Here is a 47,467-nt window from a genome sequence, read left to right as displayed (position 1 = left end):
TGACCCGCGGACCGCACCACCGACGAAGGGCCGGCCCCCACCACGGGGGCCGGCCCTTCGTCATGTCCGCCCGTCTGTCACTTTCACGCCCGGTGGCGGGAGCGGCGAGTGGAACACCAGGTACGTCTCGACAGCCTCATGGCAGCCGTAGCGTTCCACCCGCCTACGCGGTGGACCGGGTTCGGGTCAGCCGCCGGAGTCGTCCAACTCGGCGCCGTCGGGCACCGTGTCGTCGTCCCGGCTCGCCAGCCAACCGTCGGGCAGGAAGACCTTGCCCGGTGAGTTGGTCCGCCCGCGCGGTTGGCCCAGCGTGTCGACCGGGAACGGCTCGGCCGGGTCGAGCTTGCCGAGCAGGTCGTCGAGTTGGGCCAGGCTCTCGATCATGGCGAGCGAGCGGCGCAGCTCGCCGCCGACCGGGAAGCCCTTCAGGTACCAGGCGACGTGCTTGCGGAAGTCGGTGCAGCCGTCCCGCTCGCCCCGCGCCGGGTTGCGCGCGCCGGCGACGAACTGGTCGACCAGCAACTCGGCGTGCCGGCGCATGGTCGCCGCGACCTCGCCCAGGTTGGGCAGCCGACGCTCCGGCCGGCCGTTGAAGGCGGCCTCCAGGTCGGCGAAGAGCCACGGCCGACCCAGGCAACCGCGCCCGATCACCACGCCGTCCACGCCGGTGTGGGCCACCATCCGCAGGGCGTCGTCGGCCTCCCAGATGTCGCCGTTGCCGAGCACCGGCACGTCGAGGGCCTGCTTGAGAGTGGCGATGGCGTCCCAGTCGGCGGTGCCCGAGTAGCGCTGCGAGGCCGTCCGGCCGTGCAGGGCCACGGCGGCCACGCCGGCGTCCTGGGCGGCCAGCCCCGCCTCGACGTACGTCAGGTGGTCGTCGTCGATGCCCTTGCGCATCTTCACCGTGACCGGCACCCCGGCCGGCGACGCGGCGTCCACCGCGGCCCTGACCAGCCGGGCGAAGAGCCGGCGTCGCCACGGCAGCGCCGCGCCGCCGCCACGCCGCGTCACCTTCGGCACCGGGCAGCCGAAGTTGAGGTCGATGTGGTCGGCGAGGTCCTTCTCGACCACGATCCGTACGGCGGCCGCGGTGATCTCCGGGTCGGTGCCGTAGAGCTGGAGGCTGCGGGGCTGCTCGTCCGCGCCGAAGGCGATCATGCGCAGCGTCTTCGGGTTCCGCTCGACCAGCGCCCGGGTCGTGATCATCTCGCAGACGTAGATGCCGCCGCCCTGCTCACGGCAGAGCTGGCGGAAGCCGACGTTGGTGATCCCGGCCATCGGCGCGAGCACCACCGGCGGCCACACCTGGTGCCGCCCGAGAGTCAACGGGCGCAGCGCGGAAGCGGTCGAGACAGTCACCGCCCAAGTGTAAGGAGGGGCCCCCTGTTAACGCCTTCTGCATAGCAGGGGCCCCCTGCTAACACGGCGCATATCACAGAGCCGCCGCGATGGAGGGGCTGTCCACAGGGCGGGTGGCTGTCCACGGTTGGTGCCGGCGGGGCAATACGGGCCAGGACGCGTGGGTCAACCTGCGGGGCATGGTCGAGTTCTCCCCACAGTTGGAGCAGGCGGCGCACAGGCAGCAGCAGCTGGTCAGTCGGGCCCAACTGCTCGCCTCCGGCTTCGACGACATGTTCCTGTACCGGCAGACCCGTCGCGGGCTCTGGCAGCGCATGCTGCCCGCGACGTACGCGCTGTTCACCGGCACTCTGACCGAGGAGCAACGGCGGATCTCCGCCGTGCTGTACGCCGGCTCCGAAGCCCAGCTCACCGGACCTGCCGCGCTCGCCTGGTACGGCTTCCGGTACGGCCCGAGGACCGAGTCCGTACACCTGATCGTGCCGCACGAGAGGCGGCGGAAGTCATCGGGGCACGTGGTGATCACTCGGGCGCTGGCCCTGGACCCGAAGGCCCGCCACACGGCCCTCTATCCGGTCTGCTCCCCCGCCCGCGCGGTGGTCGACACCTCGCGTGACCTGCGCCAACTGCGACCGGTCCGCGCCGTCGTGGCCGAGGCCGTCCAACGCGGCTTCACCGACCTGGCGGCGTTGGACGAGGAGATTCGGCGTGCCAAGCGCAGCCGGACCGCCTTGATCAGGAAGGCGTTCTCCGAGGTCGTGGCCGGCACGCGGTCCGCGCCGGAGGCCGAGCTACGGGAGCGCCTGTCCGGCAGCCCGTTGCTGCCGGTGATCCTCTGGAACCCGAGACTGGTGAGCCCGGACGGGCAGACGCTTCCGACGCCGGACGGGTACCTGGCCGAGGCGGCGGTGGCGCTCGAGGTGGACTCGCAGGAGTACCACTTCAGTCCCGGTGACTGGGCGCGGACGCTCGACCGGCACAACGAGTTGAGCCGACTCGGCGTACTCGTCCTGCACTTCACGCCGGCCCAGATCCGCCGGCACCCGGCCCGGGCGCGGCGGACCGTCGAGGACGCGTACGAGTCGCGGCGGGGGCTCGGCGCGAGCGTGCACATCCGCGCCGAGCCACGCCCGCAGAACCCACCCGGATGTTAAGAAGGGGCCCCTGCTCTACCGGAAACGTTAATAAGGGGCCCCTCCTTGCACCTCAGCAGCCGGGGAGGCGCTCGATCAGGTAGCGCTCGACCTGGTCGAGGGAGACCCGCTCCTGGCCCATGGTGTCCCGGTTGCGGACGGTCACGGCGTTGTCGTCCAGGGTGTCGAAGTCCACCGTCACGCAGAACGGCGTGCCGATCTCGTCCTGGCGGCGGTAGCGGCGGCCGATCGCCTGCGAGTCGTCGAACTCCACCACCCAGCGCTTGCGAAGCAGCGCCGCCAGGTCCTTCGCCTTCGGCGACAGTGCCTCGTTGCGCGACAGCGGCAGCACGGCCACCTTGACCGGGGCCAGCCGCGGGTCGAAGCGCATGACCGTGCGCTTGTCCACGCCGCCCTTGGTGTTCGGTGCCTCGTCCTCGTCGTACGCCTCGAGCAGGAAGGCGAGCACCGCGCGGGTCAGGCCGGCGGCCGGCTCGATCACGTACGGCATCCAGCGCTCGCCCTTGGTCTGGTCGAAGTACGACAGGTCGACGCCGGAGTGCTTGCTGTGCGTGGACAGGTCGAAGTCGGTGCGGTTGGCGATGCCCTCCAGCTCGGCGAACTCGGTGCCGCCGAACTGGAACCGGTACTCGATGTCGACGGTGCGCTTCGAGTAGTGGGAGAGCTTCTCCTTGGGGTGCTCGTAGAAGCGCAGGTTGTCAGCGGACAGGCCGAGGTCGAGGTACCAGTTCCAGCGCTCCTGCAGCCAGTACTCGTGCCACTGCTCGTCCGAGCCTGGCTCGACGAAGAACTCCATCTCCATCTGCTCGAACTCGCGGGTGCGGAAGATGAAGTTACCCGGGGTGATCTCGTTGCGGAACGACTTGCCGGTCTGCGCGATGCCGAACGGCGGCTTCTTGCGGGCGACCGTCTCGACGTTCTTGTAGTTGACGAAGATGCCCTGGGCGGTCTCCGGGCGCAGGTAGTGCAGCCCCTCGTCGCTCTCCACCGGGCCGAGGTAGGTCTTCATCAGGCCGTTGAACATCTTCGGCTCGGTGAAGGTGCCCTTGTTGCCGCAGTTGGGGCAGTTGAGCTCGGCGAGGGAGGTCAGCGGCTTGCCGTGCTTCTCGGCGTACGCCTCCTCGAGGTGGTCGGCCCGGAACCGCTTGTGGCAGAACTGGCACTCGGTGAGCGGGTCGACGAACTCGGCGATGTGGCCGGAGGCCTCCCACACCTTGCGGGCCAGGATCACCGCGGAGTCGAGGCCGACCACGTCGTCGCGCTGCTGGACCATGGTCTTCCACCACTGCCGGCGCACGTTCTCCTTGAGCTCCACGCCGAGCGGACCGTAGTCCCACGCCGACCGGGTGCCCCCGTAGATCTCACTGGAGGGGAAGACGAAGCCTCGGCGCTTGGCGAGGCTGACGACGGCGTCGATACGGTCGGCTGGCATGTTTCCTCCTACGCCGGCTGGCGGTCGGCGGGGGCGAGATGTGGATGGAACGGTCGGTTCGGGACAACGGTACGACCACCGGCACCCCGAGCCCAGCAGAATACCGGGGGCGGGTCAGCTGACCCCGCACACCTCCATGCCGCCGGTCTGACCGTCCTGGTCCAGGGTGACCTGCTGCTGTTCCCGGTTGCCGCCGTCGAGGGTCACGTCCACCGGCACGGTCAGGTTGGTGGTGTCCACCTCACCCACCCGGAAGGCGCTGACCTGCGGCTCGGCGGCCACCCGCTGCTCGAACTCGGGGCGGGACTCACGCCGCTGCGCGTCGTCGCAGAGCTGCTCGTACGCCCGGCCGTAGTTGCGGTCGACCAGGGCCTGGTAGTAGTCACCGGTGACCGCTCGGCCCTGCTCCCGGACGGCCTGCACGCCGCTGACCGCGAGCCCGACCACGGCCGCTCCGCCCCCGCCGCAGCAGAGCAGCACGGCGAGCGCGCCGACGCCGAGACCGATCCAGAGCCGGGTCCGCCGGCCCTCGCTGGGCGGCGCGGCGAACGGCGGAGCCACCCCGGGACCGGGGGGTGGGGCGGGGGTGCCCGGCACCGGCGGCGGGCCCTGCTCGGCCGGCGGCCGGCCGCCGTCCTGCCCGGGCAGCGCGGGGTGCGGCGATGGGGCTGCCGGTCCGGGAGCGGTCATAGGAGCAGGGTAGTGCCCGACGGCTCAGCGGTAAGGACCAGCAGCCCGATCACTCTCCGCGACCACGACCGCCCCGCCGGGTGCCGCACTGGCCAGCGCCTCGTACGCGGACGGCTCGTCGACCGATTCGGCGAGCAGCGGCACGGCGGTCACCTTGACCTCGAAGGCGCCCAGTGCCCGCCGGTAGGTGCCGACCGACTCCCACTCGGTGACCAGGGACCAGTGCCGCGGGTCGTCCAGCGCCCGGACCAACTGACCGCGCAGGTAGCCGGGGCGGGCGGCCAGCGCGGTGAGGGCGGCGTACGCCCGCTCGGTGAAGTCGTCGGCGACATCGACGTCGACCACGAACCGGTTGGTCACCAGCACCGGGTTCCTCCTCGTAGAGTCTGTGGGATGCAGCGTACGCAGCCCCCCATGCTGGCCCGGTTGGCCGGGGCGAACCCGACGTCGGTGTTCCTGCTCACCCTGGTGGTGGCGCTGGTGGCGTTCTTCACGCCGGGGGTGGTCGGCGGGCTGCTCACGTTGGCGCTCGCCGCGGCCCTGATCGCCCTGTTGGCCACCACCTGGTCGGTTCAGACGCCGCAGACCCGGCTGATCCGGCTGCTGATGCTGACCCTGCTGGTCACGGTGGGCCTGGCGAAGCTGCTCTGACATGCACTCATGCGTTTTTGACAATCATTGTCGTTGCCACGGACAGTTGACGACATGAGCAACCGCACCGCACGTGTCCTGGCCGCCGCCACCGCCCTGCTCGCCCTGGGTGCCGGTGCCGGCTGCTCCACCGGCGGCGCGGCCGGAGCCGACCCGCAGCGGGTCGACGTGGTGGCCGCGTTCTACCCGCTGCAGTTCCTGGCCGAGCGGATCGGCGGCGACGCCGTCCGGGTGACCAATCTGGCCAAGCCGGGCGCGGAGCCGCACGACCTGGAGCTCAACGCGGGCCAGGTCGGCCAGGTCACCGAGGCGGAGCTGATCGTCTACCTGAAGGGCTTCCAGCCGGCGGTGGACGACGCGGTCGAGCAGAACGGCGGCGACCGGGCGTTCGACGTGACCAGCGTGCAGCCGCTGCTGGACGCGAACGCCGGCGGGCACAACCACGAGGGCGAGAAGGAGTCCGGCGAGGAGCAGCACGGCGGCGGTAAGGACCCGCACGTCTGGCTGGACCCGACCCGGCTGGCCGGCATCGGCGACCAGCTCGCCCAGCGGCTCGGCAGGGCCGACCCGGACCACGCCGCCGACTACACCGCCCGCGCCGCGGCGCTGCGCGCCGACCTGACGACCTTGGACACCGAGTTCAGCCAGGGCCTGAAGACCTGCCAGCGGCGGGAGATCGTGACCAGCCACACCGCGTTCGGCTACCTGGCCGACCGGTACCAGCTCGAGCAGGTCGGCATCACCGGGCTGAGCCCCGACGTGGAGCCCTCCCCGCAGCGGCTGGCCCAGGTGATCGAGGAGGCGAAGGCGCACCGGACCACCACCATCTTCTTCGAGACGCTGGTCAGCCCGAAGGTGGCCGAGACCATCGCCGGCCCGGTCGGCGCGAGGACCGCGGTGCTGGACCCGATCGAAGGGCTCGCCGCCGGTAGCGGCGCGGACTACCTTTCGGTGATGCGTACCAACCTGCAGGCCCTGCGGACGGGGTTGAGCTGCTCGTGAGCGCCCCTGTGATCACCGTCGAGCACGGCGTGGTCGGCTACGACGGCCGCCCCGTGCTCCGGGACGTCTCGCTCACCGTGACCGCCGGGGAGGTGGTCGCGGTGCTCGGCGCGAACGGCTCCGGCAAGTCCACCCTGATCCGTGCCGTGCTGGGGCTGGTTCCGCTCAGCGGCGGTTCGGTCACCCTGTTCGACCGGCCGCTGCGGCGCTTCCGGCAGTGGCAGCGCATCGGGTACGTCCCGCAGCGCCTGGGCGCCGGTGGCGGCGTGCCGGCCACCGTCCGTGAGGTGGTCGCCTCCGGCCGGCTGGCCCGCCGGGGGATGCTCCGGCCGCCCGGCGCGGCCGACCGGGCCGCCGTGGACGACGCGCTGCGCGCGGTCGGGCTGGCCGACCGGGCCGGCGACCCGGTGGCCACCCTCTCCGGCGGCCAGCAGCAGCGCACCCTGATCGCCCGCGCGCTCGCCGGGCACCCGGAGCTGCTGGTCCTCGACGAGCCCACCGCCGGGGTGGACGCGGCCAGCCAGGAGGTGTTCGCCGACGTCCTGCGCGACTTCGTGGCCGAGCGCGGGACGGTGCTGCTGGTGGCACACGAGCTGGGTCCGCTGCGGCCGGTGATCAGCCGGGCGGTCGTCGTACACGAGGGTGGCATCTGTCACGACGGTGCCGTGCCGGACCCGGCCGCCCACCACGCGGAGCCCGACCACGACCACGTGCACCCGCACGGTCCCGACGAGCCCGCCGGGCTGTGGAGCAACTGACATGGAACTCTTCCAGTACCCCTACATGCAGCGTGCCCTGATCGGCGCGCTCGTGATCGGCCTGGCCGCGCCGGCACTCGGCATCTACCTGGTGCAGCGGCGGCTCGCGCTGATCGGGGACGGCATCGGGCACGTGGCGCTGACCGGTGTCGGCGCCGGCCTGCTGCTCAACCGCTCGCCGGTGCTGGTGGCGGTGCTCGCCGCCACCGCCGGCGCGGTCGCCATCGAGATCGTCCGCGCCCGCGGGCGTACCTCCGGCGACCTGGCGCTGGCGCTGCTCTTCTACGGCGGCATCGCCGGCGGCGTGATGCTGGTCGGCCTCTCCGACAGCACCAGCGCCAACCTCAACGCCTACCTGTTCGGCTCGCTGACCACCATCTTCCCGGCCGACCTGATCACCATCGCGGTGCTCGGGGCGGCGGTCCTGATCGCGATGGTCGCGCTGCGCCCGGCGCTCTTCGCGGTCAGCCACGACGAGGAGTACGCCCGGGTCTCCGGCCTGCCGGTGCGCACGCTCAACCTGCTCATCGCGGTCACCACCGCGGTCACCGTGACCATCGCGATGCGGGCCGTCGGGGTGTTGCTGATCAGCGCGCTGATGGTGGTGCCGGTGGCCACCGCCCAGCAGGTCACCCGGGGCTTCCGCAGCACGATGACCGCCGCGATGGCGCTCGGCTTCTTCGCCGCCGGCGCCGGCGTCTGGGTGGCGGCCACCGCGAACACCGCGCCGGGTGCCTCCGTGGTGCTGCTGGCGATCGCCTCCTTCCTGGTGGTGGCGCTGGGCGGCGCGGTCTGGCGGACGTGGCGCCGACGGCGTTCCCCTGCCGCCGCCCCGGTGTCCGAGCCGCACGAGGTCGTGCTCCAGTGATCCTGATCAGCGGGGTACCGGTGGTTTTGGTTACCGTTGCAAGGTGACCAGCGCATCGGGCTACGAGGGCTTCGAGGGGGCCGGTGAGCTGCTGCGCGCCCTCTCGGCGCCCATCCGCCTCGCCATCGTCAGTGAACTGGCCGCCGGCGAGCGGTGTGTGCACGAGCTGGTGGAGCAGCTCGGCGCCCCTCAGCCGCTGGTCTCGCAGCACCTGCGGGTGCTGCGCGGCGCCGGAGTGGTGCGCGGCTCCCGGCGCGGCCGGGAGATCGCGTACGCCCTGGTCGACGAGCACGTGGCGCACATCGTGGCCGACGCGGTCAGCCATGCCGGGGAGGGAACATGAGCGAGGGCGGCGCCGCGGTGCGCAACACCCGGCAGCGCTCCGCGGTGAGCGCGCTGCTGGGCGAGGTCGAGGGCTTCCACAGCGCCCAGGACCTGCACGCGATGCTCCGGCAGCGCGGTGAGCGGGTCGGCCTGACCACGGTCTACCGCACCCTGCAGGGGCTGGCCGACGCCGGTGAGATCGACGTGATGCGCCCGCCGGGCGGCGAGCACCTGTACCGCCGGTGCAGCGAGGGGCACCACCACCACCTGGTCTGCCGGGCCTGCGGGCGCACGGTCGAGGTGGCCGGCCCGGCGGTGGAGACCTGGGCCGACCGGGTCGCGGCGCAGCACGGCTACGCCAACGTCAGCCACACCCTGGAGATCTTCGGCACCTGCCCCGGCTGCGTCGGCTGACGCGGCCCGGTCGAGGGGGCGCCGCGGGCGCTCGTTCGTGGCACGCTGTCCGGCGTGAAGATCTACGCCGATCGGTTTCCGACCGCCGCCCGCCAGTTGCTCACCGACCTGCTCGTCGTCGCCTGGGTGTACGTCGCGATCCGCGGCGCGCTCTGGCTGCACGACCTGGTGCAGAAGCTCGCCGTACCGGGGCAGAAGCTGGAGGGCGCCGGCAGTGGGCTCGCCGACAACCTCGCCGACGCCGGCGGGAAGGTGGGTCGGGTGCCGTTGGTCGGCGACGAGCTGACCGCGCCGTTCCAGCGGGCCGCCGACGCCGCCCGGTCCCTGGCCGACGCCGGCCGCGACCAGCAGCACCTGGTCGACCAGCTCGCCCTGGCCCTCGCCGTCGCGGTGCTGATCTTCCCGCTCGGCGTGGTGCTCCTCGGCTGGCTGCCGCTGCGGATCCGCTGGATGCGCCGGGCCTCCTCGGCCGCGAGGCTGGCCGCCGTGCCCGCCGGTCGGGACCTGCTCGCCCTGCGCGCGCTGGCCACCCAGCCGCTGGGCAGGCTGACCCGGATCGCACCGGACGTGGCCGAGGCGTGGCGGCGTGGCGACGACCGGACCGTCGACGCGCTGGCCGCGCTGGAGCTGCGCCAGCTCGGTCTGCGCGGCGGCGACCGCTAAAGTCGTCGGGTGTTCTACTTCCTGATCGTCATCGCCGTCCTGCTGCTCGGGTACGCCGCCATCCTCATCTCCTTCGTGCGCAGTGGGCGGAAGATCCCGTCGGCGGCGTACCTGGGTCTCGCGGCGCTCAACGGCCTGATCCTGGCGGCGGTGCTGGCCTGGGCGGTCAGCCGCTGACCGCCCTCCGGGCCCGGCTCGGCGCCGTGCCGGCCGCCCGGGGTCAGGGCTTCGGTGGGATGCGGCGGCGGACGTCCTCGGCGGTGGACGGGCCGGGCGACCAGCGCGCCACCCAGGGCAGCTCGTCGGACGGGGTGACCACCCCCTCCTCCAAGCCCGCGTAGCGCCCGGCGAGGATCCGCTTCGCGGCGGCGGTGTCCACCGAGTCGGTGTTGTCCCACAGCGCGGTGAACAGCGCGTCGACCCGGACCCGTGCCTGCCGGCAGAACAGGTCGGCCAGCTCGACGTTCTCCGGCCGGGTGTCCCGCTCGGCGTACGCCCGGACGCAGACCGCCGACATCGCGAACAACTCGGCGCCGATGTCCACCACCCGGCCCAGGAACGCCTGCTTGCGTTCCATCTTTCCCTGCCAGCGGGACATCGCGTAGAACGTGGACCGGGCCAACTTGCGCGACGAGCGCTCCACCTGGCGCAGGTGCCCGGCGAGCGGCCCGAAATCGGCGTACGCCGAGGGGCTCTGGCCCTTGCCCACCGCGAGGGTGGGCAGCCACTTCGCGTAGAACGCCCCGGCCCGGGCGCCGGCTCGGGCCTTGCGGCCCAGCCCGGCGTCCGGGTCGATGATGTCGCCGGCCACCGAGAGGTGGGCGTCGACCGCCTCCCGGGCGATCAGCAGGTGCATGATCTCGGTGGAGCCCTCGAAGATCCGGTTGATCCGCAGGTCACGCAGCATCTGCTCGACGGCGGCCGGGCGCTCGCCGCGGGCGGCCAGCGAGTCGGCCGTCTCGTAGCCGCGCCCGCCCCGGATCTGGATCAGCTCGTCGGCGATGCGCCAGGCCATCTCGCTGGCGTAGAGCTTGACCAGCGCCGCCTCGATCCGGATGTCGTTGCGGTCGTCGTCGGCCAGCAGGCAGCACAGGTCGAGCATGGTCTCCATGCCGTACGTGGTGGCTGCGATGAACGACAGCTTCTGGGCGACCGCCTCGTGCTCGCCGACCGGCCGGCCCCACTGGACCCGCTCGGCGGACCACTCCCGAGCCACGTTCAGCGCCCACTTGCCGGCGCCCACGCACATGGCGGGCAGGGAGAGCCGCCCGGTGTTCAGCGTGGTCAGGGCGATCTTCAGGCCCTTGCCCTCACCGCCGATGACGTTCTCGGCCGGTACGAACACGTCGTGGAAACGGGTGAGGCTGTTCTCCAGGCCGCGCAGGCCGACGAAGCCGTTGCGCCGTTCCACGGTGATGCCCGCGCTGTCGCCGTCGACCACGAACGCGGTGATCCCGCCCCGGCGCCCGGCGGTGGCCGGCACCCGGGCCATCACCACCAGCAGGGTGGCGACCGTGCCGTTGGTGGCCCAGAGCTTGACCCCGTTGAGCCGGTAGCCGGTGCCGTCCTCGGTCGGCTCGGCGGTGGTGGCCAGCCGGGCCGGGTCGGAGCCGACGTCCGGCTCGGTGAGCAGGAACGCGGAGACCTCACCGGCGGCAAGTCGGGGCAGGAAGCGCTGCTTCTGCTCGGCGGTGCCGAACATCTTCAAAGGCTGCGGCACGCCGATGGACTGGTGTGCGGACAGCAGCGCGCCGATCGCGGGGCTGACCGAGCCGGCCAGCATCAACGCGCGGCAGTAGTGCAGGTTGCTCAGGCCGAGCCCGCCGTACGAGCGGTCGATCTTCATGCCGAACGCGCCGAGGTCGGCCAGCCCGTGGAACACCTCGTCCGGAATGGACGCGTCCCGCTCGATGGCCGCGCCGTCCACGCGCGAGGTGAGGAAGGCGCGGAACCGGCCGAGGAAGTCCTCGGCGCGGGCGACGTCCTCGGGAGCGGACCGGGGCCAGGGGTTGATGAGGTCGAGCCGGAACCGGCCGAGGAACAGCTCCTTGCCGAAGCTGGGCCGGTCCCAGGTCGACTCGCGGGCCGCCTCGGCGACCTGCCGGGCCTCCTTCTCGGAGACCTGCCCGGCCTCCGCCGGCAGTGGTGCGGCGGCACCGGCGCTGGTGTCGGGGCCGTCCGGTGCCGGCCGGCTGTCCTCCGTCGTGGTCACGGCTGCCCCCTCGAACCTCGGTGCGGCTGCGTCGACGTGCGCGACTACCGTCACGCTACCCCCGGGTGTTACCCAGGGGTAGCGTTCCGTGAAGATCGAGTTTGCGCTGCTCCGGGTCGGTCAGCCGCCGGACGGGCTCTCCGGGTCGTCATCGTCGTCGTCGATGTCGTCGTCACCCCAGTTGCGCCGGGCGATCGGCAGGATCACCCAGAAGGCGAGGAACCACACCGCGGTCGCCGCGCTGAGCACGAAGGCGATCGGCCGGTCCAGCACGAAGTCGGTGATCAGCAGCACCGCGCTGACCATCGAGATCAGCATGAAGCCCAGCCCACCGCTGGCCATCCGGTGGGCGAACCGGACCAGTTCCGGCTTGCGCCCCTGACGGAACAGCGCCCGGTGGAACGCCACCGGCGAGATGATCATCGCGGTGGCGGCGGCCGCCGAGAGCAACGCGACGACGTAGACGTCCTTCTGGAAGTGCGTGGTGCGGGTGAACCCGTTGCTGAACGGCAGGGTCAGCAGAAAGGCGAAGAGGATCTGCACGCCGGTCTGGGCGACCCGCAACTCCTGCAACAGGTCGGCGAAGTTGCGCTGCCAACGCTGCTTCTCGGTCTCCTTCGACACGCGCTACCTCCGGTGAGACGCTACTGCCGGCGGGTCCCGGCCGCCGGCAGCAACGCCAATGCCCTACCCGGCGGAGCGCGAAACCGGTTCACGACACCCGCCGGGCACCGGGGGGCCGGGCCGGATCAGGAACCGCGCCGGATCCGACCCGCGTACCGGGCTTCCAACTCGGAGTTGTGCGCGTCGCCGTTCGGGATGTTCGCCGACAGGTAGACCGGGGGCCGCTCCCCCGCCGCCAGCAGCCGCGCCACCACCTCCACGGTGATCTGCTGGGCCAGCAGCGCCGCGGTGATCGAGGAGACCGCGCCCACCGCGCCGCCGCCGGGCAGCGGCAGCGTCGCGTCGCCGTACGGGGCGCCGTTGTCGAGCACCACGTCGGCGAAGTCGGCCAGCTTGCGTCCGGACGGGTGGCGGGAGGTCATCCGGCCGGAGTGCTGGCCTGAGGTGATCGCCACCAGCCCGTGCCCGTGCTGCTTGACCAGGGCGGCGAACTCCACCATCGCGCCGTTGACGCCCGAGTTGGAGGCGAGCACGAAGACGTCGGCGGGCCGGACGGGGGCCAGTTCGTAGAGTCGGTGCGCCACCGCCGGGTCCCGCTCCAGCGTCGGGCCGAGCAGTTCGGCCGGTTCCCCGCCGATCAGCACGAGGTCGCGCAGCGCGATCCGGTTGGTCGGCACCAGCCCACCCGCCCGGCCGGCGATCTCCATGGCGAGGGCCTCCGAGTGCCCGGTGCCGAAGGCGTGCACCACGCCGTCGGCGCGTACCGCGTCGGCGATCAGGTCGGCGGCCCGACCCACCGCCTCCCGCTGGCTGGCCGCCACCCGCCCGATCGTCGCGGTCACCACCGCCAGGTAGTCCTCGGCGCTCACCGTCATGCGTCGTCCTCCGTCCGTCGGTTGCGGGCCATCCAGTGCACCGCGAAGTCGACCGCCGCCCGCTGGCGCATCAACCTGCCGGTTCCGCCGCCGACCGGAGCGGCGCGGACCGCCCCGGTTGCCGCGAGGTCCGCGCCCAACGCGTCGAAGTCGCTCGCGTCGAGCCGTACGTCGTCCCACCACACCCACTCCCGGCCGCCGTCGGCGGTGCGTACCGCGGCGCCCTGCCGCTGTCGGGGCGGCGCGGGCCGGCGGTACTCGGCCAGGTGCAGCGAGGTGTTCGCGCCGTGGTCCACCCCGAGCAGCAGGACGTCGGCGTCCAGTTCGTAGAGACGGGCCAGCGGGGATCCCTCGCCGAGCATGTCGGCCCGGCGGTGGCCGGCCAGGACCCGCTCGGCGGCCGGCCCGAGTGCGGCGAACGACACGTGCGGATGGTCGCTGCGCAGCGCGCCCGGCCAGCCGCGGACCGTCTCGGCGAGGGCGCCCATGTACCGGCTCGGGGTGATCGCCGGGTCGAAGCCCGGCATCTCGGCGCGGATCAACGGCCACCAGTCCGCCGGCACCGGCGGGTTGCGCCAGTCGGCCGGGTCGCTGTTGTCCGGCGTGTGGGTGGGCACCACGATCGTGCCGTCCGGGCCCAGCACGTCGCGCAGGGCGAGCACCACCGCCTGCGGGCCGCCGCAGACGAAGCCCAACCGCCCCAGCGCGGCGTGCACCAGCAGCGTGGCGCCGGAGCGTACGCCGAGCAGGCGCAGTTGCGCGGCCAGCGTCCGCCGGGTGGCCAGCCCGCCCCCGCGGGTTGTCACACCGTCTCCCTCGTGCTGATCCATCCGGCTCAGGCCGTGCCGCTTACGCGGGCCAGGATCGCCTCGGCCAGCGGGGCCGGCGCGGCGTCCGGGATCCAGTGGGTCACCCCATGCAGTTCCACGAAGCGGTAGTCGCCGGTGACGTGCGCGGCGCACGCCTCGGCGGCGGTGCGGCCGATCGCGATGTCCCGGTCGCTCCACACGTAGGTGGTGGGCACCGACACCGGGCCGGCGGCCACCAGGTCGGCGCGGGACATCGCCCGGTACCAGTTCAGCGCGGCGGTGAGCGCCCCGGGCTCGCGCATCGGGTCGGCGTACCGGTTGACCCGATCCGCGTCGCCGACCCCGCCGAGCAGCTTGCGCAGCGCGGTCGCGTGCAGCGCCAGCAGCACCTTCTCCGCCTTGCCCGGCTGCCGGAACAGCGCGATGTACGACGACCGGGCCTTCTGCTCGGTGTCGGTGGCGAGCGCGTGCGCCATGGCCGCCGGGTGCGGCACCGACACGGCGGTCAGCGTGCGGACCCGCTCGGGGTGCCGGGCGGCCAGCGCCCAGGCCACGATCGCGCCCCAGTCGTGCCCGACCACGTGGGCGGCGTCGAGGCCGAGCGCGTCGAGCACCGCCACCACGTCGGCGACCAGCTCGGGGATGCGGTAGTCCGCCGCCTCCGCCGGTCGGGCGCCGGGCGAGTAGCCCCGCTGGTCCAGCGCGTACGTCCGCAGCCCCGAGTCGTGCAGCGCGGGTACGACGTCGTCCCACTCCCCCGAGTGCTGCGGGAAGCCGTGCAGCAGCAGCACGGGGACGCCCTCCGCCGGCCCACCGGTGCGTACCTCGAACGTCAGACCCCGCGCGTCGACCTGCATGATCGGCAGCCTACCCAGCCGGCGCCGACCGGGCCGGACGGCGAGGTGATCACGAGCGCACTGCTGGGCCGGCACCCCCGGTCGGTGCTAGCGTCACCGAGACAACTTCACATCCGACAGGGGAGCGCACAGCGCTGAGAGTGCGGGCACGCCCGCAGACCCTCGAACCTGATCTGGGTAATGCCAGCGCAGGGAGTTCGGTCGACCTCCAGCCGCGCCGTGAGTCCGGGCCACCGGACGCGCGGCGTGCGTCTTCTCCTGGTTCGCAAGCAGAACTGGGAGCATCCACATGCAGCACAGCGACACCAACCGTTGGCGCACCATCGACATCGTGGTCGCCTCGGTGATCGCGGTCGCCTTCGGCGTCATCTTCTGGGCCTGGGGCCTGGTCTGGAGCGCCACCGAGGGGGCGTTCGCCTTCTTCCCACCGGCGCAGACCCTGCTCTACGGCATCTGGCTGATGCCGGCCGTCCTCGGCGGCCTGGTGATCCGAAAGCCCGGCGCCGCGCTCTACTGCGAGACGGTGGCCGCGGTCCTCTCCGCGCTGCTGGGCAGCCAGTGGGCCGCCACGGTCATCCCGCAGGGCATCGTGCAGGGCCTCGGGGCCGAGTTGGCCTTCGCGGCCTTCCGGTACCGGTCGTTCCGGCTGCCGACCGCGGTGCTGGCCGGCGCGCTCACCGGCGTGAGCGCCGCGCTGTTCGACTTCTTCGTCTGGAACGTCGACTACGACCTGGCCGACTACCGGATCCCGTACGCGCTGCTCACCATCGTCAGCGCCACGATCATCGCCGGCGTCGGCGGCTGGTTGCTCACCCGCGCCCTGGCCAACACCGGCGTCCTCGACCGCTTCCCGGTCGGCCGCGACCGCGCCCTGATCTGACCCCCTCCCCACCTCGTCGATCATGAGGTTGACGGGCGGATGGATCTCCGGAACCGCCGTCAACCTCATGATCAACGGAGCAGGGTGGGGCGGGGCGGACGGCACGGCGGCGGAGGGAGGGGTGTGGTGAGCGGGGTTGCGCTGCGGGGGTTCGGGTGGCGGCACGCCGGGCGGAAGGCCTGGGCGGTACGCGGGGTGGACCTGCGCGTCGCGGCCGGCGAGCGGGTGCTGCTGCTGGGCCCCTCGGGGGCGGGCAAGAGCACCCTGCTCGCCGCGCTGGCTGGGCTGCTGCCCGAGGACTCCGGCGAGCAGGAGGGCACCGTCGAGATCGACGGGCTCGACCCGCGCAAGGGCCGCGAGCGGGTCGGCATCGTCTTCCAGGACCCGGAGACCCAGCTGGTGATGGCCCGCTGCGGGGACGACGTCGCGTTCGGGCTGGAGAACCGGGGGGTGCCGACCGGGGAGATCTGGCCCCGGGTGGACGAGGCGTTGCGCCGCGTCGGCTTCCCCTACCACCGGGACCGACCCACCGCGGCGCTCTCCGGCGGCGAGCAGCAGCGCCTCGCGCTGGCCGGCGCGCTGGCCCTGCGCCCCGACCTGCTGCTGCTCGACGAGCCGACCGCCAACCTGGACCCGGCCGGCGCCGACCTGGTCCGGCGGGCCGTCGCCGACGCGCTGGACGCCGACACCACGCTGATCCTGGTGGAGCACCGGGTCGCCGAGGCGCTGCCGCTGGTCGACCGGGTGGTCGTCCTGGAGCCCGGCGGCGGCGTGCGCGCCGACGGCACGCCCGAGGCGGTCTTCGCCGCGCACGGCGCCGCCCTCGCCGCCGAGGGCGTCTGGGTGCCCGGGCACCCCATCGCGCCCCGGCGGGCCACCGCCGCCGCCGGCGAGCTGCTGCTCACCGCCGACCGGCTCGGCCTGCCGCCCCGGCTGGGCCCCACCGACCTGGAGGTACGCGCGGGCGAGGCGCTCGCCGTACGCGGCCCGAACGGCGCCGGCAAGTCCACCCTGGCGCTGCTGCTCGGCGGCCTGCTCAAACCCGGCACCGGCCGGGTCGTCCCGAGCGCCGAGCTGGCCGGGCCGGACCTCCGCACCGCGCCGCACCGGTGGCGGGCGCCCGCGCTGGCCCGCCGGATCGGGTCGGTCTTCCAGGACCCGGAGCACCAGTTCGTCACCGGCACCGTCCACGACGAGCTGGCGCTCGGCCCACGCCGGACCGGCCAACCCGAACCCGTCGTCAAGGACATCGTGGCCACGCTGCTGGAGCGGCTGCGCCTGGACCGGCTGGCCGCCGCCAACCCGTACACCCTCTCCGGTGGCGAGGCGCGGCGGCTGAGCGTGGCGACGGCCCTGGCCACCGCGCCCCGCCTGCTGATCTGCGACGAACCCACCTTCGGACAGGACCGGCGGACCTGGCGCGAGCTGGTCGACCTCTTCGCCGACCTGCGCGACGCCGGGCACGGCGTGCTCACCGTCACCCACGACCCGGACTTCGTGGCCGCGCTCGCCGACCGCACCGTGACCCTGGAGCGGCCGTGACCGCCGCGCAGCCGACCGGCACACACCATCGCGAGTCGACCGTCACGCGGCCGGCGCGGCACGTCGGCGTGGCCGACACCGGGCGGAGGTGGCGCCCATGATCAGCATCGAGCCGGTGGCCGCGCCCGGGGCGCCGCTGGCCCGGCGTAACCCGGTGGCGAAGCTCGCCGCCGCACTGGTCTTCTCGTTCACCCTGCTGGCCACCCTGGACCCGGTGGCGCCGGCGATCGCCATCGCGGTGGAGTTCGCCGTGCTGCCGCTGTTCGGCATCCGCTACCGGGTGCTGGCCCGGCGAGCCTGGCCGCTGCTGGTCAGCGCGGCCGGCATCCTGGTCACCCTGGTGCTCTTCGCCGCCGACCGGTCCGGCCGGATCCTGCTCGACGCGGGGCCGGTGCTGGTCACCACCGGGGTCCTGCTCACCGCCCTCGGCCTGGTGCTGCGACTGCTCGCGGTGGCCCTGCCCGGCGTGATCGTCTTCGCCACCACTGACCCCACCGACCTGGCCGACGCGCTGATCCAGAACACGAAGGCGCCGGCCCGCTTCGCCATCGGCGCGCTGGCCGCGTTCCGCCTGGTGCCGCTGCTCGGGCAGGAGTGGCAGATGATCAGCATGGCCCGTCGGGCGCGCGGGGTGGACGCCGGACGCAACCCGGTGGCGAAGCTGCGGCTGTTCACCTCCACCGCGTTCGCGCTGCTGGTCGGGGCGATCCGCCGGGGCACCCGGCTGGCGGTGGCGATGGACGCGCGGGGCTTCGACGCCGGCACGCCGCGTACCGTGGCCCGCCGTCAGCGCTTCACGCCTGCCGACGCACTGCTGATCGCCGGCGCCGCGGTCCTGGCCGGCGCCGCCCTCACCGCCAGCGTCTTGCTCGGCACCTTCCGCCCGCTGATCGGCTGACCGCCGCGACGTCGCGGGTTCCGGCCGCCCGGCGGGTCCGACGACGGCGATCCCAGCGGGCCGCACCCCTGCTGCGTCGACCACTGAGCGGCGGTGGGGCCGCCGTCGTTACCCGACGGCGGCCCCAACGGGGCCGGTCAGCTGCGCCGGAAGGCGTACCGGCGGGTCTGGCCGGCCCGCTGGCTCCGGCCACCGCCGGCGCGGTTTCCACCCGCCAGCGGCGGTCCGGCGGTCGGCGCCGCCGGCCGCGCCGGTGGCTCGACGGCGGCCAGGTCCACGGCGGGCAGGTCGGGCACCGGTACGACCGGTGGCACCGGCGGCCGGTCGACGTCGGTCGGTGCCGGGTACGCGGCGGGCGTCGTGCGCCCGGCGGTACGGGGCTTGCTGGTGCGCTTGGCAGGCATGGCATCTCCTTCGGCTGCTGATCGTCCCGGCCGGTCCCGCGTTCCGGCGGACGGTCTGCTGCGGTCTGACCGCCGAGGCACGACGGTCGAACGGGAGGGACTGCTCACCGGGGTCGACCACCGAAGGCACCACCGCCTGCGCGGCTGATGCGATGCGGACGCCCGGGAGCGCACGGGCCGCGGCGCGGGGCGGCGGGCCGGCTCGAAGATGGGGCGTCAGTTGCGCATGCCCGCACGCTATCGGATTCCCGCGCACCGGCGCAGCCATTTTCCGGAGCACGGTCACCGGCACGCTGATCGCATTCCGGTTCGGGCTGGGTGTCCCGGTTGACACCGTGACGCGACCGTACGGTCACCGGCTGTCGACGACGCGACCCCGGTGGGCCCCCGGCGCGATACGGTCGCAGCACGGCAGGTGCGACGGCGAGAGGTGGCGGCACGGATGGCTGAGCAGGCGACGGCGCAGATCGGTGTGACCGGGCTGGCGGTGATGGGTCGCAACCTGGCCCGCAACCTGGCCCGCAACGGCTTCACCGTGGCGGTGCACAACCGCTCGCCGGAGCGCACGCGCAGCCTGGTCGCCGAGCACGGCGACGAGGGCACCTTCGTGCCGGGCGAGTCGATGGCCGACTTCGTCGCGTCGCTGGAACGGCCCCGGGCGGTCATCGTCATGGTCAAGGCCGGCGGCCCGACCGACGCGGTCATCGACGAACTGGTGCCGCTGCTCGAGGCGGGCGACATCGTCGTCGACTGCGGCAACGCGCACTTCGCCGACACCCGTCGCCGGGAGGAGTCGCTGCGGGCGCACGGGCTGCACTTCGTCGGCACCGGCGTCTCCGGTGGCGAGGAAGGTGCACTGCTCGGGCCGAGCATCATGCCCGGCGGTTCGGTCGAGTCGTACGCGAAGCTCGGGCCGATGTTCGAGAAGATCGCCGCCCAGGTCGACGGGGTGCCCTGCTGCCGCCACATCGGGCCGGACGGCGCCGGGCACTTCGTCAAGATGGTGCACAACGGCATCGAGTACGCCGACATGCAGCTCATCGCCGAGGCGTACGACCTGCTCCGGGCAGGGCTACGCACGGACCCGGCGGAGATCGCGGAGATCTTCCGGGGCTGGAACGACGGCGAGCTGGAGTCCTTCCTCATCGAGATCACCTCCGACGTGCTGTCGCACCGCGACGCCGCCACCGGCCGGTCCTTCGTGGACGTGGTGCAGGACCGCGCCGAGCAGAAGGGCACCGGTCGGTGGACCGTGCAGAGCGCGCTGGACCTGGGCATCCCGATCACCGGGATCGCCGAGGCGACCTTCGCCCGCTCGCTGTCCGGGCACGTCGGCCAGCGGGACGCGGCCCGCCGGACGTTCCCGGACGCCGGGGAGAAGTGGCAGGTGGCCGACCGGGAGGCGTTCATCGAGGACGTCCGCCGGGCCCTGCTCGCCTCGAAGATCGTCGCGTACGCGCAGGGTTTCGACCACATCAAGGCCGGCAGCCGGGAGTACGACTGGGACATCGACCTGGGCGGCACGGCCACCATCTGGCGGGGCGGCTGCATCATCCGGGCCCGCTTCCTGGACCGGATCCGCGAGGCGTACGACGAGCAGCCGGAGCTGCCGACGCTGCTGGTGGCACCGTACTTCGCCGAGGCGGTCAGCGCGGGCGTGCCGAGTTGGCGGCGGGTGGTGGCGGACGCCGTCCATGCCGGGGTGCCGACGCCCGCCTTCTCCTCGTCGCTGGCCTACTTCGACGCGCTGCGCGCCGAGCGGCTGCCGGCCGCGCTGATTCAGGGCCTGCGTGACAACTTCGGTGCGCACACCTACCAGCGGGTCGACCGCGAGGGTTCGTTCCACACCACCTGGGCCGGGAACCGCACCGAATCCCCCGCCTGATCGGCGGGGTCAGGCGATGGTGGCGTGCATCTCCCAGACCAGGATCTCGGCCGGCTCGTCGGCGGTGACGCGGCGGCCACCGGTCATGGTGAGCCGGGCCGCGTCGCCGGTGCCGAGCGGGCCGCTGTCCTCGAGGGTCACCGTGCCGTTGGGCACGTAGAGGTGCACGAAGGGCGCGTCCGGCAGGGTCACCTCGTCGCCGGGGGTGAGCCGGGCGGCGTGCAGGGTGGCGTAGCGGTTGCGGATCCGGATCGCCGAGGCCCCGTCGTAGCGCTCCATGCCCGAGGCGATCGGCACCAGGTCACCGCGGAGGAGCTGATCCTCGATCTCCAACTGCTCGTAGCCGGGATCGACGCCCGCCTCGTCGGGAAGCACCCACATCTGCACGAAGTGCACCGGGTCGGTGTGCGGCGACTGGCCGCTGAGCCGCCAGGCGTCGTTCTTCTCGGAGTGCAGGATGCCTGTGCCGGCGCTCATCCGCTGGGCCAGGCCGGGATAGATGACGCCGGAGTGCCCGGTGGAGTCCTGGTGCACCAGCGAGCCACGCAGCACCCAGGTGACGATCTCCATGTCCTGGTGCGGGTGGGTCTCGAAGCCGGCGCCGGGGCGGACCACGTCGTCGTTGTTGACCAGCAGGAGCCCGTGGTGGGTGTTGGCCGGGTCGTAGTGCCGGGAGAACGAGAAGGAGTGCTTCGAGTCCAGCCAGGAGATCTTGGTGGCGAAGCGGTCCTCCGCCCGGCGTACGTCGACCGACGGAGCGGGTGCGGTCACCACGCACGCTGCCGGGTGTCGGCCGGCGTCGGCGCCCAGGTCAGGGCCGGCTCGCCGGTGGCCAGTTCGGAGATCTCGCCGGAGCGCACCTGCGGCGTGTGACCGAACTCGGCGCAGTGCTGCTCGGCGATCTCGGCGCAGATCTCGGCCACCTGCTCACAGATCGGATCGCCCAGGTCGGCTGCGTTCAACGCCATGATCATCTTGTACCGGAGATCCCGCATCCCCACCCCCGCCCGACGCTGTCCCTACTCCGCCCGACCCTACCGGCCTCCCACCGCCCGCCAACCCGAAACCGGCCAGTGCCGCCTGCACGGCCACGCACGTCCCGACGACGGCGTTGTGGTGGGGCGCCCAGTCGCTCGGCGGTGTGCTGCGGGGGTGGGTGGAACGGCAGGTACGTCTGGACGCTCCTGTGACAGCCGTGGTGCTCCACTCGGTGCCGCTGTCGCCGGAAGGTACGGCTCGGCGCCGCCCCCCGGGGGTGCGGGGGCGGCGCCGGCGTCGGTGCGTCACCAGAAGCGGCGGCGCTTCGCCTTCTGCGGACGCAGCATGTCGGCGCCTTTGTTGAGCAGGCGGGTCACCCCGGAGGGACCGCGCCTGGCCTCCAGCGTGTGGCTGACCCGACGGGCGCCGGCCGCGGCCAGCGGCACCGCGATCGCCATCAACGCCCACTGGGCAATGCGCTTCTGAATCATGTGGGTTCACCTCCGTCAGTGGGTTCTGAGAAAGGTGATACCCCGCGTGACCGTGCGGTAAGCCTGCGCTCAGCGGGGCGGGGCGACCGGATTGGGCAGTGCGCCGCCGAAGCGTCGATCGCGCTGGGCGTACAGCTCGCAGGCGTACCAGAGGTGGCGGCGGTCGAAGTCCGGCCAGAGAGTGCCGAGGAAGACCAGCTCGGCGTACGCGCTCTGCCAGAGCAGGAAGTTGGAGATCCGTTCCTCGCCGGAGGGGCGCAGGAAGAGGTCCACCTCGGGGATCTCCGGGTGGTAGAGGTACTTCGCCACGGTCTTCTCGGTGACCTTCGCCGGGTCCAGCCGGCCGGCCGCCACGTCGCGGGCGATGGCTGCCGCGGCGTCGCCGATCTCCGCGTGCCCGCCGTAGTTGACGCAGAACTGCAGGGTCAGTGTGGAGTTGCCGCGGGACATCTCCTCGGCGGTCTGCAACTCGGAGATGACGCTCTTCCACAGCCGCCCGGGGCGGCCGGACCAGACCACCCGCACGCCCAGGTCGACCAACTGGTCGCGGCGACGGCGGATGACGTCGCGGTTGAACCCCATCAGGAACCGGACCTCATCCGGGGAGCGCCGCCAGTTCTCGGTGGAGAACGCGTACGCCGACAGGTACGGGATGCCCATCTCGATGGCGCCCTCGATGGTGTCGAAGAGGCTGGCCTCCCCCGCCTCGTGGCCCTTGGTGCGGGGCAGCCCGCGCTCCTTGGCCCACCGGCCGTTGCCGTCCATCACCACGGCGACGTGCCGGGGCACCGCCTCGGCGGGCAGCGCCGGCGGTCGGGCGCCCGACGGGTGTGGCGTCGGCGGCGTCGGCTCGCGCCGGCCGGCCCTCATCGATCGGATCACTCAGCTCTCTCCCTGCTCGCACCGTCCGCGCCGGCCCCCACGTCACCGCGCGGCGGGGCCACCACGGCCCCGGCGCCGCCCTGCGGCGGGACCGTGCCGGTCACCGGGGCACCCCGGTCGACCAGCGGCAGCGAGCGTAGCGCGCGTTCCAGGTGCCACTGCAGGTGCGCCGCGACCAGCCCGCTGCACTCCCGCCGTACCCCGGTATCGGTGGCATCGGCGAGCACCCAGTCGCCGGTGGTCAGCGCGGACATCAGGTCGATGGTGGCCGGTGCGGGGTGGGCCGCGCCGGGCGGCCGGCAGTCCGGGCAGACCGCGCCGCCGGCCGGTACGGAGAACGCCCGGTGCCGCCCGGGGGTGCCGCAGACCGCGCAGGCGATCAACGCCGGTGCCCAGCCGGCGAGGGCCATCCCGCGCAGCAGGTACGCGTCGAGCACCAAGGTGGTGGCGTGCTCGCCCCGGGACAGCGCCTTGAGCGCGCCCAGGGTGAGCTGGAACAGCCGCAGCGACGGCTCCCGCTCGACCGGGGTCAGTCGCTCCGCCGTCTCGGCGATGGCGCTGGCCGCCGTGTAGCGGGGGTAGTCGCCGAGGAACCGCTTGCCGTACAGGTCAATCCCCTCGACCTGGCTGACGGTGTGCAGCGAGCTGCCGTGGTTGCCCTTCGGGTCGCCGGCGAGCTGCAGGTCGACGTGGCCGAACGGCTCCAGCCGGGCGCCGAACTTGCTGGTGGTGCGGCGGATGCCCCGGGCGACCGCGCGCAGCCGGCCGTGCCGGCGGGTGAGCAGGGTGATGATGCGGTCGGACTCGCCGAGCTTCTGCACACGCAGCACCACCGCGTCGTCGCGGTAGAGCTGTCGGCGGTACCCGGCCATCGGACCATTCTCCCTCGGGGTGCGAAATCAGGGTCGGTTCGGGGTCGGCGGGCGGACGAACCCCGATGTGCCCCGGGCGCGACCGGCCGTAGCGTGCTCGCCATGGCACTGCACCGGATCACCACCGCCGGCCCCCGTGGTCGCGCCGCCGCCCCCGTCGCACTGGGCATGACCACCGTCCTCATCCTGCTCGCCGGGTGCGACAACCTGTCGTTCCGGCGGCTCGACTACGACGACACCGAGTCGGCACGGATCACCACGATCCAGGTGCTGCCCGGAGCGGGCGACGTGGTGGTGCGGGGCACGGGCACCGCGTCCGAGGTACGGATCAAGCGGGTGGTGCGCTACCAGGGCGGCGAACCCGACAACACGCGCTACGAGATCAAGGGCAGCGAGCTCGTGCTGGACACCGACTGCGGCTCGCGGTGCAGCATCTCCTACGAGGTGATCGTGCCCGAGGGCGTGGCCGTGCAGGGCGAGACCGGCTCCGGCGACGTGGAGCTGACCCGGGTCGGCGCGGCGCGCTTCCGGCTGGACTCGGGCGACCTGCGCGTGAACGGCGCCTCCGGCCCTCTCGACCTGGAGACCCGGTCGGGCAACATCGAGGTGACCCAGGCCGCCGCGACGGTCCGGTTGCGCGCCACCTCCGGCGACATCGCCGCGCGACGGCTGGCCGCCGGTGTGGACGCCGAGGCGACCTCCGGCAACGTCACGGTGGAGCTGGACGCCCCCGCCTCGGCCCGGACGCACGCCTCCAGCGGCGACGTGACGCTGCTGGTGCCGGCAGCGAAGTACCGGGTGCGGACCAGCACCGGGTCCGGTGATGCCCGCGTCACCATCGCCGACGATCCGGCCGCGTCCCTGTCGATCGACGCCTCGGCGGACAGCGGCAACCTCACGATCAGCCAGCGCTGAGCCGGCCGCGGCGCCCACGGGAGGCCGGTGCCGCGCCGGCGGGACGGCCGGGCGGGCGCCCGGCCGGCCCGGTCGGTCAGAAGCCGAGCTTGCGCAGCTGCTTCGGGTCGCGCTGCCATTCCTTCGCCACCCGAACGTGCAGGTCCAGGTAGACCCGGGTGCCGAGCAACTCCTCGATCTGCCGGCGGGCGTTGGTGCCGACCTCCTTGAGCCGGCTCGCCTTGTGGCCGAGCACGATCGCCTTCTGGCTGGGCCGCTCGACGTACAGGTCGGCGTAGATCTTCGTGAGCTGACCCTCGGGGATCATCTCCTCCACCACCACGGCGATGGAGTGCGGCAGCTCGTCGCGGACCCCTTCCAGGGCGGCCTCCCGGATCAGCTCGGCGACCAGCACCTGCTCGGGGTCGTCGGTGAGCATGTCGTCCGGGTAGAGCTGCGGAGACTCCGGCAGGTAGCCGGTCATCACGTCGACCAGGGTGTCGACCTGGTGCCCGGAGACCGCGCTCACCGGCACCACGGCGGCGAACTCGCCCATCTCGCTCACCGCGAGCAGTTGCTCGGCCAGCCGGCGCTTGTCCACCAGGTCGGTCTTGGTGACCACCGCCAGCACGGTCGCCTTCAGCTCGGCCAGTTCGCCGCTGATGAACCGGTCGCCCCGACCGACCGGCTCGTTCGCCGGGATGCACAGGCCGATCACGTCGACCTCGGTCCAGGTCGAGCGGACCAGGTCGTTGAGGCGCTCGCCGAGCAGCGTACGGGGGCGGTGCAGACCCGGGGTGTCGACCAGGACGAGCTGCGAATCCGGTCGGTGGAGCACGGCCCGGATGACGTGCCGGGTGGTCTGCGGCTTGTTGGAGGTGATCGCGATCTTGGTGCCGACGATGGCGTTGGTCAGCGTCGACTTGCCGGCGTTGGGTCGCCCGACGAAACAGCCGAAACCGGCCCGGTACGCCGGCTGCTGCGGATCCCGGACGCCCCCGGTCACTGGGTCACCGTGCCGAGCACGGCGCCGTCCGGCGCGGCCAGGTGGATCGGCGCGTCGGCGGTGAGGTCACGCACCGCGGCGCACCCGGCGCCGTCCAGCGTCGACGCCTCGGTCACCACCACCGCCGCCTCCAGCCGGCTCGCCCCGGCCGCCACCGCCGACGCGACGGCCAACTGCAGCGCGGTCAGGGTCAACGACGGCAGCGAGACGCTGGCCGCCGCGTACGTCCGGCCGTCCTGATCGCGTACCGCGGCGCCCTCGACCGCGCCGATCCGCCCACGTGCCCCGCGGGCCAGGACGACCAGCTTGCCGTCCTCGGCGCTCAGCGGGGCCGGCGCGGACGGACTGGGCCGGGCGGCGGGCGCGGCGGGTGTCTCAGGCATCGGCGGGTTGCCTCTCATCGTCTCGGTTCTGGTCACCGCGGGGGTCGGCGTGCTCGCCGCGCCCCGGGCCGTCCTGCTCGTCGGTCGACTCCGCCCGGGTGACCAGGACGGTGTCTATCCGGTTGCGCCGGCCGGTGGTGCCCTCGGCGATCAACCGGAGGCCGGCCACCTCGGCCTGCGCCCCGGGGATCGGCACCCGCCCCAGCGACTGGGCGAGCAGCCCACCGACCGTCTCCACCTCGTCGGTGGGCAGGTCCGTGTCGAACAGCTCGCCCAGGTTCTCCACCGGTAGGCGGGCCGTGACCCGCACCGAGGAGTCCGCGAGGCGTTCGACCGGCGGGCGTTCGACATCGTACTCGTCGGTGATCTCGCCGACGATCTCCTCCAGGATGTCCTCGATGGTGACCAGGCCGCCGGTGCCGCCGTACTCGTCGACGACGATGACGAGGTGGTTGCGGGCGGCCTGCATCTCCGACAGCAGGTCGTCGACCGGCTTGGACTCCGGTACGAAGGTGGCCGGGCGCATCAGCTCGGCCACCGGCAACTGCTCGGCGGCCGGGTCGCCGCCGCGGGAACGCCGGATCAGGTCCTTGAGGTAGAGCACCCCCAGCACGTCGTCGACGCTCTCACCGATCACTGGGATGCGGGAGAAGCCGGAGCGCAGGAAGAGCGCCAGCGCCTGCGCGAGGGTCTTGCCCTCCTCGATCCACACCATCTCGGTGCGGGGCACCATCACCTCACGGGCGATGGTCTCGCCGAGCGCGAAGACCGAGTGGATCATCTGCCGCTCGCCGTGCTCGACAACGCCGCGCTGCTCGGCCAGGTCGACCAGCTCACGCAGCTCCAGCTGGGTGGCGAACGGCCCCTCCCGGAAGCCGCGCCCGGGGGTGACCGCGTTGCCGATCAGGATCAGCAGCGAGGCGAGGGGATTGAGCGCCCGGCCCAGCCAGCGCACCAGTGGCGCCACGGCCCGGCCGACCGCGTACGCGTGCTGCCGGCCGATGGTGCGCGGGGCGACCCCGACCACCACGAAGCTGACCACGGTCATCGCCCCGGCGGTGACCAGGGCGGCGCGCCAGCCGGCGCCGAAGGTGTCCACCGCGACCAGCGCCACCAGGGTGGTGGCGGTCAGCTCGGCGAGCAGCCGGAGCAGCAGCAGCAGGTTGAGGTGCCGGACCACGTCGCCGGCGACGACCTGGAGGGTACGGGCGCCACGCGCCCCGTCCCGGGCCAGCTCGGCGGCCCGGGCCGGGGAGACCGCGGCCAGCGCGGCCTCGGTCATCGCGATCACGCCGGCGAGCACCACGAGGCCCGCCGCGAAGACGATCAGTTGCAGGTCAGGCAGGCCGGCCGTGGGGCCGGCCGCCAGGAGCGGGGTGGGCATCACTGGGTGCGGGTCGACCGCCAGCTCGCCAGCAGTCGGGCCTGGAGCGCGAACATCTCCCGCTCCTCCTCCGGCTCGGCGTGGTCGTAGCCGAGCAGGTGCAGCACCCCGTGCACGGTGAGCAGGTGCAGCTCGTCGGCGGAGGCGTGCCCGGCGGTGGCCGCCTGCTTGGCCGCCACCTCCGGGCAGAGCACGATGTCACCGAGGAGGGCCGGCTCGCCGCCCGCCGGGGCGCTCTCGCCCGGGCCGTGGTCGACGCTGCCCTCGTCCATGGGGAAGGCGAGCACGTCGGTCGGCCCGTCGCCACCCATCCAGCGGTGGTTCAGTTCGGTCATGTAGTCGATGTCGACCAGCAGCACGGACAGCTCGGCGAGGGGGTTGACCCCCATCTCGTCGAGGGCGTGGCGGGCGACGGCGAGCACGGCGTCGGTGTCAACCTCGACACCGGACTCGTTGGCGATCTCGATGGACAACTGCTTTCCTCTGCTTTAGCGGCGCCGGCCGGCCCGGCCCTGAGCGGGTCGCCCCGGCATGGCATGGACGCCCTGCGCCTGCTGGTTCTCCCGCTCGGCGTCCCAGCGGGCGTACGCGTCGACGATCTCCCCGACCAGCTGGTGGCGGACCACGTCGGAGCTGGAGAGCTGGGAGAAGTGCACGTCCTCCACGTTTTCCAGGATCTCCCGGACGACCCGCAGGCCGCTGGTCGTCCCGCCGGGAAGGTCCACCTGGGTGACGTCACCGGTGACGACGATCTTGGAATTGAAGCCGAGCCGGGTCAGGAACATCTTCATCTGCTCGGGCGTGGTGTTCTGCGCCTCGTCGAGGATGATGAACGCGTCGTTCAACGTCCTGCCCCGCATGTAGGCCAGCGGGGCGACCTCGATGGTGCCCGCGGCCATCAACTTCGGGATCGACTCCGGGTCGAGCATGTCGTGCAGCGCGTCGTAGAGCGGGCGCAGGTAGGGGTCGATCTTCTCGTTGAGCGTTCCGGGCAGGAAGCCCAGCCGCTCCCCCGCCTCCACCGCCGGCCGGGTCAGGATGATCCGGTTCACCTGCTTGGCCTGCAGCGCCTGCACGGCCTTGGCCATGGCCAGGTAGGTCTTGCCGGTGCCGGCGGGGCCGATGCCGAAGACGATGGTGTGCGAGTCGATCGCGTCGACGTAGCGCTTCTGACCCAGCGTCTTGGGGCGGATGGTGCGCCCGCGCCGCGAGAGGATGTTGAGCGTGAGAACCTCGGCGGGCCGCTCGGCACTGCCCTGCTCGAGCATGCCGACGGTACGCCGGACGGCGTCAGTGGTCAGGGTCTCGCCTTTCTCGATGAGTTCGAGCAGCTCACTAAAGACCCGCTCGGCGAGGGCGTTGTCCGCGGGGGCACCGGTGATGGTGATCTCGTTGCCGCGGACGTGCACGTCACTGTTGACCGAGCGTTCGACGAGTCGCAGAATCTCGTCGCCCGCGCCGAGCAGATTGACCATGATCTTCGAGTCGGGCACGGTGATCCTGGTCTGCACCCGGGGCGGGCCGGGAGGTGGGGTGCCGGTCATAGGTCGGGCCGAAGGGCCCTGCGCCACCTGCTCTCGCTCTCGGCGCCGGCCCTGCTGGCACGGCGTGCGGACGTTAACCCCCATCGTATCGGTTCAACGCGGCCCGCACCGCGTCCATTTCCGCTGGCCGCGATCAACCGCCGGCTCGGAAGTCGTACCGGTCGAAGGTCTCCTGGGTACGGGTGAACCGGTAGGTCGCCCAGTGCATCCGGACCACCGTCCCGCGCTCGTCCCGGGTCAACCGGAGCAGCTCACCGGCCTCCCGCCCGGAGACCGTCCGGAACACGTCCGGCCGGTCCGGCAGCGGTGTGAAGACCGCCGGCGGGCGCCCCGGCGGGTCACCGGCGCCCCGGGCCCGCAGGGCGCCGTCGTGCCAGGAGAAGACGTACTCGAAGCCCTCACCCCACCAGCGGCCGAGCAGTCCGCGCAGCGCCGCCGGGGCCGGCGGCCCGGGCCGCCAGGGCTCGACCTCGGCCGGGTCGTGCTCGACCGCGGCGGCCAGCAGCGCGTGCGGCAGGTCGAACAGCTCGGCGGCGGTGCCGGAGGAGCCGAGCACCGCGCAACCCATCGCCCCGGCCGTGCCCTCGCCGCCCCGCCGGCCGTACACGGCGGCCAGGAAACCCGGCATCGCGCCGTCGTGCCCGACGTGCAGCACCCGCTCGCCCTGCGGAACCAGGATCAGCCCCAGCCCGAAGCCGGCGCTCCAGAGCGTCTCGTCGGTGGTGGTCAGCGGCCAGCGCATCTCGTCCAGGGTGCCCGGGGCGAGCACCGCGCCGGCCGGGTCGAGCGCCGCCGGGTCGGCGAGGAACGCCGCCCAGCGGGCCATGTCGGTGGCCGTGCTCCAGAGCTGGGCGGCCGGGCCGACCGCGCCGAAGTCCGTCGGCGGCTCCGGGTGCGCCTCGTCGGAGTACGCGTCGACCAGGAACCCGGTGGCCGCTGCCGGCCCGGGGGTCACGGTGGTGTCGGTCAGTCCCAGGGGTGTCAGGACCCGCTCGGCGAGCACCTGCGCCCAACCGCCGCCACGCAGCCGGGCCACCAACTGCCCGAGCACGGCCAGCCCCAGGTTGGAGTAGTGGAAGCGACGGGCCGGAGGCAGCACCCGCTCGGCCCGGTCCAGCTCGCCGACCAGCCGCCGCGCGTCCGGCGCGCGCAGGGTGTCCCAGACGTCGCCGTACGGCTCGCGTTGCAGGCCACCGGTGTGCGACAGCAGCCGGCGTACGGTCAGCTCGCCGTGCGCCGGCAGGTCCAGGTACCGACCGACCGGGTCGTCCAGGTCGAGCAGCCCGTCGTCGCGGCACTGCAGGACGAGCACCGCCGTGAAGGTCTTGGTGACCGAGCCGATCCGGAACTGGGTACGCGCGTCGAGCGCCGCGTCGGTGCCGGTGCCGCCGACGGTGCAGCTCCACAGCGGCCGGTCGGCCCGGTGCAGGGCCGCCGACACCGCCGGGACCCGCCCCTGCGCCTGCACCCGGCGGACCAGCCGGGCCAGCCGGTCGTTCGCGCCGGGCTCGGTGCTCACGTCAGGTCCCGGGCGAGCATCGGGCCGAGCGGGGCACCGCCGAGCAGGTGCGCGTGCACGTGGAACACCTCCTGCCCGCCGTACGCGCCGGTGTTGAACATCAGCCGGAAGCCGTCGCCGAGCAGGCCCTCCTCCTCGGCCACGGCGGCGGCCGTGGCCAGCACCTCGGCGGCCAGCGCCGGGTCACCCTGGGCGAGGGTGGCCACGTCGGCGTAGTGCTCCTTCGGAATCACCAGGACGTGCACCGGCGCCTTCGCGTCGATGTCGCGAAAGGCGAGGGTGCTGGCGGTCTCGCGGACCACGGTGGCCGGGATCTCCCCGGCGACGATGCGGCAGAACAGGCAGTCGGATCCCATCGGGGCAGTGTAAGGACGAACGGGGGCGCTCCGGCATGCGCCGCCGGACCGTTGGCAAGGGCCCCTTGTTATCGCCTGCGGTAGAGGAAGGGGCCCCTCCTTACATCTGTGTGGGTTGCGGCAGGATGGCCGGCATGACGGATCGGGCGGTACTGGTGACCGGGGCCTCGCGCGGCATCGGCCGGGCGGTGGCGGCGGCGTTCGCGGCCGGCGGCGACCGGGTGGCGATCCACCACCGCGACTCGGCCGACGCGGCCGAGGCCCTGCGCGCCCAGCTACCGGGTGACGGGCACGTGGTGGTCCGCGCCGACCTCACCGACCCGGACGCCGTCCGCGCCATGGTGGACCGGGCCGCCGAGCTGCTCGGCGGGCTGGACGTGCTGGTCAACAACGCCGGGGTGTACGGCGAGCGGGACGCCCCGCACCCGATCTTCGGTGCCTCGTACGACGAGTGGCAGCGGCAGTGGCGGCAGGTGGTGGAGACCAACCTGACCGGCGCGGGCAACGTCACCTGGTGCGCCGCCCAGCACATGCGCGGGCGCGGCGGGCGGATCGTCAACGTCTCGTCCCGGGGCGCGTTCCGGGGCGAGCCGGACCAGCCGGCGTACGGGGCGAGCAAGGCGGGCCTGAACGCGCTGGGTCAGTCCCTCGCGGTGGCCCTGGCCCCGTACGGCATCGCCGTCGCCACCGTCGCGCCGGGTTTCGTCGAGACCGACATGACCACCGAGCACCTGCGCGGTGAGCGCGGCGCGGCGATCCGGGCGCAGAGCCCCTTCGACCGGGTGGCCCGGCCGGAGGAGATCGCCGCCGCGGTGCACTGGCTGGCCTCGCCGCAGGCCGAGTGGGCGTCCGGCACCATCGTCGACCTCAACGGCGCGTCCTACCTGCGCAGCTGACCACGCCGGGCGAACGGCCGGCCGCCGGGAGGTGGGGTGCCCGCCCGCCGGGGGTAAGTCTCTCCGGCATGGGCGACTCCACGCTGCTGGACCTCTCCGCCGACTACCGGGTGGTCGACGGTCACGACAACGATCCGGTCCTGCTGCGTCCCGACGGCACCCCCGTCGAGACCTGGCGCGAGGACTACCCGTACGACGAGCGGATGGACCGCGACGAGTACGACCACCACAAGCGGCTGCTCCAGATCGAACTGCTCAAGCTCCAGGACTGGATCAAGGAGTCCGGTGAGCGGCTGGTGATCCTCTTCGAGGGCCGGGACGCGGCCGGCAAGGGCGGCACCATCAAGCGGTTCATGGAGCACCTGAACCCGCGCGGCGCCTCGGTGGTGGCGTTGGCCAAGCCCGACGAGCGGGAGTCCGGCCAGTGGTACTTCCAGCGCTGGCTGGCGCACCTGCCGGCGGCCGGTGAGATCGTGCTCTTCGACCGCTCCTGGTACAACCGGGCCGGGGTGGAGCGGGTGATGGGCTTCTGCACCCGCAAGGAGTACCTGGAGTTCCTCCGCCAGGCCCCGGAGCTGGAACGGATGCTGGTGCGCTCCGGCATCCGGCTGGTCAAGTTCTGGTTCTCGGTGTCGCGCAACGAGCAGCGCACCCGCTTCGCCATCCGCCAGGTCGACCCGGTGCGGCAGTGGAAGCTGTCTCCGATGGACATCGCCTCGCTGGACCGGTGGGACGAGTACACCGAGGCCAAGGAGGCGATGTTCTTCTGGACCGACACCGCCGACGCGCCGTGGACGGTGGTGAAGAGCAACGACAAGAAGCGGGCCCGGATCGAGGCGATGCGGCACGTGCTGCACCGCTTCGAGTACGCCGGCAAGGACCCGGCGGTGGTCGGCACGCCGGACCCGCTGATCATCGGCCCGGCAGGGCTGGACCTGAACCCCGAGGAGGAGCCCGTGCCGGTCTTCCCCCGCCCCTGACCCTGCGGAGCTACCAGCGGGACAGGCGGGTGGAGAGGACGCTGAGAGCGGCCACGCCGGCGGTGGAGGTACGCAGGACCGCCGGGCCGAGTCGTACGGGCTTCGCACCGGCCTCGCGGAACGCGGTCAGCTCGGCGGAGGCGATGCCACCCTCCGGGCCGACCACCAGCACGATCTCCCCGGCGGTCGGCAGGTCGGCCGTGGTCAGCCGGTCGCCGGCCTCCTCGTGCAGCACGAACGCGGCGGCGGCACCGGCGATGCGGCGGGCCACGGTGGCGGTGGACTCGTCCGGGGCGCCGGCCACCACCGGCAGCCACGCCCGGCGAGCCTGCTTGGCAGCCTCCCGGGCGGTCGCGACCCATTTTTCCCGGGCCCGTACGCCCCGCTCGCCGCGCCACTGGGTCACCGAGCGGGAGGCGGACCAGGGCACGATCTCGTCCACCCCGACCTCGGTCATCGCCTGCACGGCCAGCTCGCCCCGGTCGCCCTTGGCGATGCCCTGCACCACGACCAACCGGGGGACGGGCGCGTCCACGTACCCCCGGCTGGTGACGTCGAGTTCGAGGCTGCCCCGGCCGACGGCCGTGACCACGGCGGTCGCCGTGCCGCCCCGGCCGTCGGCGAGCAGCAGTTCCTCGCCCACCCGCAACCGTTGCACGGTGGCGGCGTGATGACCCTCGGGGCCGTCGAGGGTCATCGAGTCGGCGGTGGGCAGCGACTCGACCAGGAACAGCGGCGCGGACACGTCAGGCGTGGCCGTTGAAGGCGTCGCGCATGCGGGAGAAGAAGCCGCCCTGCTTGGTCAGCTCGGCGACCTCCTCGCCGCGGGTCTTGGCGAAGTCGCGCAGCATCTTCTCCTGGTCGGCGTCCAGCTTGGTGGGCGTCCGCACGTCCAGGTGCACGTAGAGGTCGCCGCGGCCGGTGCCGCGCAGGTGCGGCACGCCCCGGGCGCGCAACCGCAGTGTGCTGGCCGGCTGCGTGCCGGCCTTCACGTCGACGGTCTCCTCGCTGTCCAGCGTCTTGATCGTGAGTCGGGTGCCGAGCGCCGCGGCGGTCATCGGCACGGTGACCCGGCAGTGCAGGTCGTCGCCCTTGCGCGAGTAGACGTCGTGCGGGCGCTCGTGGATCTCCACGTAGAGGTCGCCGGCGGTGCCGCCACCCGGGCCCACCTCGCCCTGCTGCGCCAGCCGGATCCGCATGCCGTCCTCGACACCGGCCGGGATCTTGACGGTCAGCGACCGGCGGGTACGCACCCGGCCGTCGCCCGCGCAGGTGGGGCAGGGGTGCGGGATGGTGGTGCCGTAGCCCTGGCAGACGGTGCACGGGCGAGCCGACACGACCTGGCCGAGGAAGGTGCGCTGTACCGACTGCACCTCGCCCCGGCCGCCGCACGCCTCACAGGTGGCCAGGTGGGTGCCGGCGGCGGTGCCGGCGCCGGAGCAGGTGGTGCAGAGCACCGCGGTGTCGACCGTGATCGGCGCCTCGACGCCGAACGCCGTCTCGTGCAGGTCGAGCTCAAGCCGCAGGATCGCGTCGGCGCCCGGCCGGGTGCGCGGACGCGGGCCGCGCGCGCCACCGGCCGCGCCACCGAAGAACGCGTCCATGATGTCCTGGAAACCGACGAACGGGCCGGCCCCGCCGGGGCCACCCGGGCCACCGGCGCCGCCGCCACCGGGGGCGAGGGGGTCGCCGCCCAGGTCGACGATCTGCCGTTTCCGATCGTCCGAGAGGACCTCGTACGCGGCGTTGATGTCCTTGAACTTCTCCTGTGCCTCCGGGTCCGGATTGACGTCCGGGTGGAACTGGCGCGCCAGCTTGCGGTAGGCACGCTTGATCTCGTCGTCGGAGGCTTCCCGGCTCACACCGAGGATGCCGTAGTAGTCCCTGGCCACTGCGTTCCGTGTCCTCATGTTCGTCTCGCGTTGCGCCGGTCGGCGGCCGGAGCCGGCCGTCGGCCCTGACTGGTCAGTTCTGGGCCAGCAGCTCGCCCACGTAGCGTGCCACGGCGCGTACCGTGGCGATGGTGCCGGGGTAGTCCATCCGGGTCGGCCCCAGCACCCCCAGGCCGCCCACGATGGTGGCGCCCGGGCCGTAGCCGGTGCTCACCACCGAGGCGGCGCGGAGGTTGTCGAACTCGTTCTCGTCGCCGATCAGCACCCGGGTCGTGCTCGGCTCGGTCTCGCCGATGAGCTTGAGCAGCACGACCTCCTCCTCCAGCGCCTCGAGGATCGGCCGCAGCGAGCCCTGGAAGTCGAGCAGGCCGCCCCGGGTGAGGTTGGCGGTGCCGGCCAGCGCGATGCGTTCCTCGTGCCGCTCGACCAGCGTCTCCAGCAGCACCGTGGAGAGGGTGGTCATGGCCGGGCGCAGGGTGGTGGGCACCTCCTCGACCAGGGCCTGCACCAGCGGCGGCGTGTCGGACAGCCGGCTGCCGGTCAGCTTCTCGTTGATCAGCCGGCGCAGGTCGGTGACGTCGTCGGCGGGGACCGGGCCGGGCAGCTCCACCAGCCGCTGTTCGACCCGCCCGGTGTCGGCGATCATCACGAGCATCAGCCGGGTCGTGGAGATCGGCACCAGCTCCAGGTGCCGGACCGAGGAGCGGGCCAGGCTCGGGTACTGCACCACGGCGACCTGCCGGGTGAGCTGGGCGAGCAGCCGTACGGTGCGGTGCACCACGTCGTCGAGGTCGACCGCGCCGACCAGGAAGCGCTCGATGGCCCGGCGCTCGGCCGGGCTGAGCGGCTTGACCCGGGAGAGCCGGTCCACGAAGAGCCGGTAGCCGCGGTCGGTGGGCACCCGGCCCGCGCTGGTGTGCGGCTGCCGGATGTAGCCCTCCTCCTCCAGCACCGCCATGTCGTTGCGGACGGTGGCCGGGGACACCCCGAGCTGGTGCCGCTCGACCAGCGCCTTGCTGCCGACCGGCTCCTGGGTCGAGACGTAGTCCTCGACGATCGCGCGGAGCACGGCGAGCTTGCGGTCGTCGAGACCCATCCTCCGCACCTCCTGTCGCACGTCGGCCGCCGGCATGATGGGCCGGCGGACCGTCCTGGCACTCGACTGTAGCGAGTGCCAGTCTACGTCGGCGGACCCGGCCGCGCGATGATCAACGAGGTCGCTGTCCGTTCAGCCGGGCCGCCCCGCCGGTCCCGCTCTGGTGTGGCGTTGCCACCGGCCCCTACCGTGACATCCATGACTGAACCACCTCGTCCCCCCGGCGCGGGGGACTCCGGCGGCTACCCGCCGGAGCCGACCTCGCCGCCGGCAGCCCCTGGCCCGGCCGCGTCGGCCGAGCCACCCACCGCACCACTGTCCGGGGCACCCGGGCCGGGCGGCTATCCCCCGGCCGGCGGCTATCCACCGCCCACCGGTGGCCAACCGCCGTCGGGCGGCTACCCTCCGCCGGGCGGCTATCCCCCACCGGGCGGCTACCCACCGGCAGGCGGCTACCCGGGGGGCGCCTACGGACCAGCCGCCGGCTTTGCCACCAACGAGGACAAGACCTGGGCGCTGGTGGCGCACTTCGGCGGCGCACTCGGCGCGCTGATCAGCTTCGGCCCGCTCGGCTTCGTCGCGCCACTGATCGCCTACCTGGTCCGCGGGCAGCAGTCCCCGGCCGTCCGGGCGCACGCGCTGGCCGCGCTGAACTTCCAGATCCTCTGGTCGATCATCGCGTTCGTGCTGCTCTTCGTGAGCTGGTGCCTGCTCTTCCTGCCCAGCGTCGCGGTCGTGGTGATCCAGATCGTGTTCGGGATCATCGGCGGGATGAAGGCGAACGAGGGCACGCACTACCGCTACCCGATGTCCGCCAGCTTCATCAAGTGACCCGGGTCGGCCGCTCCCCCGGCCGGCCCGGCGCACCCGCCCGCTCAGGGCAGCAGGTCGCGTACCACGGCGTCGGCGAGCAGCCGGCCGCGCAGCGTGAGCACCGCCCGGCCGGCGGCGTACTCCGGCGCAGCCAGCAGCCCGCCGGCCAGCGCCCGCTCGGCGCCCGCCCGGCCGGCGTCGTCCAGCACCGCCAGCGGCAGGCCGGTGGCCAGCCGCAGCCGGAGCATGACGTCCTCCATGTGTGCCTCGTCGCCGGTGAGCACCTCCCGGGCCAGGCCCGGTGACACGCCGGCGGCCAGCCGCTCCGCGTACGCCGACGGGTGCTTGACGTTCCACCAGCGCACCCCACCGACGTGGCTGTGCGCCCCCGGACCCAGGCCCCACCAGTCCGCGCCGGTCCAGTAGAGCAGGTTGTGCCGGCACCGGGCCGCCTCGGTGCGCGCCCAGTTGGAGACCTCGTACCAGGAGAAACCAGCCTCGTCGAGCGCGGCCTCCGCGGCCAGGTAGCGGTCCGCGGCGACGTCGTCGCTGGGGTACGGCAGCTCGCCGCGACGCATCCGGGCGGCGAGCCGGGTGCCGTCCTCCACAATCAGTGCGTACGCGCTGACGTGGTCCACCCCCGCGGCCACCACCTGTTCCAGCGAGGCCGCGAAGTCCTCGGCCCGCTCCCCCGGCGTGCCGTAGATCAGATCCAGGTTCACGTGCTCGAAGCCGGCGTCGCGCGCCTCCAGTGCGGCGGCGGTGGCCCGGCCCGCGCTGTGCTTGCGGTCCAGGATCGCCAGCACCCCGGGCGCGGCGGACTGCATGCCGAGCGAGATCCGCGTGTAGCCGGCCGCCCGCAGCGTCCTGAGCGACTCTGGGGTGACCGATTCGGGGTTGGCCTCGGTGCTCACCTCGGCGTCGGCGGCCAACCCCCAGGTGCGGTCGATGCCGTCCAGGATGCGCGCCAGGTCGTCGGCGGGGAGCAGGGTCGGCGTGCCTCCACCGACGAAGACGGTGTCGACCCGGGGCGGTGGGCTCTCGCCGAGCACCCGGGCGGCGAGCGCCAGTTCGGCCAGCACGGTGTCGGCGTACCCCTCGCGGCTGGCGCCACCGCCCAGCTCGGCCGAGGTGTAGGTGTTGAAGTCGCAGTAGCCGCAGCGGCTCGCGCAGAACGGCACGTGCACGTACACGCCGAAACCGCGCGCGCCGACCGCGGCGGTCGCGGCAGCGGGCAGCGAACCGTCGACGGGGACGGTCTCACCATCTGGAAGGACGCCGGGCATGGCCACTAGTGTGCCCGGCATGACCTCTCCCGACGTGCTCGTGCGGGTCTCCACGGCCCGCGGGGTGACCACCCTCACCCTGGACAGCCCGCACAACCGCAACGCGCTCTCCACCGGCCTGATGACCCAGCTGCTCGCCGGGCTGGCCGAGGCGGTCGCCGACGACACGGTCCGGGTGATCGTGCTCGACCACACCGGCCCGGTCTTCTGCTCCGGCGCGGATCTCAAGGAGACCGCCGCCGCGTACGCCAGCGGGTCGGTGCCGGCCGGGATGCTCGGCGACGTGCTGGCCGCGGTCTGGGAGTGCCCCAAGCCGGTGGTGGCGCGGGTGGCGGGGCCGGCGCGGGCCGGCGGGCTGGGGCTGATCGCCGCGGCGGACCTGGCGGTCTGCGCCGACGAGGCGACGTTCGCCTTCACCGAGGTGCGGATCGGGGTGATCCCGGCGGTGATCTCGGCGACCGTGCTGCCCCGGCTGCACCCGCGCGCCGCGGCCGAGCTGTACCTGACCGGGGACACCTTCGACGGCCGACGGGCCGCCGAGATCGGTCTGGTCACCGCCGCCGTCCCGGCCGACGAGCTGGACGCGGCGGTGCGGCGGTTCTGCGACTCGCTGGTCCGCGGCGCTCCGGGCGCGCTGGCCGGCGCGAAGGAGCTGCTGCGCCGGCCGGGTACCGCTGAGCTGCGCGGCGAGCTGGCCCGGCTCTCCGCGTTGTCGACCGGCTACTTCCTCTCCGAGGAGGGCCGCGAGGGGGTCCTGGCGTTCCGGGAAAAACGACCGGCGAGCTGGGTGCCCGCTCTCGACGGCTGAGCCTCCCGAGAGGTCGGGCCAGGCGGGACGGCGATGCCTTCACCGTGCATCGGTGGGCGTCGCACCGGTTGCGGGCACGGCAGGCGATGGACCGATCAGCGGCGAACCCGGCCGGACGGAAGGGCGATACGGGCAGGTGAGACCGCGGGCGGAACGGGAACCTCCGGTCGGTGCGGGGCCGGCCAGCCGGGGAGAGACCGGTCGGAGGACCCGGATCGGACCAACGGGGACGTACGCTTGTCGGACTGTCGATCTGGGGGTGTGGGTGCGAACTCGGGCAGCCGTGGCGGGTGGCGTGGTTCTCGTTCTCTTCGCCGTTACCGCGATCTGGCTCGTGGTGCGGCATTTCGGAGACCAGTTGCGACTGCCGCTGTCGGCGCGGACCTGCACGGTCCAGGCCGACGGCCGGGTCGCCCTGGACGTCGACCAGATGGCCAACGCGGCGACCATCGCGGCGATCGGCGCGCAGCGTGGGATGCCCGAGCGGGCCGTGGTGGTGGCGCTGGCCACCGCCTACCAGGAGTCCGGGCTGCGTAACCTGGCCGACGGCGACCGCGACTCGGTCGGCCTGTTCCAGCAGCGCCCGAGCCAGGGCTGGGGCACACCGACGCAGATCCGGGACCCGCGCTACGCGGCCACCCGGTTCTACACGGCGCTGAAGAAGGTGCGCGGCTGGCAGGAGATGCGGGTCACCGACGCCGCGCAGCGGGTGCAGCGTTCGGCGTACCCGGAGGCGTACCAGAAGTGGGCCGCCGACGCCGAGGTGCTCAGCCGTGCTCTGCTGGGCGATGCGACCGGTGCGGTCGCCTGCACGGTGCGGAGCACCCCGGTGATGCGCGGTGCGACCGCGGCGGCGGCGTTGACCCGCAACCTCGCGCTGGACTGGGGGTTGTCCGGCACCACGCCGGCGGACCTGACCGGCCTGGCGGTGGCTGCGAGCGACCAGCGCGACGGCTGGCGGTACGCGCACTGGCTGGTCTCGCACGCGCAGGACCACGGGGTGAAGCGGGTGCGCTTCGGCGACCTGGAGTGGACCGCCCGCGACGGCACCTGGGCCCGGGTGAGCGACGACCCGACCACCGCCGGCCGGGTGGTCGCCGAGGTCTTCGCGGACGCCTGACGACCCGGATCTCCTTACCGGCAGTGACCGCACAATCGGGCACCTACCCGTGAAAGCGACAATTGCCTTCGACACGCTGACCGTATGGAGCGGTTCCACTGCTCATGGTCCGACCGACCCCGCGACACGTCGCGGGCCCTCCCCAGCACCGAGATCCGCGCGTTACGATCGGCGGCCTGTGCCAGAAATGGTTTTCGCCTCATGGGGAGGGGTACGACGCGGTGTTCGATTACGGCGACCGGACCGGCTACGAACCGATCAGCGACACTGACCGCAAGGAGTTCCACGAGCAGGGCTTCCTCCTGCTGCGCAACGTCCTGACGGAGGACCACCGGGCGGCGCTGGAGGCGGCGGTCGACCGCGTCTACGCGGAGGAGCAGGCCAAGGGCACCACCACCAAGGACGGGACCCTGCACCTGCTGGGCTTCCTGGAGCGCGACGAGCTCTTCGGTGAGCTGCTGACCCACCCGATCACGTTCCCGTACATGTGGGGGCTGGCCGGCTGGAACATCTACACCCACCACAACCACCTGGACGTCACCCCGCCGGCCGCCGAGCCGGAGAAGCCGTACTGGGGTTGGCACCAGGACGGGTACCGGCAGAACTCCGACCCGGAGACGATGGACCCGAACCTGCCCCGCCCGATGTTCTCGCTCAAGGTCGCGTACGTGCTCTCCGACCTGTCCGAGACCGGTCGCGGCGCCACCAAGGTCATCCCGGGCAGCCACCTGAAGAACTCGCTGCCCCGCCCGGCGGACCTCACCGTGCAGAACCCCGACCCGGAGGGCACGGTGGAGATCACCGCCAACCCCGGCGACGCGTTCATCTTCGACCGCCGGCAGTGGCACTCCCGGTCGACGAACCTGTCGACGATCACCCGCAAGATGCTCTTCGTCGGCTACACCTATCGGTGGATCCGGCCGCTCGACGAGCTGCACCCGGACGTCAATGGTGAGTGGTACCGCAACCGCACGCCGGTGCAGCGCCAGCTGATCGGCGAGGGCACGCACACCGCCAACTACTGGGGCATCAACTGGGACGGGTACGTCGACGACGAGATCCCGCTGCGCAAGGAGCTCAAGGAGCGCGGTCTGCTCGACCGCAGCATCCCCTGGCTGCGCTGATCCGCCAGAGGGGCCCCCTGTCATCCAGAAGGCGATGACAGGGGGTCCCTCTTTTCCACCCCGGTGCCGCGCGACCGTCCGCCGCCGCTCGGCCGACCGGACGGCGCAGGCCGTTGCGGCCGCCCGGCACTGGTGTGTTCGGTAGCGTGGCTGGTGGCACGAAGTGCCAGGTTGCCAGCTCCTCCGCCCCGGTGCGGGGTGCCACAGGAGGCAGACGCGGTGACGTCCAGTCCGCTCCCCCGGATCCTCCGCCGGCGCGGCGAGCCGGAATATCCGACCTTCCTGGAGCTCTTCTTCGACCTGGTCTACATCTTCCTGTTCTCCCGGCTCGCCGCCGGGCTGGCCAACGACCTCAGCGTCCGGGGCGCGGCGCAGACCGCCGTCCTGCTGATGGCGGCGTGGTGGGTCTGGGTGCTGACCGCGTGGCTCACCGACCTGTTCAACCCGCGCCTGCCGATCATCCAGATCACCGTCCTCCTGGTCATGTTCGGCACCCTGCTGATGGCGATCGCGACGCCGTACGCCTTCGGCGAGTACGGCTGGCTCTTCGTCGCGGCGTACTTCGGCATCCACCTGGTCCGGGACGCCGTGCTCATCCCCGGCACCCGGGTGAACCCACTGATCCAGGCCCGGAGCATCCGGGTGTTCTTCTGGTTCGGCGTCACCGCCGCGCCGTGGGTGGCCGGGGTGTTCGTGGACGAGACCGGCCGGCTGGCGCTCTGGTCGCTCGCGGTGGCGGTCGACCTCGGCTCGGCCCGGGTCGGCTGGCCGACGCCGCGGCTCGGGCGCACCGAGCTCGGCAGCCAGATCTTCATCGGGGTCCACCTCGCCGAGCGGCACCGGGAGATCTTCATCATCTCGCTTGGCGAGCTGGTCCTGAGCGCCGGCTTGGGGCTTGCCGGCAGCGAATTCCAGGCCGGCCGGGTGGCCGCGAGCGCCGTCGCGTTCGCCAGCGCGGTCCTGCTCTTCCAGCTCTACTTCCAGCGGGTCCGGCGGCTCCTGGCGCCACCGACCGTCGCGTCGGTGGAACGGGTCCGCCCCGGCACCTCCACCTCGTACAGCCACCTGGTGATGGTCGCCGGGGTGGTGGCGGTGTCGACCGGTATCTCGCTGGTCATCCACCGGCCGCTCGGCGACGCACCGACGGTTCCGGTGGCGACGGTCATCCTCGCCGGCCCGGTCCTGTTCCTGCTCGGGGGCTGCCTGCTCGACGCCGTGGTGACCGGCCGGATCCTCTGGTCCCGGGCGCTGGGGGTGGTGGTGCTGTGCGTCCTGGCGCCCGCGATCGCCCAGCTGCCACCGCTCGCCGTCCTGATGGTGGCGAACCTGGTCCTGCTGCTCATCCTCGTCGGCGAGACGCTGGCCCCGCACTCACGACTGGTCCGGGTCACCGCGCCGACCGGGTGAGGGCCACCCGAGCGCCGGCGGCATCGGCGTACGCGCGTGCAGCCGGGTGCTCACCAGGTTCGCCACGGCGATCAGAGCCAGGACGGTCATGGCGAGCAACGCGACCATGACCGGCGGCAGCAGGGACGCGGCCGGCGCCACGCCGGCCAGCAGCACCAGCCCGGCCAGCCGGGACCGCGAGATCCGGCCGAACACGGTGTAGTCGAGCACGCCACGGCCGACCAGGAACAGCGCCGGTCCACCGAGGATGACCGCGGCCCAGGACGGTGGCGTCTCGCCGAACGGGCGGACGACGACAAGGTGGCTGGTGACCGCCGCGCCGCCGATCCCGGCCACCATGATCAGATGGGTGACCGCGGCGGACTGGGTGAGCAGCGACGGGTTCGTCGACCGGGCGATCGCATCGGTCAGCAGTTCGCCGGCACGGTAGATGTAGATCCGCCACATCAGCACCACGATGGTGAACACCACCACCAGGGCTCCGCCTCGTCCCATGGTGTATTCGCTCAGGCTGAACGTCGTCCCGGTCACCAAAATCGACACGCCGAGGGCGACGATCACGAACTGCCGGTAGCGCTCGGCCACCCGCTCGCCCACCATCCGCCACTCGCGCGCATGTGAGCGGCCGAACCGGGGCACCGGCCAGCCGAACGCGGCGCCGGTGTACTCGACGGCGACCGCCAGCGCCCAGAGCGGCAACCGGGTCGGGCCGTCGACGAGCGCCCCACCGATCCAGCCGATGCCGGCGACGGCCTCCCAGCAGAAGACCCGGCCAGCGCGGCGCAACTCGGTCGCGTCGCGGACGAGCAGCAGGTAATAGCTGGCCGAGCCGAGGTGGATGACCAGGTAGGTGGTCGCGAAGAGCAAGCCACGCCCGTCGTACGCCTCGGGCACGACCGCGGCCAGCAGCAGGCTGGCCGCCGCCACCCCGATGACCTGCACCTGTACCGCCGGGCGGCTCAGTTCGACGGTGTCCGCCGCCCACGTGGTCAGCGCCCAGACCAGCGTGAACGCGAGCAGCAGCACCAGCGTCTCGGCGAAACCGGTCCAGGTCAGGTTGTCGGCCATCACCTCGGCCAGGGAGGCCAGCGCGAAGACGTAGACCAGGTCGAAGAAGAGCTCCAGGAACGCCGGGCGGCTCGGATCCGGTCGGGTGGTGTCCGCCGCTCCGGCGTCACCGTCCGCTGCCATCGACATCGCGCCCCATCCGGCCCCGCCGCACGCCCTCCGTCGACGACACTACGGGACCGGCGACCAGGGAAAGCTGACCTTCGCCGCAACCCCGATCCGGTACGCGTGGGTCCGCGTCACCGGCGACAGCGGCTGGCCCACCCGCCAGCCCTCCCCGCGCTGGCGGTCCGCCCGGCCCGGCGGTCAACCCGGCCCGGCGGTCAGCCCTGGGCGGCCAGGCGGCGGCGTACCTTCTCCCGGATCCGCACCGGCAGGTCCTCCGCGTCGAGAAGCCGGGGCAACAGCTCCGGCTCCAGGCTGGTGGCCCGGAACACCTCGCCGATGGTCACCCCGTGCGCCGGCCGGTCCACCACCTCGACCGGGTCGCCGGCGCCCACCTCGCCCTCCTGGAGCACCCGCAGGTACGCCCCGGGGGTCGCGCGTGCGGTGAACCGCCGGATCAGGTCCGGCACACCCCAGAAACCGGCGAACGTGGTGCACGGGGTACGCGGCGTGGTGACCTGGAGCACCGCCGTTCCGATCGACCACTGCTCGCCGATCACCGCGCCGGTCACATCGACCGCGTAGGTGGTCAGGTTCTCGCCGAAGCCGCCGGCCCGGATCGACCGGCCCAACTCGCCCGCCCACCAAAGGGCGTCCTCTTCGGCGTACGCGTAGACGGCCTGGTCCGGCCCGCCGTGGTGGGCCCGCTCGCCGATGAAGTCGCCGGCCAGCCCGCCGGCGCGCACCAGCACCGGCCCGTCCACCGGCCGCTTGTCGATGCCGCTGCGGCCGCTCGCGTCGCCGGCCCACTCCGCCTCGGTCACCACGCCGAGGTTCACCGCTGCCACCCTGCCCGTCATGACCGCCAGCCTAGTGTGGACCCGCGGCGATCCCGCTCCTGGCGAATCAGCCCTTGACGGCTCCGGCCACCAGGCCGGAGACCATCCGCCGCTGCACCAGGAGGAAGAAGATGATCACCGGGAGGGTGAACAGGGTGGAGGCCGCCATCACCGGCCCCCAGTTGGTGTCGTCCCGGCCGAAGAAGAAGGTCATCGCCACCGGCAGGGTGTAGCGACCCTGGTCGTTGATGAACGTCAGCGCGAAGATCAGCTCGTTCCACGCGGTGATGAACGAGAAGATGCTGGTGGCCACCAGGCCGGGCGCGACCAACGGGAAGAGGATCAGGCGGAAGGTCTGGGCCCGGGTGGCCCCGTCGATCGCCGCCGCCTCCTCCAACTCCTTCGGCACCGCGGCCACGAAACCGCGCAGCATCCACACCGCGAACGGCAGCGAGAAGCCGAGGTACGTGAGGATCAGGCTGGGCAGGGTGTTGTAGAGCCCCAGCCGCTGGATCATCAGGAACAGCGGGATGACCAGCGCCTCGAGCGGGATCATCTGCACCACCAACAGCATGATCAGGAAGCTGGTCCGCAGCCGGAACCGGAACCGGGCCACCGCGGTCGCGGCGAGCAGCGCGACCAGGCCGCTGAGCACCACCGTGGAGACCGCGACCAGCGCGCTGTTGAGGAAGAAGTCGGCGAAGCTCACGCCGGGGATCAGGTTGCCGGTCAGGATCTCCCGGTAGTGCGCCAGCGTCGGGTGCGTCGGCACCGGCTGCGGCGTGGACGAGAAGATCTCCCTGCTCGGCTTCAGCGAGGTGGCGATCATCCAGTAGACCGGGAAGGCCGCGAAGAGCGCGACCAGCAGCCCGGCGCCGTTGAGGGCGACCTTCTTCACGACTCGTCCTCCTGCCTGAGCACCATCCGCACGTAGAAGCCGGTCACCACGAGCAGGATCAGCGTGAGGATCACCGCGATGGCCGCGCCGAGGCCGTACTTCGGCGGTGGCGAGAACGCCTCGGCGTACGAGTAGATGGAGAGCATGAACGTCGGCCGGTCCTGGGTGCCGCCGGCCAGCACGAACTGCTGGGTGAAGACCTTGAAGTCCCAGATGGTGGAGAGCACGATCAGGATGCCGAAGACCGGGCGCAGCAGCGGGAAGGTGATGCTCCAGAAGGCCTTCCACGGGCCGGCGCCGTCCACCCGGGCCGCCTCGTGCAGCTCGCTCGGTACGCTCTTCAGCCCGGCCAGCACGCTGACCGCGATGAAGGGGAACGAGTGCCAGACCACCACCAGGGTGAGGATGGCGAAGAACAGCAGCGGCGAGTTGAACCAGCCGTAGCCGGTCCAGTCACTGCGCCCGAAGAGGCTGGTGGACAGCCCGTCCGGCAGCGCGTTGAACAACCAGGTGACCAGGCCGCTGGTGTCGTCGAAGATCCATTTCCAGACGATGGTGCCGGTCAGCGCCGGGGTCGCCCAGGCGAGCATGACGCAGCTGGCCACGAAGGTCGCCATCTTGCGGCCCAGCCGGTTGAGCAACAGCCCGACCAGGGTGCCGAGGATCATCGTGAGCACCACGTTGGCCGCGGCGAACAGGACCGTGTTGCGCAGCACGGTCAGGAAGAACGGGTCCGAGAGGATCTCGGTGTAGTTGCCCAGCCCCACCCACGGCCACTCCCGGTCGCCGCGCAACTGCCGAACGCTGTTCAGCCGGTAGAAGGACATCGCCACCACCTGGCCGAGCGGCCAGAGCAGTAGCACTCCGATGATCACCAGGGCGGGCAGGAGCAGCAGGTAGGGCAGGCGGTCCACCCGGCGACGCCGCCGCGCGGGGGTCTCCCGCGCGGCGGCCGCCTCCGGCGCCTCGGTCAGCGTGGTCACTTGGCGTTGAGGATGCTTTCCATCTCCGCGGCCGCGTCGGCGGTAGCCTTCTCGACCGTCTTCTGACCCTTCATGACCGAGCTGTTCATCGCCTGGGTCACCGTCTTGGTCCGGCTGACCTCCACCCACTTCGGGGTGAGCGGCGTGAGCTTGGTGTTCTGCATGGTGGTGGCGAACGCGGCCATGAACTTGTCGTTGGCGTACGTGTCGCTGGCGACGAGGTCCCGGTAGACCGGGAAGAAGCCGAGGCTGCTGGCGAAGCTCTGGCCGTTCTTCTTGTTCAGCAGCACGGTCAGGTAGTCCCAGGCCAGGTCCTGGCGCTCGCTGTCCTTCCAGATCGCGATGTCGGAGCCGCCGGCGAAGCCGGGCGCCGCCTTGCCGTCCGGACCGGGGATCGGGAACGTGCCCCACACCTTCTCGATGTCGGGGTTGTCCTTCTTGATGGCGCCGCCCTGCCAGCTACCGGCGAAGGCCATCGCCGCCTTGCCGGTGGCGAACTGGGTGCGGGCGTCGATCTCGTTCCACCCGGCGGCGGCCGGCGGGGCGACCTTGTGCACGGTCACCAGGTCGGTCCAGAACTTGACCGCCTTCTGCGCCTGCGGGGTGTTGTAGCCGGACTTCCAGGTGCCGCCCTCGTTGGTGGCGATCTCGCCACCGGCACCCCAGAGGAAGGAGTAGAAGGGCAGCTCGGAGTTGCCGGGCAGCGCGATGCCGTAGGTGTTCGGCTTCTTGGCCTGCACCGCCTTGGCCACGCTGACCAGCTCGTCCCAGGTGGTCGGCGGCTTCACGCCAGCCTCGGCGAACCAGTCGGTGCGGTAGTAGATGCCCCGCACGCCCGCGTACCACGGAACGCCGTACTGCTTGCCGTCGAGCTGGGCGTTGCGCACCAGGTCGGGCAGGATGTCCTTGCCGTCGGCCCAGCCGCCCATCCGGCCGCTGAGGTCGGCGAGCGCCTCCTGCGCGGCCCAGCCCTGGGTCTCGGTGTTGCCCAGTTCGGTGATGTCCGGTCCCTCACCGCCGGCGAGCGCGGCCTGGAACTTCTTGGGCGCCTCGAGCCAGGGGATGTACTGCACCACCACGTCCGTGTCGGGGTGCTTCTGCCGGAACTCGGTTTCGACGCCGTCGAGGAACTTGGTCTGCGCCTCGCCGCCCTCGCCCATCATCCAGACCGTGAGCTTGCTGTCGTCGGCCGCCTTGTCGCTGGAGCCACCACAGCCGGTCAGCACCATCGCGGCCGAGGCCACCACGGCGGTGACCGGGGCCAGCCGCTTCCACCTGTTCACGCCACTTCTCCCCTCGCGCCGCCTGGAACTAACCTTCTCCGCCGCACCTTAGTACGAAGAATTCCTTTACGACAGTGGGCGGACCGGCGGAAGCCTGGCGAACGTACCGCAGGCGGCGGACCCAACGTCGCATGGCACCGGGGCGAAGCTGGGCACAGCAACACGAAAGGGCGCCCGGACCTCTCGGTCCGGGCGCCCGTACGGGAGTGTGTGGTGTTACCGGGTGACGCTGCGGCGACGACCCACACCAGCCACCAGC

52 protein-coding genes and 1 riboswitch are annotated in these 47,467 nt (G+C 72.6%); of the genes, 21 read left to right on the top strand and 31 right to left on the bottom strand.

Annotated elements, in window-relative coordinates:
- Positions 1 to 186: 186 nt before the first annotated feature.
- Positions 187 to 1,359 carry a tRNA dihydrouridine synthase DusB gene (gene dusB / locus ACFOW4_RS07600; protein WP_377525766.1) on the bottom strand — a complete coding sequence of 391 codons (1,173 nt, stop codon included), beginning with the start codon at positions 1,357 to 1,359 and terminating at the stop codon, positions 187 to 189.
- 179 nt (positions 1,360 to 1,538) lie between these two features.
- On the opposite strand from dusB, the gene ACFOW4_RS07595 reads away from it, so the two are divergent.
- On the top strand, positions 1,539 to 2,513 hold the full coding sequence (locus tag ACFOW4_RS07595; RefSeq protein ID WP_377525763.1) for a hypothetical protein: 975 nt from the start codon (positions 1,539 to 1,541) through the stop codon (positions 2,511 to 2,513).
- A gap of 52 nt (positions 2,514 to 2,565) precedes the next feature.
- Here the strand turns inward: ACFOW4_RS07595 and ACFOW4_RS07590 are convergent, their stop codons facing one another.
- From ACFOW4_RS07590 to ACFOW4_RS07580, 3 genes are all read right to left on the bottom strand, one after another.
- Entirely contained in the window at positions 2,566 to 3,945 is a 1,380-nt protein-coding gene (locus tag ACFOW4_RS07590) for a glycine--tRNA ligase (protein WP_377525761.1), read from the bottom strand.
- 114 nt (positions 3,946 to 4,059) lie between these two features.
- A complete protein-coding gene (locus tag ACFOW4_RS07585; RefSeq protein WP_377525758.1) occupies positions 4,060 to 4,635 on the bottom strand; it encodes a hypothetical protein in 576 nt (191 codons plus the stop codon).
- Between the two features lie 24 nt (positions 4,636 to 4,659).
- On the bottom strand, positions 4,660 to 5,001 hold the full coding sequence (locus tag ACFOW4_RS07580) for an antibiotic biosynthesis monooxygenase family protein (protein WP_377525756.1): 342 nt from the start codon (positions 4,999 to 5,001) through the stop codon (positions 4,660 to 4,662).
- Positions 5,002 to 5,028: 27 nt separating this feature from the next.
- Here ACFOW4_RS07580 and ACFOW4_RS07575 point away from each other — a divergent pair, with 27 nt between their 5' ends.
- The 8 genes from ACFOW4_RS07575 to ACFOW4_RS07540 are packed head-to-tail and all read left to right on the top strand — an operon-like array spanning position 5,029 to position 9,492.
- Positions 5,029 to 5,286, top strand: a complete 258-nt coding sequence (locus ACFOW4_RS07575; protein WP_377525753.1) for a hypothetical protein — start codon at positions 5,029 to 5,031, stop codon at positions 5,284 to 5,286.
- A gap of 54 nt (positions 5,287 to 5,340) precedes the next feature.
- Positions 5,341 to 6,288, top strand: a complete 948-nt coding sequence (locus ACFOW4_RS07570; RefSeq protein ID WP_377525751.1) for a metal ABC transporter substrate-binding protein — start codon at positions 5,341 to 5,343, stop codon at positions 6,286 to 6,288.
- On the top strand, positions 6,285 to 7,046 hold the full coding sequence (locus ACFOW4_RS07565; protein WP_377525748.1) for a metal ABC transporter ATP-binding protein: 762 nt from the start codon (positions 6,285 to 6,287) through the stop codon (positions 7,044 to 7,046). The genes ACFOW4_RS07570 and ACFOW4_RS07565 overlap by 4 nt, the downstream gene beginning before the upstream one ends.
- A gap of 1 nt (position 7,047) precedes the next feature.
- Positions 7,048 to 7,914 (top strand): metal ABC transporter permease, encoded by an 867-nt coding sequence (locus ACFOW4_RS07560; RefSeq protein ID WP_377525745.1) that lies wholly within the window; start codon positions 7,048 to 7,050, stop codon positions 7,912 to 7,914.
- 43 nt (positions 7,915 to 7,957) lie between these two features.
- Positions 7,958 to 8,257, top strand: a complete 300-nt coding sequence (locus tag ACFOW4_RS07555) for an ArsR/SmtB family transcription factor (protein ID WP_377525742.1) — start codon at positions 7,958 to 7,960, stop codon at positions 8,255 to 8,257.
- Positions 8,254 to 8,652 carry a Fur family transcriptional regulator gene (locus tag ACFOW4_RS07550; protein ID WP_377525740.1) on the top strand — a complete coding sequence of 133 codons (399 nt, stop codon included), beginning with the start codon at positions 8,254 to 8,256 and terminating at the stop codon, positions 8,650 to 8,652. Before ACFOW4_RS07555 ends, ACFOW4_RS07550 begins: the two co-directional genes overlap by 4 nt.
- Before the next feature lie 54 nt (positions 8,653 to 8,706).
- The gene (locus tag ACFOW4_RS07545; RefSeq protein ID WP_377525737.1) at positions 8,707 to 9,315 is read left to right on the top strand and encodes a hypothetical protein; all 609 of its coding nucleotides are present in this window, start codon (positions 8,707 to 8,709) and stop codon (positions 9,313 to 9,315) included.
- Positions 9,316 to 9,324: 9 nt separating this feature from the next.
- A complete protein-coding gene (locus tag ACFOW4_RS07540; RefSeq protein WP_377525735.1) occupies positions 9,325 to 9,492 on the top strand; it encodes a hypothetical protein in 168 nt (55 codons plus the stop codon).
- Between the two features lie 43 nt (positions 9,493 to 9,535).
- Here ACFOW4_RS07540 and ACFOW4_RS07535 read toward each other — a convergent pair whose 3' ends face one another.
- From ACFOW4_RS07535 to ACFOW4_RS07515, 5 genes are all read right to left on the bottom strand, one after another.
- The gene (locus tag ACFOW4_RS07535; protein ID WP_377525732.1) at positions 9,536 to 11,527 is read right to left on the bottom strand and encodes an acyl-CoA dehydrogenase family protein; all 1,992 of its coding nucleotides are present in this window, start codon (positions 11,525 to 11,527) and stop codon (positions 9,536 to 9,538) included.
- A 120-nt stretch (positions 11,528 to 11,647) separates the two neighbouring features.
- Positions 11,648 to 12,151, bottom strand: coding sequence for a DUF6328 family protein (locus ACFOW4_RS07530; RefSeq protein ID WP_377525730.1), 504 nt, complete (start codon positions 12,149 to 12,151; stop codon positions 11,648 to 11,650).
- Between the two features lie 125 nt (positions 12,152 to 12,276).
- The gene (locus ACFOW4_RS07525; RefSeq protein ID WP_377525727.1) at positions 12,277 to 13,026 is read right to left on the bottom strand and encodes a sugar isomerase domain-containing protein; all 750 of its coding nucleotides are present in this window, start codon (positions 13,024 to 13,026) and stop codon (positions 12,277 to 12,279) included.
- A complete protein-coding gene (locus ACFOW4_RS07520; protein WP_377525725.1) occupies positions 13,023 to 13,832 on the bottom strand; it encodes an aminoglycoside N(3)-acetyltransferase in 810 nt (269 codons plus the stop codon). The genes ACFOW4_RS07525 and ACFOW4_RS07520 overlap by 4 nt, the downstream gene beginning before the upstream one ends.
- A gap of 29 nt (positions 13,833 to 13,861) precedes the next feature.
- Positions 13,862 to 14,692, bottom strand: a complete 831-nt coding sequence (locus ACFOW4_RS07515; RefSeq protein ID WP_377525722.1) for an alpha/beta fold hydrolase — start codon at positions 14,690 to 14,692, stop codon at positions 13,862 to 13,864.
- A gap of 108 nt (positions 14,693 to 14,800) precedes the next feature.
- Positions 14,801 to 14,905, top strand: a riboswitch (TPP riboswitch).
- Between the two features lie 76 nt (positions 14,906 to 14,981).
- On the opposite strand from ACFOW4_RS07515, the gene ACFOW4_RS07510 reads away from it, so the two are divergent.
- The 3 genes from ACFOW4_RS07510 to ACFOW4_RS07500 all read left to right on the top strand — a co-directional run bounded on the left by ACFOW4_RS07510 (position 14,982) and on the right by ACFOW4_RS07500 (position 18,012).
- A complete protein-coding gene (locus tag ACFOW4_RS07510) occupies positions 14,982 to 15,572 on the top strand; it encodes an ECF transporter S component (protein ID WP_377525720.1) in 591 nt (196 codons plus the stop codon).
- Positions 15,573 to 15,698: 126 nt separating this feature from the next.
- Positions 15,699 to 17,114: an ABC transporter ATP-binding protein gene (locus ACFOW4_RS07505; RefSeq protein WP_377525717.1), complete on the top strand. Its 1,416-nt coding sequence runs from the start codon at positions 15,699 to 15,701 to the stop codon at positions 17,112 to 17,114.
- A 97-nt stretch (positions 17,115 to 17,211) separates the two neighbouring features.
- Positions 17,212 to 18,012, top strand: a complete 801-nt coding sequence (locus ACFOW4_RS07500) for an energy-coupling factor transporter transmembrane component T family protein (RefSeq protein ID WP_377525715.1) — start codon at positions 17,212 to 17,214, stop codon at positions 18,010 to 18,012.
- A gap of 137 nt (positions 18,013 to 18,149) precedes the next feature.
- Here ACFOW4_RS07500 and ACFOW4_RS07495 read toward each other — a convergent pair whose 3' ends face one another.
- Complete coding sequence (locus tag ACFOW4_RS07495) at positions 18,150 to 18,416, bottom strand: hypothetical protein (protein WP_377525713.1); 267 nt, start codon at positions 18,414 to 18,416, stop codon at positions 18,150 to 18,152.
- 442 nt (positions 18,417 to 18,858) lie between these two features.
- On the opposite strand from ACFOW4_RS07495, the gene gndA reads away from it, so the two are divergent.
- Positions 18,859 to 20,301 carry an NADP-dependent phosphogluconate dehydrogenase gene (gene gndA / locus ACFOW4_RS07490; protein WP_377525712.1) on the top strand — a complete coding sequence of 481 codons (1,443 nt, stop codon included), beginning with the start codon at positions 18,859 to 18,861 and terminating at the stop codon, positions 20,299 to 20,301.
- 9 nt (positions 20,302 to 20,310) lie between these two features.
- Here gndA and ACFOW4_RS07485 read toward each other — a convergent pair whose 3' ends face one another.
- The 5 genes from ACFOW4_RS07485 to recO form a co-directional block, all read right to left on the bottom strand.
- Complete coding sequence (locus tag ACFOW4_RS07485; protein WP_377525710.1) at positions 20,311 to 21,072, bottom strand: pirin family protein; 762 nt, start codon at positions 21,070 to 21,072, stop codon at positions 20,311 to 20,313.
- Positions 21,069 to 21,269 carry a thioredoxin reductase gene (locus ACFOW4_RS07480; protein WP_377525708.1) on the bottom strand — a complete coding sequence of 67 codons (201 nt, stop codon included), beginning with the start codon at positions 21,267 to 21,269 and terminating at the stop codon, positions 21,069 to 21,071. Before ACFOW4_RS07480 ends, ACFOW4_RS07485 begins: the two co-directional genes overlap by 4 nt.
- Positions 21,270 to 21,584: 315 nt before the next feature.
- Complete coding sequence (locus tag ACFOW4_RS07475; RefSeq protein ID WP_377525706.1) at positions 21,585 to 21,770, bottom strand: hypothetical protein; 186 nt, start codon at positions 21,768 to 21,770, stop codon at positions 21,585 to 21,587.
- Between the two features lie 69 nt (positions 21,771 to 21,839).
- Entirely contained in the window at positions 21,840 to 22,640 is an 801-nt protein-coding gene (locus ACFOW4_RS07470) for an isoprenyl transferase (protein WP_377525774.1), read from the bottom strand.
- 8 nt (positions 22,641 to 22,648) lie between these two features.
- Complete coding sequence (recO, locus tag ACFOW4_RS07465) at positions 22,649 to 23,524, bottom strand: DNA repair protein RecO (RefSeq protein WP_377525704.1); 876 nt, start codon at positions 23,522 to 23,524, stop codon at positions 22,649 to 22,651.
- 102 nt (positions 23,525 to 23,626) lie between these two features.
- Between recO and ACFOW4_RS07460 the strand changes: the two genes are divergently transcribed.
- On the top strand, positions 23,627 to 24,439 hold the full coding sequence (locus ACFOW4_RS07460; RefSeq protein WP_377525702.1) for a DUF4097 domain-containing protein: 813 nt from the start codon (positions 23,627 to 23,629) through the stop codon (positions 24,437 to 24,439).
- A gap of 76 nt (positions 24,440 to 24,515) precedes the next feature.
- Here ACFOW4_RS07460 and era read toward each other — a convergent pair whose 3' ends face one another.
- From era to ACFOW4_RS07425, 7 genes are all read right to left on the bottom strand, one after another.
- Positions 24,516 to 25,424, bottom strand: coding sequence for a GTPase Era (era, locus tag ACFOW4_RS07455; RefSeq protein WP_377525700.1), 909 nt, complete (start codon positions 25,422 to 25,424; stop codon positions 24,516 to 24,518).
- Complete coding sequence (locus ACFOW4_RS07450) at positions 25,421 to 25,807, bottom strand: cytidine deaminase (RefSeq protein WP_377525698.1); 387 nt, start codon at positions 25,805 to 25,807, stop codon at positions 25,421 to 25,423. The genes era and ACFOW4_RS07450 overlap by 4 nt, the downstream gene beginning before the upstream one ends.
- On the bottom strand, positions 25,800 to 27,215 hold the full coding sequence (locus ACFOW4_RS07445; RefSeq protein ID WP_377525772.1) for a hemolysin family protein: 1,416 nt from the start codon (positions 27,213 to 27,215) through the stop codon (positions 25,800 to 25,802). The genes ACFOW4_RS07450 and ACFOW4_RS07445 overlap by 8 nt, the downstream gene beginning before the upstream one ends.
- A complete protein-coding gene (gene ybeY, locus ACFOW4_RS07440; protein WP_007463954.1) occupies positions 27,191 to 27,664 on the bottom strand; it encodes an rRNA maturation RNase YbeY in 474 nt (157 codons plus the stop codon). Before ybeY ends, ACFOW4_RS07445 begins: the two co-directional genes overlap by 25 nt.
- Positions 27,665 to 27,679: 15 nt before the next feature.
- Positions 27,680 to 28,735 carry a PhoH family protein gene (locus ACFOW4_RS07435; RefSeq protein WP_377525696.1) on the bottom strand — a complete coding sequence of 352 codons (1,056 nt, stop codon included), beginning with the start codon at positions 28,733 to 28,735 and terminating at the stop codon, positions 27,680 to 27,682.
- A gap of 133 nt (positions 28,736 to 28,868) precedes the next feature.
- Positions 28,869 to 30,254, bottom strand: coding sequence for a serine hydrolase domain-containing protein (locus ACFOW4_RS07430; RefSeq protein WP_377525695.1), 1,386 nt, complete (start codon positions 30,252 to 30,254; stop codon positions 28,869 to 28,871).
- On the bottom strand, positions 30,251 to 30,610 hold the full coding sequence (locus tag ACFOW4_RS07425; RefSeq protein WP_377525693.1) for a histidine triad nucleotide-binding protein: 360 nt from the start codon (positions 30,608 to 30,610) through the stop codon (positions 30,251 to 30,253). Before ACFOW4_RS07425 ends, ACFOW4_RS07430 begins: the two co-directional genes overlap by 4 nt.
- A gap of 134 nt (positions 30,611 to 30,744) precedes the next feature.
- Here ACFOW4_RS07425 and ACFOW4_RS07420 point away from each other — a divergent pair, with 134 nt between their 5' ends.
- Together ACFOW4_RS07420 and ppk2 are read left to right on the top strand one after the other, a co-directional pair.
- The gene (locus ACFOW4_RS07420) at positions 30,745 to 31,506 is read left to right on the top strand and encodes an SDR family NAD(P)-dependent oxidoreductase (protein WP_377525691.1); all 762 of its coding nucleotides are present in this window, start codon (positions 30,745 to 30,747) and stop codon (positions 31,504 to 31,506) included.
- A 68-nt stretch (positions 31,507 to 31,574) separates the two neighbouring features.
- Entirely contained in the window at positions 31,575 to 32,486 is a 912-nt protein-coding gene (gene ppk2, locus ACFOW4_RS07415) for a polyphosphate kinase 2 (protein WP_377525689.1), read from the top strand.
- A gap of 10 nt (positions 32,487 to 32,496) precedes the next feature.
- Here ppk2 and ACFOW4_RS07410 read toward each other — a convergent pair whose 3' ends face one another.
- The 3 genes from ACFOW4_RS07410 to hrcA all read right to left on the bottom strand — a co-directional run bounded on the left by ACFOW4_RS07410 (position 32,497) and on the right by hrcA (position 35,474).
- On the bottom strand, positions 32,497 to 33,231 hold the full coding sequence (locus ACFOW4_RS07410; protein ID WP_377525687.1) for a 16S rRNA (uracil(1498)-N(3))-methyltransferase: 735 nt from the start codon (positions 33,229 to 33,231) through the stop codon (positions 32,497 to 32,499).
- 1 nt (position 33,232) lies between these two features.
- Positions 33,233 to 34,378 (bottom strand): molecular chaperone DnaJ, encoded by a 1,146-nt coding sequence (dnaJ, locus tag ACFOW4_RS07405; protein ID WP_377525770.1) that lies wholly within the window; start codon positions 34,376 to 34,378, stop codon positions 33,233 to 33,235.
- Positions 34,379 to 34,451: 73 nt separating this feature from the next.
- Positions 34,452 to 35,474: a heat-inducible transcriptional repressor HrcA gene (gene hrcA / locus ACFOW4_RS07400; protein WP_377525685.1), complete on the bottom strand. Its 1,023-nt coding sequence runs from the start codon at positions 35,472 to 35,474 to the stop codon at positions 34,452 to 34,454.
- 198 nt (positions 35,475 to 35,672) lie between these two features.
- Between hrcA and ACFOW4_RS07395 the strand changes: the two genes are divergently transcribed.
- Complete coding sequence (locus ACFOW4_RS07395; protein WP_377525683.1) at positions 35,673 to 36,305, top strand: DUF4870 domain-containing protein; 633 nt, start codon at positions 35,673 to 35,675, stop codon at positions 36,303 to 36,305.
- 44 nt (positions 36,306 to 36,349) lie between these two features.
- Here the strand turns inward: ACFOW4_RS07395 and hemW are convergent, their stop codons facing one another.
- A complete protein-coding gene (gene hemW, locus ACFOW4_RS07390) occupies positions 36,350 to 37,573 on the bottom strand; it encodes a radical SAM family heme chaperone HemW (protein ID WP_377525767.1) in 1,224 nt (407 codons plus the stop codon).
- Between the two features lie 19 nt (positions 37,574 to 37,592).
- On the opposite strand from hemW, the gene ACFOW4_RS07385 reads away from it, so the two are divergent.
- The 4 genes from ACFOW4_RS07385 to ACFOW4_RS07370 all read left to right on the top strand — a co-directional run bounded on the left by ACFOW4_RS07385 (position 37,593) and on the right by ACFOW4_RS07370 (position 42,032).
- The gene (locus ACFOW4_RS07385) at positions 37,593 to 38,381 is read left to right on the top strand and encodes an enoyl-CoA hydratase family protein (protein WP_377525682.1); all 789 of its coding nucleotides are present in this window, start codon (positions 37,593 to 37,595) and stop codon (positions 38,379 to 38,381) included.
- A gap of 265 nt (positions 38,382 to 38,646) precedes the next feature.
- The gene (locus tag ACFOW4_RS07380) at positions 38,647 to 39,501 is read left to right on the top strand and encodes a hypothetical protein (RefSeq protein ID WP_377525680.1); all 855 of its coding nucleotides are present in this window, start codon (positions 38,647 to 38,649) and stop codon (positions 39,499 to 39,501) included.
- Between the two features lie 221 nt (positions 39,502 to 39,722).
- On the top strand, positions 39,723 to 40,625 hold the full coding sequence (locus ACFOW4_RS07375) for a phytanoyl-CoA dioxygenase family protein (RefSeq protein ID WP_377525679.1): 903 nt from the start codon (positions 39,723 to 39,725) through the stop codon (positions 40,623 to 40,625).
- 219 nt (positions 40,626 to 40,844) lie between these two features.
- Positions 40,845 to 42,032: a low temperature requirement protein A gene (locus tag ACFOW4_RS07370; protein ID WP_377525677.1), complete on the top strand. Its 1,188-nt coding sequence runs from the start codon at positions 40,845 to 40,847 to the stop codon at positions 42,030 to 42,032.
- Here the strand turns inward: ACFOW4_RS07370 and ACFOW4_RS07365 are convergent.
- The 5 genes from ACFOW4_RS07365 to ACFOW4_RS07345 all read right to left on the bottom strand — a co-directional run bounded on the left by ACFOW4_RS07365 (position 41,997) and on the right by ACFOW4_RS07345 (position 47,208).
- The gene (locus ACFOW4_RS07365; RefSeq protein ID WP_377525676.1) at positions 41,997 to 43,229 is read right to left on the bottom strand and encodes a low temperature requirement protein A; all 1,233 of its coding nucleotides are present in this window, start codon (positions 43,227 to 43,229) and stop codon (positions 41,997 to 41,999) included. The genes ACFOW4_RS07370 and ACFOW4_RS07365 overlap by 36 nt on opposite strands.
- Positions 43,230 to 43,423: 194 nt before the next feature.
- On the bottom strand, positions 43,424 to 44,065 hold the full coding sequence (locus ACFOW4_RS07360; protein ID WP_377525674.1) for an MOSC domain-containing protein: 642 nt from the start codon (positions 44,063 to 44,065) through the stop codon (positions 43,424 to 43,426).
- 46 nt (positions 44,066 to 44,111) lie between these two features.
- A complete protein-coding gene (locus tag ACFOW4_RS07355) occupies positions 44,112 to 44,942 on the bottom strand; it encodes a carbohydrate ABC transporter permease (RefSeq protein ID WP_377525673.1) in 831 nt (276 codons plus the stop codon).
- Positions 44,939 to 45,925 carry a carbohydrate ABC transporter permease gene (locus tag ACFOW4_RS07350; protein WP_377525671.1) on the bottom strand — a complete coding sequence of 329 codons (987 nt, stop codon included), beginning with the start codon at positions 45,923 to 45,925 and terminating at the stop codon, positions 44,939 to 44,941. The genes ACFOW4_RS07355 and ACFOW4_RS07350 overlap by 4 nt, the downstream gene beginning before the upstream one ends.
- On the bottom strand, positions 45,922 to 47,208 hold the full coding sequence (locus tag ACFOW4_RS07345; RefSeq protein ID WP_377525670.1) for a sugar ABC transporter substrate-binding protein: 1,287 nt from the start codon (positions 47,206 to 47,208) through the stop codon (positions 45,922 to 45,924). Before ACFOW4_RS07345 ends, ACFOW4_RS07350 begins: the two co-directional genes overlap by 4 nt.
- Positions 47,209 to 47,467: the final 259 nt, after the last annotated feature.

Origin of the sequence: Micromonospora sp. GCM10011542, assembly GCF_042650685.1 — a bacterium.
GTDB lineage: Bacteria > Actinomycetota > Actinomycetes > Mycobacteriales > Micromonosporaceae > Micromonospora.
Note: the sequence above shows the minus strand (reverse complement) of the source record. Positions and strands in the feature narration are given on the sequence as shown.

Coding starts and splice junctions, on each gene's coding strand:
- ACFOW4_RS07595 (WP_377525763.1), top strand. CDS start 1,539: ATGGTCGAGTTCTCCCCACAGTTGGAGCAGGCGGCGCACAGGCAGCAG.
- ACFOW4_RS07590 (WP_377525761.1), bottom strand. CDS start 3,945: ATGCCAGCCGACCGTATCGACGCCGTCGTCAGCCTCGCCAAGCGCCGA.
- ACFOW4_RS07585 (WP_377525758.1), bottom strand. CDS start 4,635: ATGACCGCTCCCGGACCGGCAGCCCCATCGCCGCACCCCGCGCTGCCC.
- ACFOW4_RS07575 (WP_377525753.1), top strand. CDS start 5,029: ATGCAGCGTACGCAGCCCCCCATGCTGGCCCGGTTGGCCGGGGCGAAC.
- ACFOW4_RS07570 (WP_377525751.1), top strand. CDS start 5,341: ATGAGCAACCGCACCGCACGTGTCCTGGCCGCCGCCACCGCCCTGCTC.
- ACFOW4_RS07560 (WP_377525745.1), top strand. CDS start 7,048: ATGGAACTCTTCCAGTACCCCTACATGCAGCGTGCCCTGATCGGCGCG.
- ACFOW4_RS07550 (WP_377525740.1), top strand. CDS start 8,254: ATGAGCGAGGGCGGCGCCGCGGTGCGCAACACCCGGCAGCGCTCCGCG.
- ACFOW4_RS07525 (WP_377525727.1), bottom strand. CDS start 13,026: ATGACGGTGAGCGCCGAGGACTACCTGGCGGTGGTGACCGCGACGATC.
- ACFOW4_RS07515 (WP_377525722.1), bottom strand. CDS start 14,692: ATGCAGGTCGACGCGCGGGGTCTGACGTTCGAGGTACGCACCGGTGGG.
- ACFOW4_RS07510 (WP_377525720.1), top strand. CDS start 14,982: ATGCAGCACAGCGACACCAACCGTTGGCGCACCATCGACATCGTGGTC.
- ACFOW4_RS07500 (WP_377525715.1), top strand. CDS start 17,212: ATGATCAGCATCGAGCCGGTGGCCGCGCCCGGGGCGCCGCTGGCCCGG.
- ACFOW4_RS07495 (WP_377525713.1), bottom strand. CDS start 18,416: ATGCCTGCCAAGCGCACCAGCAAGCCCCGTACCGCCGGGCGCACGACG.
- gndA (WP_377525712.1), top strand. CDS start 18,859: ATGGCTGAGCAGGCGACGGCGCAGATCGGTGTGACCGGGCTGGCGGTG.
- ACFOW4_RS07480 (WP_377525708.1), bottom strand. CDS start 21,269: ATGGCGTTGAACGCAGCCGACCTGGGCGATCCGATCTGTGAGCAGGTG.
- ACFOW4_RS07475 (WP_377525706.1), bottom strand. CDS start 21,770: ATGATTCAGAAGCGCATTGCCCAGTGGGCGTTGATGGCGATCGCGGTG.
- ACFOW4_RS07470 (WP_377525774.1), bottom strand. CDS start 22,640: ATGAGGGCCGGCCGGCGCGAGCCGACGCCGCCGACGCCACACCCGTCG.
- recO (WP_377525704.1), bottom strand. CDS start 23,524: ATGGCCGGGTACCGCCGACAGCTCTACCGCGACGACGCGGTGGTGCTG.
- ACFOW4_RS07460 (WP_377525702.1), top strand. CDS start 23,627: ATGGCACTGCACCGGATCACCACCGCCGGCCCCCGTGGTCGCGCCGCC.
- ACFOW4_RS07450 (WP_377525698.1), bottom strand. CDS start 25,807: ATGCCTGAGACACCCGCCGCGCCCGCCGCCCGGCCCAGTCCGTCCGCG.
- ACFOW4_RS07435 (WP_377525696.1), bottom strand. CDS start 28,735: ATGACCGGCACCCCACCTCCCGGCCCGCCCCGGGTGCAGACCAGGATC.
- ACFOW4_RS07425 (WP_377525693.1), bottom strand. CDS start 30,610: ATGGGATCCGACTGCCTGTTCTGCCGCATCGTCGCCGGGGAGATCCCG.
- ACFOW4_RS07420 (WP_377525691.1), top strand. CDS start 30,745: ATGACGGATCGGGCGGTACTGGTGACCGGGGCCTCGCGCGGCATCGGC.
- ppk2 (WP_377525689.1), top strand. CDS start 31,575: ATGGGCGACTCCACGCTGCTGGACCTCTCCGCCGACTACCGGGTGGTC.
- hrcA (WP_377525685.1), bottom strand. CDS start 35,474: ATGGGTCTCGACGACCGCAAGCTCGCCGTGCTCCGCGCGATCGTCGAG.
- ACFOW4_RS07395 (WP_377525683.1), top strand. CDS start 35,673: ATGACTGAACCACCTCGTCCCCCCGGCGCGGGGGACTCCGGCGGCTAC.
- hemW (WP_377525767.1), bottom strand. CDS start 37,573: ATGCCCGGCGTCCTTCCAGATGGTGAGACCGTCCCCGTCGACGGTTCG.
- ACFOW4_RS07385 (WP_377525682.1), top strand. CDS start 37,593: ATGACCTCTCCCGACGTGCTCGTGCGGGTCTCCACGGCCCGCGGGGTG.
- ACFOW4_RS07365 (WP_377525676.1), bottom strand. CDS start 43,229: ATGTCGATGGCAGCGGACGGTGACGCCGGAGCGGCGGACACCACCCGA.
- ACFOW4_RS07360 (WP_377525674.1), bottom strand. CDS start 44,065: ATGACGGGCAGGGTGGCAGCGGTGAACCTCGGCGTGGTGACCGAGGCG.